Below are 56,447 nucleotides of genomic sequence, written 5' to 3'. Positions count from 1 at the left end.
ATCTATCAAAGTGATCTGTGGGGCTTCCTGGAAGTGGAAGAGTTCGTCTTTGGCGAGCGCACACAGCTGGTCGTCGACCCGGGCGAGGAAAAACTCAAGGCTCAGTTCGAGGGCGTGGTGCGCAGTTTTGTGCCGATGCATTCGATCGTGCGCATCGATGAAGTCGAGCGCCTGGGCACGCCGAAAATCAGCGAAGCCCGTGGCATGAGCAATGTCATGCCGTTTCCGATGCCGATGCCTGAGAAGTAAGAGCGCTGAACCTTCCCATGCGGGGCATGGGAGCAATCAATCAGCGTGAAGGATCCGGCAGTGGCGAAAATGGCGAGCTGCCATCTGCGCTCTGCAGTTCCTGCAGGTAGTTGCGGAAAATCTGTCCCAGTACCTGGGTTGCCACTTCCAGTTCGTCCCGCTGCATGTGTTCGGCCACTTCATCGGCCGTGTCCAGCGCATCTTCGGCGCCGTTGACCGCCGCCATTTTCAGCACGATATACGCCTGAACGTTATTGGCCGGTACGCCTTCGCCGTGGAAAAACATGGTGCCCAGCTGGAATTGCGCCTGGGCGTGGCCCTGCAACGAGGCTTTCTCGAAGTAGCTCAAGGCCTTGTTGAGGTCGCGTGCGGGGTTTTTACTGTCGTAGAAGTACTCGCCCAACTCGTATTGTGCCTGCGCATCCCCACCGTCGGCCTGTTTCTGGCACGCGCTCAGGGCTTCGGCCTGGCTTTCTGGCTGGGTATTGAGGGTGCAACGACCCATCGCTGGGATTAACAACGAGTTGCCGCCTGCCTGGGCAAACGCCAGCAGCGGCTGAAGGAGCAACAGGCAGCCCAGAACCAGGGTGCGGCCGGTGCGTTTCATGGGAATCGACTTACCTCTGACGGGGCGCGGGACCCACGGGGGGATCCAATAAGCGCGCATTATGAAATAAGCAGGCACCTGCTTACAAAGTCTTTACTCGTTTTTCTGCTGCGTGGGCAAGTTATCTGCCGGATTGCAGGTGAATTCTCGAAAAAAGACGGAAATGCCTGTAAGCAAAGTAGCAAATCTGACGCCGCCAGGGGCGACGTCGGATTTTTGCGCCGCTTATTTCAAGGCGGCGAAGGCGCGCTCGGCGGCATCGAGGGTCAGTTTCAGCTCGGCATCACCGTGGGCGATCGAGGTGAAGCCGGCTTCAAAAGCGCTCGGGGCGAGGTACACGCCACCTTCCAGCATCAGATGGAAGAAGCGCTTGAACAGGTCGGCATCGCTGCCCATCACGTCGTCGAAGGTGACGATGTCGTCAGCGCCGCTGAAGTACAGGCCGAACATGCCGCCCGCCTGGGTGGTCACGAACGGAATGCCGGCCGCATCGGCGCGCTGTTGCAGGCCGTCCAGCAGGCGAGTGGTGTAGTCGGTCAGCTCGGCGTGGAAGCCCGGGCGGCTGATCAGGCGCAGGGTGGTCAGGCCGGCGGCCATGGCCAGCGGGTTACCCGATAGGGTGCCTGCTTGGTACACCGGGCCCAGCGGCGCGATGTGCTGCATGATTTCGCGCTTGCCGCCGAAGCAGCCCACCGGCATGCCGCCACCGATGATCTTGCCGAAGGTGCTCAGATCCGGCGTGACGCCGTAGTAAGCCTGGGCGCCGCCGAGAGCAACGCGGAAGCCGGTCATCACTTCATCAAAAATCAGTACCACGCCGTGCTTGTCGCACTGTTCCCGCAGGCCTTCCAGAAAGCCCGGCGCCGGCGGTACGCAGTTCATGTTGCCGGCCACTGGCTCGACGATGATGCACGCCACTTCCTGGCCGACTTCGCTGAGCATCTGCTCGACGGCAGCGATGTCGTTGAACGGCAGGGTCAGGGTGTGTTTGGCAAACGCGGCGGGTACACCGGCGGAACTCGGTACGCCCTGGGTCAGCGCGCCGGAGCCGGCCTTGACCAGCAGGCTGTCGGAGTGGCCGTGGTAGCAGCCTTCGAACTTGATGATGCTGTCGCGACCGGTAAACCCACGGGCCAGGCGAATCGCACTCATGGTGGCTTCGGTGCCGGAGCTGACCATCCGCACCATCTCCATGGACGGCACGATGGAACAGACCAGGTCGGCCATCTCGGTTTCCATGGCGGTCGGTGCGCCATAGGACAAGCCGTGTTGCAGCTGCTGGCGCACCGCGTCCAGCACGTCCGGATGGCTGTGGCCGAGGATCATCGGGCCCCACGAACCCACGTAGTCGACGTAGCGCTTGTCATCTTCGTCGGTGACGTAGGCGCCTTCGGCGTGTTTGAAGAACAGCGGGGTGCCGCCAACGCTCTTGAACGCTCGCACGGGGGAGTTCACACCGCCGGGGATGTGTTTCTGGGCATTGGCGAACAGGGTTTCGGAACGGGACATGATCGGGCTCTCTGAAATCGATTATTGAGGCTTGAGCAATTCGTTGAAGGCACGGGCGCGGCGTGTGACTTCCTGGGTGCTGTCGGCACCAAACAGGCCGTGGACTACCGCCAGCAGGTCGGCACCGTGGGCTACCAATGGCTCGGCGTTTTCCAGGGTGATGCCGCCGATCACGCAGATCGGCAGGTGCAACCGCGCGCGGGCCTGGGCCAGCAGTTCAACGGTGGCAGCCGGCGCGCCGGGCTTGGTGTTGGAGTTGAAGAAACGGCCGAAGGCGACGTAACTGGCGCCCTCCTTGGCAGCCTGCTCGGCCAGTTCTATCTGGCTGTGGCAGGTGGAACCGATGATCGCCTTGGAGCCCAACAGCGCACGGGCCGGGGTCAGCGGGCCGTCGGTCTGGCCCAGGTGCACGCCGACGCCGAGGCGCGCGGCCAGTTCGGCGTCATCGTTGATGATCAGTTGCGTCTTGTAGCGCGAGCACAGTTCCCGCAGTTTTTCGGCTTCCCGCAGGCGGCGCGCTTCGTCGCTGCTTTTATCGCGGTATTGCAGCAGGGTCACGCCACCGTCCAACGCCGCTTCGACGTAGGCCAGGAACTTGCCGGCCAACAGTTGGCTGTCGGTAATGGCATAAAGGCCACGTAGTTTCATCGGGCAGGCCTCTTGGTGTTACGAGCAGAAATCCAACGGCAGACGACGAGGCACGAATTGCCCCTGGCCGAGTTGTTCAGCGTCACGCAGGGTGCGCCAAGTGTAGTTGAGGGCCGATTGCACCGCGCTGACCAAACCTTCGCCTTGTGCCAAACGACCGGCCAGCGCGCTGGCCAGGGTGCAGCCGGAACCGTGATAGCTGCCGGGCAGGCGCTGGCAGGTAAAGGTCTGGTGCGTGCCGTCGCGGCTGTAGAGACGGTTGTGCACTTCGTGCTCGTCGCCATGGCCGCCGGTGATCAGCAGGTGCTTGATGAAAGGCAGCAGTTTCGCGGCGCACTCGTCCGCCGAGCCTTCGGGCAGTTCGGCGAGGATGCGGGCTTCGGGCAGGTTCGGCGTGGCAATCAGCGACAGCGGCAACAGCCGCTCGCGCATGGCGTAGCCAACTTCGTCCTTGCCCAGGCTGCCGCCGCCGCCGGCGCGCAGCACCGGGTCGCAGACCACTGGCAAATGCGGGTGCGCCTTGAGCAACTCGACCACGGTGTCGACCATTTCCAGGGAACCGAGCATGCCCAGTTTGACGGCCGCCACTTCGGAATCGCCGAGCACGGCGTTGGCCTGGGCCAGCACCCACTCGCGGTCCAGCACGCGGAAATCGCTGACGTTGACGGTGTTCTGCACGGTCAACGCGGTGACGGCCGGGGCCGCATGGCAACCCTGGGCGAGCAGGGCTTCGATATCTGCCTGCAAGCCGGCGCCACCACTGGGATCATGGCCGGAGAGACAGAGGACAACGGGGCGAGAGCTGTAGATATTCATGGTGCGCGAGCTTACCACCAAACGCTTTTTGGGTGGCTGTCGGGCGATGGTTGAATTTTTAACGGATGAACAGGCTGAAATGGCTGTTTGCTATCATCGTAGAAAGCAGGTCAAATGCTCTGTAATGCCCGCTCTAGAGCCTTTCAAAAAATTATTTCAATGGTGTCTTTTGGCCTGTAATGGCTATGCTAGAGTGGATTAAAACCAATAACTGTATCGCCGGTATACGTCTACTCAAAAGGAATGGAGGCTTTTGACATAACCGGACAGGTCACGCTGGGGCTCTATGCGCTATTTGCTGATGTTACTGTTGAGCGGGCTGCCGATGCTGGCCGGCGCAGTCGAGTTCAACGAGTCCACCTCCCGCCTGCCCCTGGGCCAAGTGATGCAAGTCCTTGAAGACCCAACGGGTGCCCTGACGATTGGCGATATCAGCTCCCCGATCCTGGCCAGCCGCTTCAAACCCCATGACAAAGCCACCCTGAATGCTGGTTATTCGCGCTCGGTGTTCTGGCTCAAGATCGACCTTCATTACCGTCCCAAAAACCCGGATGCCTCGCGCAACTGGCTGCTGGAACTGGCCTATCCGCCGCTGAACCAACTGGAGCTGTACCAGCCCGACAGCGTCGGCAACTATCGACTGGTGTCGCGCACCGGCAGCATCCTGCCGTTTTCCAGCCGCGAAATTCGTCAGAGCAACTACCTGTTCAAGCTCGACTTTGCGCCGGACCAACGAGAAACCCTATACCTGCGCCTGCAAAGCCAGGGCTCGATCCAGGCGCCGCTGACCCTCTGGTCGACCACCGCGTACCTCGAAGAACAGCCATTGCGCCTCTATGTGCTGGGTGTGATCTACGGCGTGTTGCTTGGCATGCTGATCTACAACCTGTTCATCTACCTGAGCGTGCGCGACACCAGCTATCTCTATTACATCCTTTATATCGCCTCGTTCGGCCTGTATCAGCTGTCGGTCAACGGCGTGGCCGTGCAGTACTTCTGGCCCAACAACCCATGGTGGGCGAATGCGGCGGTGCCGTTCCTGATCGGTTCGGCGGCGCTGTTCGGCAGCCTGTTTGCCCGCAGCTTCCTGCACACCGCGCTTTACAGCCGCTGGATCAACCGGCTGCTGGTGGCGCTGGCCGTCTGCGGCGCGGGAGTGATGGTGCTGGCGCTGTTCACCAGCTATGCGCTGGCGTTGCGCCTGGCCACCGGGTTGGCGCTGGTGTTCACCGTGACCATCTTTGTGGCAGCCATCAAGGCCTGGTATTGCGGCCAGCGGATGGCGCGCTATTTCATCATCGCCTGGACCGCGTTCCTGTTGGGCGGTGTGGTCAATACCATGATGGTCCTGGGCTACCTGCCCAATGTGTTTCTCACGATGTACGCCAGCCAGATCGGCTCGGCACTCGAAGTGGCCTTGCTGTCCCTGGCCCTGGCCGACCGGATCAATTCGATGCGCGAGCAACAGGCGCAAATCCTGTTTGATGCCAGCCAGAAGCTCGAAGTGCTCAACACGCAACTGGCTCGCAGCAACCAGCTCAAGGACGAATTCCTCGCCACCTTGACCCACGAATTGCGCACTCCGATGAACGGCGTGATCGGCTCCCTGGAGTTGATGCAGACCGAGCCGCTGCCGGGTGACCTTGCGCAGTACCATCAAACCGCCGCTGGTGCGGCGCGCGAGATGATGCGCATGGTCAACGGCATCCTCACCCTCACCGAATTGCAGGCCGGGCGCCTTAGCCCGCAACCCCAGGTGTTCAGCCTGCGCGGGTTGCTCGACACCTTGCGCCAGCAGTTTGCGGCCAGCGCCCAGAGCAAGGGCCTGGAGTTCTCCATTGATCTGGCGGAGGACCTGCCGGACCGCATCAACACTGACGCCGGCAAGCTGGCGCAATGCCTGGATTGCCTGTTGGACAATGCCTTCAAGTTCACCCACGAGGGTTCGGTACGTGTGCGGGTAGTTGGCGTGCCCCAGGCGGACGGAGCCCTGCGCCTGACCTTTATTGTTACCGACACCGGCATCGGTTTCGCCTACCTCGATGAAGCGACCCTCTATCAGCGCTTCTTCCAGCTCGATGGCTCGACCACTCGCCGATACGGCGGCATGGGTATTGGCCTGGCGATCTGCCGGCAATTGATCGAGTTGCTCGGAGGCCGCCTTACGCATAATTCCGAGCCGCGGCGCGGCAGTCGCTTCCAGCTGGAACTTGCCGTCAGCCCGGTGCAACCTGAGCCCGTGCGACGAGTGCCGCAGGCACAACGTACGCCTCAGGAGTGCACGGTGTTGCTGGTGGACGACAACAGCGTGGCGCAATTGGTGGTGCGCGGCATGTTGCTCAAGCTCGGCTACCGCGTGAAAACCGTCGACAACGGACCGGCCGCCCTGGCGCTGTTGCAGAGTGACACCTTTGATGCGGTGCTGCTGGATGTGCCGGAAGGCGGGTTCTCGCTGTGCTGCCAGATCCGTGCATTGCCCGGCTGTGGCGAGTTGCCGGTGATCGCCTTGAGTACCTCCTTGCAAGCCCCGGAGCGTGAGAGCTGCCATGGTGTAGGTGTCACTGACCGAGTGGCCAAGCCAGTGCGCTTTGAGGCCTTGCAGCAGGTGCTGCAACTGCGGTTGTTGCACATGGTTGAGGGTGAAAGCGCCGCCACTTAGGCGCTTATGCCACTTTTTTAACCCGGTTGACGGTGCTTAACTGAAATTCAGGCCTCAATGAACGTGGCCTTTTTTCAGGAGGCCCGCCATGAACCTGCACTCGTTCGCCGAAACCCACGACGTCACCAACCAGCCACCGTCCCTGGACGGCACCAACCTGTACCGTATCGATTTGCCCCTGCGAGAATGGTCCCGGCGCTTTGGTGCCGGCTGGGCCGAGCAGCGTATCGATACCTACGGTGCTTTGGCGGGCGGGCCGCTGATGGAGGCCGGTTTTCTGGCCAACCAGAACAAGCCGGTGTTCAACAGCCACGACCGTTTTGGCCATCGTATCGACCTGGTGGAATTTCATCCGGCCTACCATGAGCTGATGCGCACCGCCGTCGAGCATGGCCTGCCTTCGCTTCCGTGGGCCCATCCGCAATCCGGCGCCCATGTGGCCCGTGCGGCGATGACCTACCTGCACAGCCAGGCCGAGGCCGGCACCGGCTGCCCGCTGACCATGACCTTCGCCTGCGTGCCGGCCCTGCGCCTGCAGCCGGACCTGGCTGAAACCTGGCTGCCGAAAATTCTCGCCACCGAATACGACCCGCGCAACGTCGGCATCGCCCACAAGGCCGGCGCCACCATTGGCATGGCCATGACCGAGAAACAGGGCGGCACCGACGTGCGCGCCAACACCACCCGTGCTTACCCGGTAGGTGCCGGCGGCCCGGGCCAGGCGTATGAGTTGGTGGGGCACAAGTGGTTCTGCTCGGCACCGATGTGCGATGGCTTCCTGACCCTGGCCCAGACCGACAAGGGCCTGACCTGTTTCCTGCTGCCCCGGCACCGCCCGGATGACACCCGCAACGAGTTCTACATCCAGCGCCTGAAAAACAAACTCGGCAACTGCTCTAACGCTTCCAGCGAAGTGGAGTTTCGTGGCGCGCTGGCCTGGATGATCGGCGAAGAAGGCCGCGGCGTACCGACCATTATCGAAATGGTGGCCATGACCCGTTTCGATTGCATGGTCGGCTCCAGCGCCTTGATGCGCCAGGCGCTGACCCAGGCCAGCCATCATTGTGCCCACCGCCTGGTGGGCGGCCGGGTGCTCAGCGAGCAACCACTGATGCAAAACGTACTGGCCGACCTGGCCCTGGAAAGCGAAGCGTCCCTGGCCTTGAGCATGCGCATGGGCCGCGCGCTGGACCATCTGGATAACGAACAGGAAGCCAAATTCGCCCGTCTGGTAACGGCGGTGGGCAAGTATTGGATCTGCAAACGCGCCCCGGCGATGATCAACGAAGCCGCCGAGTGCATGGGCGGGGCCGGGTATGTGGAGGACAGCATCCTGCCGCGCCTATACCGTGAGGCACCGGTCAACTCCACGTGGGAAGGTTCCGGCAATGTGCAGTGCCTGGATGTGCTGCGGGCCTTGTCGAAAGAACCGGGCGTGCTGGAGGCGCTGTTTGTCGAGCTGGGGGATGGTCATGGTCACAAGCACTTGGCGCGGCACATCGAGCAGTTGAAGTCGGCCTTTATGGACACCCAGGACATCCAGTACCGTGCCCGACAACTGACCGAGGACATTGCCGTGGCGTTGCAGGCCAAGTTGTTGCTGGAGGCGGGTAATGCCAGTGTGAGTGATGGTTTTATCGCCAGCCGACTGGGTGAGTCGTCTGGCCGGGTCTATGGCACCTTGCCGCGCGGTGTGAATGTGGAAGCGATTGTCGCGCGCTCGACACCTCCTTTTTCCTGAACAAACACGGTCAAAATGTGGGAGCGGGCTTGCTCGCGAAGGCGGTGGATCAGCCAATACATGTGCTGACTGACCTACCGCTTTCGCGAGCAAGTCGAATCGTCGCACCGCCGCTCCCACATTATTGATCGCATTCCAATTCCGGTGTTCCAGTGCGCCAGGGATACAGGCAAGATGAAGGCCTGCAAGTCAGAACACAGGATGCTTACCGTGACCGAAGCTTTTGTTGTCGTTCAAACCGCCGAAGAAGCCGTGGATCGGCTGGCGGCTCTCCATGAGCGTGCCACTGGCGCGCTCAATCAAGCCCTCAAGCGCTACCTTAAAGACCGCGTCGAGCCCGACGCCGAACAACGTGCGATGTTTCGTTACCCGGAACTGCGCCTGACCTACCTGGTGCAGGGCGAAGTCCCACAGACCACCCGCGCGTATGCCAAGGTCCAGTTGCCGGGGACCTACAGCGTCACCGTCACCCATCCATCAGCCTTCCGCAAATACTTGCTGGAGCAACTGGTGCCGTTGATGCATGACTTCACCGTGACGGTGGAAGTGGGCGTCAGCCAGCAAAACATTCCCTACCCGTACGTGGTGGAGCAGGGCGATGAACTTGCCGGCTCCGGCGTGACCGCCGCCACGCTGGCGCGGGTGTTCCCGAGTACCGACCTGTCTGCCGCCACCGATGGCATCGCCGACGGCCTGTACGACTGGGAAAACACCGATCCGCTGCCATTGGCGCTGTTCGATGCCGCCCGTGTCGATTTCTCCCTACGTCGCTTGGTGCATTACACCGGCAGCGACTGGCGCCATGTGCAGCCGTGGATTTTGCTGACCAACTACCACCGCTACGTTGACCAGTTCATCGTGCATGGCCTGGAACAGCTGCGCAGCGACCCGCGCTTTATCCGCATGGTGCTGCCGGGCAACGTGATCATCGACAAGAGCATGGACCACGGCGAAGCATCTGCTATCGCCGCGGGCGTGGTCTGGCACCGCTACCAGATGCCGGCCTACCACTTGCAGGCCAGCGATGGCCACGGTGTCACCCTGGTGAACATCGGCGTCGGCCCGTCCAACGCCAAGAACATCACTGACCACCTGGCCGTACTGCGCCCGCATTGCTGGCTGATGATTGGTCACTGCGGCGGCTTGCGCCAATCCCAGACCATCGGCGACTACGTGCTGGCTCACGCCTACATGCGTCGCGACGGGATTCTCGACCGGGTCGTGCCGCCGAATATCCCGATCCCGGCCCTGGCCGAAGTGCAGATGGCCTTGCAGCAAGCGGCAGCCAACGTCACCGGCGAGAAAGGCGAGGAGCTGAAAAAGCGCCTGCGCACCGGCACCGTGTTGACCTACGACGACCGCAACTGGGAGCTGCGTTGGGCCCAGGAGCGTCCGCTGATCAACCTGTCCCGCGCCGTGGCCGTGGACATGGAAAGCGGCACCATCGCTGCCCAGGGCTACCGCCTGCGGGTGCCGTACGGCACGTTGTTGTGTGTGTCGGACAAACCGCTGCACAGCGAGATCAAGCTGCCAGGTTCGGCCAACGCGTTCTATGAGCGTGCGGTCAGCCAGCACTTGAAGATCGGCATCGAGGCGGTGGATCTGTTGCGCACCGAACTCAACTCGCTGCACTCGCGCAAACTACGCAGCTTCGACGAGCCGCCGTTCCGCTAAACGGTTGGGATGGTTATTTAACGGTCAGGCCACTAGCATTGTCGGTCCTGACCGTTAGATGTTCCTTTGCCATGTCCCGTCCTGCCCGTCCCGTTTCCCGCCGCCCTGGTGTGAAAAGTCCGCAAACCTCGTCAGCCCCGCGTCGTGTCGCCAAGGCACCACCGGCCGAGCCCAAGTTGATCCTGTTCAATAAACCCTTCGATGTACTGACCCAGTTCAGCGACGAAGGCGGGCGCGCGACCCTCAAGGATTTCGTCGACATCCCCGGTATTTACCCGGCCGGACGCCTGGACCGTGACAGTGAAGGCCTGTTGCTGCTGACCAATGACGGGCAGTTGCAGGCGCGCATCGCGGACCCCAAGCACAAGCTGGCGAAAACCTATTGGGTGCAGGTGGAAGGCGAGCCGACCGAGGAACAGCTGCAACGCCTGCGCGACGGCGTGGAACTCAACGACGGCATGACCCTGCCCGCCGAAGCCCGACAACTGGACGAGCCACAGTTATGGCCGCGCAACCCGCCGGTGCGGTTTCGCAAAAGCGTGCCCACCTATTGGCTGGAGTTGGTGATTCGGGAAGGGCGTAACCGCCAGGTGCGGCGCATGACGGCCGCGGTTGGTTTGCCGACGTTGCGTCTGGTGCGGGTGCGCATTGGCGACTGGTCGATCGACGGCCTGGATCAAGGCCAATGGAAGGAAGTGCCGGCGCGCTTATAAGGCGCCGGACTCGATCAGGCCGATGACCACGCTCTTGATGATGAACGCGGCGACGCCCAGGCCCAGCACGAAGAACAGGATCATCGAGCCAAAGCGCCCGGCCTTGGATTTCTTCGCCAGGTCCCAGACGATAAAGCCCATGAAAATGATCAGGATGCTGACCAGGCCGGTCATCATCCATTCTTCAAACACGGCGGGATCAATCGAGTTCATTGGGTGGTTTCCGGCTGGGGCAGGCGCCGATTATACGCCAGGGCAATCGGCGCGACATTGACCTGCGTCGGTCTGTGGGAGCTGGCTTGCCTGCGATTGCATCACCTCGGTGTCTCGGAAAGACCGAGTCGTTTGCATCGCAGGCAAGCCAGCTCCCACATTTGTTCCGCGCTAGCCTTAAGTGCGCAAGTGGGTCAGCGGCAACTCGGTGCTGTTGAGCACCTGGTTCAGCACAAAGCTTGAGCGCACGCTGGTGACGCCTTCGATGCGGGTCAGGTGCCCCAGCAGCAGTTTCTGGTAGTGATCCATGTCTGGCACCACCACCTTCAGTTGATAGTCGGCGTCCATCCCGGTCACGAGGCTGCACTCCAGCACTTGCGGCAAGGTGCGGATGGCGGCTTCGAAGTTCTCGAAACGCTCGGGTGTGTGTCGGTCCATGCCGATCAGTACGTAGGCCGTGAGACTCAGGCCGAGCATCTTGCGGTCGAGCAAGGCGACCTGGCGGGCGATGTAGCCGTCGTCTTCCAATTGCTTGACCCGGCGTGAGCACGGCGAAGGCGACAGGCCGATCCGCTCGGCCAACTCCTGGTTGGAGATCCTCGCGTCGCGCTGCAATTCCGCCAAAATACTCAGGTCGTATCGGTCAAGTTTGCTCATGGGGCTGGCCTTTGTCGTAACTATTGCGGCGAATTATCTATCCAGGGTTAAAAATTGCGCAAGCACTGTTTATTGACGCAATCTTCGCAATCATCTGCCCGGGCCTGGCGCGTAAAGTTATCAACAGAATCACCGCCCGGACATACAGTCCACTGCAGCCCGCTCATACCGCCGGCTGCGGCCGCCAACCCCACAGGGTTGCCCCGGCCCCCGGGCTGCACACTGTCCACAAGACGGCGTGAGGTGAGCCAACGTCAAAAGCGTTGAGCCAGGACGAAGTTCTCAAGGGGCGGCCGACGGGTCGCCCCTTTTTATTGCCTGCGAAAATACTTCTCGTGACTGATAACCTGTCGCAGAACCGGGCCCCGGTTTTCCAGTCTTACGTGTAGGCCCTAATCCGCAGTGAGGAATAGCATGAAGCGCATCTGGCGTTTGGCAGGTGTTGGTTTGCTGATGGTCACCGTTGGTGCGCAAGTGATGGCCGACGAACAGCCACGCCCTGAAGGCGGTGGCCAGCATGAAAAAGGCCCGGAAGGGCATCCAGGCAATAATCAGCCTCGGCCGCAGAACAACCAGCCTCGACCGCAAAATAATCAACCGCGTCCCGAAGCCCCTCGTCCCGAGAACAATCAGCCGCGTCCGCAGAACCCGCATTTCGAAAATAATCAGCCACGGCCGCAGAATGAGCATTTTGAGCGGCCTAATGGGGGTGGCCAGTGGCAAGGTCGCCCGCAAGGCAACCAGCAGCAACCCCCGCACCCGGCACCTCAGCCGGCGAATAACCTGCCGATTCAGGGGCGCCCGGATACCGTGCGCCAGACCCAGGAACCACGTCCCGGCAACTATCAGGACATTCCGCGTCGCAACGATGGCAATCAGCATTGGCAGGCCGGCAATGGTGGCCAGGGTGGCCCCGGCCGGCCCGGCTTCAATGGCGGTGGCAATAACCATCCCAACGATCACCGCTGGCCAGGTCGCCCCGACGGGCACGGCAATGGCTGGGGGCCCGGCCCGCAATACCGTCCTGGTTATATCGTCGACCGCTTCCCCGACCGCAATTACCGCGTGCCGTATCGTGGCCAGGACTACTTTTTCTCGGGTGGCTACTGGTATCGCCCACAAGGCCCGCGCTATGTCGTAGTGGCGCCGCCTTACGGGATCCGCGTGCAATACCTGCCGGACTACGCGCGGGAAGTATGGGTAGGCAGTGCGCTGTTTTTCCTCGCCGCCGGAGCCTATTACACCTACGAAGAAAGCACTCAGCAGTACGTGGTGGTTGAGCCTCCGCCTGCCGCGCCAGCGCCGCAGCCAGTGCCCCAGGGCAATGGTTATGACGTGGTGGCTTACCCGGCCAACGGCCAGTCACCGGCGCAAGTCCAGCAAGATGGTTACGACTGCTATCGCTGGGCCGTGCAACAAAGTGGTTTTGACCCGAGAACCGTCACCTACGCGCCAGACCCGGCCGTGGTGCAAACCTACCGCCAGGCACAGGGCAACTGCCTGAGCAGTCGCGGGTATCAGGTGCAGTACTAGGGCTTCTCGCCCTTGACCACTTCCTGCGGGTCGGCGTGCACCAGCACCTCGGCTCGCGGGTAGGCTTTGTGGATGGCATCGGCGGCCTGGTCGCTGATGCCGTGCGCCACGGACAGACTCAATTCCCCCGGTAACTCCAGGTGCAACTGCACAAACCAGTGGTTGCCGGAAATCCGTGTGCGCAAGTCATGGGCACCCAGTACGCCGGGCACGTTGCACGCCAGCTCCAACATGTGCTGGCTGACATCCGGCGGCAGTTCCTCGTCCATCAACACCGAAAAACTTTCCCGGGCGATCTGGATGGCGCTCCACAAGATGTAGGCCGCGATGCCCAGGCCGAACCAGGCGTCCACCTGGTGAAAACCGAATGCCGCCATCACCAGCGCCACCAGGATACTGCCGTTAAGCATCATGTCTGAGCGGTAGTGCAGCGAGTCGGCGCGGATGGCGTTGGAGCCGGTTTCGCGGATCACCCGGTGTTGCAGGATCAGCAGCGCCGCGGTCAGCGCCAGGGACAGAATGATCACGCCGATGCTCAGCCACGGCGCGCCCACAGGTTCCGGATGCTGCAGGCGCTGGAACGCCTGGAAGGCGATCAACACCGCACTGCCGGCGATAAACAGTGCCTGCGCCATACCCGCCAGGGACTCCGCTTTGCCGTGGCCATAACGGTGATCGTCATCGGCCGGGCGCAACGCGTAGTGCACTGCCAGCAAGTTGAGCAGCGAGGTGATGCCGTCGAGCAGCGAGTCGGTCAGCCCGGCGAGCATGCTCACCGAGCCGCTGAGCCACCAGGCGATGGCCTTGGTCACAATCAGCACGCAGGCCACGCCGACAGAAGCGCGGGTGGCCAGGCGCAACAGCCGGGCGTGTTCGGGACTGGTGGTCATGGGGTCAGTCAGTCCTTAAGCGGCAGGTTGAAGGCCCAGGGTGGCGAGCTGTTGCACGCTGCCCTTGAACTGGATCATGCGCGGGTCGTCCAGCGGCAGGTTATGCCCGGTTTCTTTCTGGATGATGGTTTGCAGCTTGGCGTTGTCGACCTTGCCGTCGGCGCCGATGGCTTGCTGGAGTTTTTCCGGGGCCACCTGGGCGGTTTTGCCTGGTTCGAAATAAATCGCGCCGGTGGCGAAGTCGACACCAAAGGCGATCAGACCCGGGATCACGTAGAACAGCAGGCCGACCGCATCGAGCACGGCAATCGCCGGGTCTATCTTGCCGTCGATCTGGCCACGGCGGTCGGGGTAGAAAATCGAGCCGCACGCCGTCAACTGGCTCAGCAGAGTGACGGCCAGAACACCGCCGATGACACGGGAAGCAACACGCATGGGACTCTCCTTGAACATAATGAAAGTGACTATAAGCCAGTCTACAAGGCGACGATGATCAAATGTGGGAGCTGGCTTGCCTGCGATGGCGGTGGTTCAGTGTCAGGTGTGTTGGCTGACACACCGCTATCGCAGGCAAGCCAGCTCCCACCTTTGACCGCATTCCAGTCAGGACAGGGCCGTGTCGTTGAGACCACCACCGGCACCCGGCAGTTCGCCGTTATACTCGCCGCTCTGCTTTGGAGCCAGTATGAATTCGTTGCCAATCGATGACGTTTTACCCGCCCTGCGTGACGCCTTGGCGACGCGCCATGAAGCCGTGCTCGAAGCACCGCCCGGCGCCGGTAAAACCACACGGGTGCCGTTGGCGCTATTGAATGAACCCTGGCTGGCCGGGCAAACCATCTTGATGCTCGAACCCCGCCGCCTGGCCGCCCGTGCAGCGGCAGAAAGGCTGGCCAGCGAACTGGGGGAAAAGGTTGGCGAAACCGTCGGCTACCGCATTCGCCTGGACAGTAAAGTCGGCCCCAATACGCGGATCGAAGTGGTCACCGAAGGCATCCTCACTCGCCGCTTGCAGGATGACCCGGCGCTGGACGGTGTAGGTTTGTTGATCTTCGACGAATTCCACGAGCGCAGCCTGGACGCCGACCTGGCGCTGGCCCTGAGCCTCAATGGCCGAGACCTGTTTCGCGACGAGCAGCCACTGAAGATCCTGCTGATGTCCGCCACCCTGGAAGGCGAGCGCCTGGCCGGGTTGCTGGACGACGCACCGATCCTGCGCAGCGAAGGGCGCATGTACCCGGTGCAAATGCGCTGGGGCCGGCCATTCCAGCCCGGCGAATTTATCGAGCCACGGTTGGTGCAGACCATCCTTGAAGCCCTGCATGATGAAACCGGCAGCGTGCTGGCTTTCCTGCCGGGGCAGGCCGAGATTCGTCGGGTTTATCAGCAATTGGCTGACGCGCTGGGCGATAACACCGAGGTGCTGCTATGCCCGCTGCACGGCGAACTGGACCTGGCCGCCCAACGTGCCGCCATCGACCCGACGCCTGCCGGCCAGCGCAAAGTGGTGCTGGCCACCAACATTGCCGAGACCAGCCTGACCATCAATGGCGTGCGCGTGGTGATCGATGCCGGGCTGGCGCGGGTCCCGCGTTTTGACCCGGGCAGCGGCATGACCCGTCTCGACACCCAGCGCATCTCCCGCGCCAGCGCCACCCAGCGTGCCGGCCGGGCAGGGCGACTGGAACCGGGGGTGTGTTATCGGTTGTGGTCCGAGGATCAGCATGAAGGACTGGCGGCCTATTCCAGCGCGGAAATTCTCTCGGCGGATCTTTCCGGTCTGGCGCTGCAATTGGGCCGCTGGGGCGTGGCGCCGACTCAGTTGGTGTGGCTCGACGTGCCGCCCACCGCCGCTTATGCACAGGCTCAGGATTTGCTTGAGCGATTGGGGGCGTTGAGCGATGCCAAGCTGACTGCCCACGGCCAGAAAATGGCCGGGTTACCCGCGCACCCGCGTATCGCTCATTTGCTGTTGCGAGGTCAGGATTTGGGCCTGGCTAACATGGCCTGTGACGTGGCGGCACTGTTGGGGGAACGCGATATCTTGCGCGGCGCCGGTGCGGATTTGCACAGTCGCCTGGCGTTGTTATCCGGCGAAGAAAAGGCCCGTGGCACCCAGGGTGGCGTGCAGCGCGCCAAGCAACTGGCCCGGCAGTACCGTGGCTATTTAAGAGGCAAGGCTGAGCAACCGGTTGCCGATCCCGACCACCCGCGCTGGCTCGGCGCGTTGCTGGCGCTGGCCTACCCGGACCGTGTGGCTCAGCAACGCCGTGCGGGCGGTGCTGAATACCGCCTGGCCAACGGCCGTGCCGCGTTGTTCGCCGAAGCCGACAGCCTGATGAAACAACCCTGGCTGGTGATCGCCGATCTGGGCAGCCGCCAGGGCCAGCGCGAAGAACGGATTTACCTCGCGGCGGATTTTGATCCGGCACTGTTCGACTCGGTATTGGCCGAGCAGGTGCGTAATGTCGACCAGCTTGACTGGGATGAGCGAGAAGGCGTGCTGCGGGCCGAACGCCAGCGCAAGGTCGGCGAACTGGTGATCAGCCGCGAGCCGCTGACTGGCCTCGACGAGGCTGCCCGCAGTCAGGCGCTGGTCAACCTGGTGCGGCGCAAAGGCCTGGAACTGCTGCCCTGGACCCCGGAACTGCGCCAATGGCAGGCGCGGGTGATGCTGCTGCGTGATCTGGATACCGGCAAGGCCAGTGAATGGCCGGATGTCAGCGACAGCGCCTTGCTCGCCAGCCTGGAACACTGGTTGATGCCGTACCTGGGGAAGGTGTCGCGCCTGAGCCATTTTTCCAATCTGGATATTTCCAGCTTCCTGCATAACCTGCTGCCGTGGCCGTTGCCTGCGCGGTTGGACGAGTTGGCGCCGCACCATCTGAAGGTGCCGTCCGGCTCGTCGGTGCGGCTCGACTACAGCGAGCAGCCGCCGATTCTGGCGGTGCGTTTGCAGGAGTTGTTCGGGCTGGCGGACACCCCACGGATCGCCGGCGGGCGGCAGGTGGTCAAGCTGCACCTGTTGTCACCGGCAAGGCGCCCGGTGCAGGTAACCCAGGACCTGGCCAACTTCTGGCGCAGTACTTATGCCGAGGTGAAGAAGGACTTGAAGGGGCGGTATCCGAAGCATTATTGGCCGGATGATCCGTTGATTGCTGAACCGACGGCCCGGATCAAACCGAGAAAGTAAGCGCGATGAAGATCAACTGTGGGAGCTGGCTTGCCTGCGATGCAGGCAACTCGGTTTTTCAGTGGCCCCGCGGCGATGCTATCGCAGGCAAGCCAGCTCCCACACCATTTTGCAGTGTTAGTTACTGCGCGGCCGGCAACAGGAATCGCGCAATCACCGGCAAGTGATTGGAGATAAGCACCGTATCGCTCTGCCGCACCTTGCTCTCGACCTTTTTGATACGCGAACTGTAGAACAGGTAGTCCAGCGTACGATCCGGTCCGTCCACGGTCGGGTCATTCGGGAAATACGTCAGCCATTTATCCCGATCAATGCCGCTGGATTGGCTGTTGCTCGGGACCATCGGGTACTTTTCCCACAGCAGGTGCAGCTCACTGTCCGGTGAATATTGCCCGCGTTTGCCGGCGTCCAGGCGCAGGAATTGCCCCAGCGGCAACAGGTTGAAATCCCCACCCATCAGCCATGGCGTGCCACGGCTTTCGAATTTATCCACCAGCTTGACGGTCGCCTGCACCTGTTCCAGCACCGCGTTGTGCCCAGGGGCTGTGCCGTCCAGGCGGGTATTGAGCACGGCCAGCTGGCCGCCGTCGCTCAACGGCAGGTAGGTCAGCAATAACGCGGGTTTGGCCTGGAATTGACGGCTGATCAGGTTGGCGCGGGCCACGGGTAATTGCAGGCGCTCGGCGTGTTCGATCTGATAGCGGCTCATGGTCACCAGCTTGCGACCGACGCTGCCGAAGATGTGCAAGTCGGGCACGAAGTCGGCTTTCCAGTCGAAGGCCTGGGCGCTGCACGGGTAGAGGTCGGCCAGGCGTTCCTGGAGCAAGGCCAGTTGGTCCTGGTAGCTGGACGGCTTGGCGCCTTCGTCGACTTCCTGCAACAGCAGGATGTCGGGCTGTTCGTCGCGGATCACCCGGGCCACTTCGTCCAGGCTTGAAGCCATGTCCTCAACGGTAGGGCGGTCGTCCGGGCCACTGCCGTCCGGAGTGTCGTACCAGAACACGTAGTTCTTGCCCGCCAGGTACTGCACGTTCCAGGTCATGACTTTGAGCGCCTGGCCCGGCAGCAGCGTCGGCGCTCGGGGCGCGACGCAGCGGATGGGCAGGGTTTCCTTGTCCGCAGGGCGCCAGGTCAGGCTGTAGATCAAGCCGGTCAGCAGGGCCGCGAGGATCAGCAGGCCCAGCAAGGTAATGCGCAGTAGTCGGGTCATCGGCTCGGCTTATGGCGTTGCAGGACAAGGCCCGGAGCATATCACCGCGCGTCGGCGTCGCCACCAATCAACATGAACAGGCGGAACAACACTACGCTGGTGAACAGCTGCAGAAAGCTTTGCGCGCTGTCCATCAGCAGGCCAAGCAGCGGGTTTGGGTCCGGGTAGACTGCCACGCTGGCGCCCTTGAGCAACCACAGTGGGGTCATGACGCACAGCAGGCACACCAGGATGCGCCAGAAATGCCCACGGGTCAGGCGCAGGCTTTCCTTCATGGCCGACAGCGCCGACATACCCCGCAGTACCAGCAAGTATTCGGCGAAGGCCAGCACCACCATCAGCCACAAGCCCGGCAGGAAATACAGAGACAGACCCAGCAGGATCAGCAGCGTGCTGACTGCGGTCAGCAAGGCGAAGCGCGGCCACAGGGTCAGGGCCATGGCCAGCACATCCAGGGTGCGCGGCGATTCGCCCCGGGTGCGGGCGTCGAGGAACAGGATCAGTGCGCCGGTGTACAGCGGATACACCAGCAGCCCGACGATCACGCTGTAGCCGGGAAATGCATCAGGGCCGAGGGTGTGGTCGAGCACCTGTTGCAGCAGGGCCTCGAGGATCACCAATGGCAGGCACAACTGCACGATGGCGCCCAGGTTGCGCTTGAAAAAGAAGAAGGAGTCGCGCAGTACGTCTAACGGATTCATCAGGGTCTTCACAGGCCGAAAAGCAAGGGCGTTACTTTAACCGATCATGAGCAGATGCAAGCAAACGTAAACCTTGCGTAAAGACCATTGAAACAATCAGTAACAGCCCCATAACTAGGCTGTACCTTGCACATCATGCGCAAGGCGAAGATTTCTACCGGCAATCTAACGAGGTCGCCATGAACAGCGAAGAGCAAACCCTGATCGATGGACTGTTTTCACGGTTGCAGCAAGCCGAAACGGACTCAGCCCCCCGCGACGCCCAGGCTGAAGCGCGGATCAAGGAGCACGTCACTCGCCAACCGGCCGCTGCGTACTACATGACCCAGTCGATTCTGGTGCAAGAGCATGCAATCAAGAGCCTTGATGCGCAGAACAAGCAGCAGGCCCAACAAATCCAGCAATTGCAGGACGAACTGCAACAGGCCAGGTCCCAGGCGGCGCAGCCTGCACCGAGCAGTGGCGGTTTCCTGTCGAGCATCTTTGGTGGTGGCTCCCGCGACCCGCAGCCTGCCCAGAGTGCGCCTGCATCTTCCGGGGGTGGCTGGCGTGAACCGGCGCGTCCGTCGTTTGGTGGCCAACCCGCGCCACAGCAGAACTACGGTGCCCCACAGCAGAATTACCAGCAGCCACAACAGGCCCCCGCAGCGCCAATCGGCAGCGGCTTCCTCGGCGGCGCACTGAAAACTGCAGCCGGCGTGGCCGGTGGTGTGATGCTGGCAGAGGGCATCAGCAGCCTGTTCAACCACAACTCGCAGCAGCCGCAAGTGGTGGAAGAAATCATCCGCGAAGAACCAGCGCCGGCCAGCGACAACGGCAATTGGGGTAACGACGACCAGAAATTTGCCGGCAACGACAGCTGGGGCAGCGACAACGGCTCCGACAGCTTCGCCGACAACGACTATTCCGACGACTCCTCCTCCTTTGGCGACGACGATTCCTTCGTCTGACCCACACTCAACCGGGGCGCTTCGTCGCCCCGGGCTGATTTTTCTCGGAAACTGCCTTGTGGCTGGCATACTGGCAACCTTTCCGGGCCTTTGAGCCCGGGGTCCATGCGCGTGTCATGAGGATTTGCGGTGAAAAAGATAGCCGTGTTCGCCGATGTACAAAACCTCTACTACACCGTGCGCCAGGCGTACGGCTGTCACTTCAACTACGCCGCCCTGTGGGCTGACATCAGCCAGCGCGGGCAGATTGTCGAGGCGTATGCCTATGCCATCGACCGTGGCGACAGCAAGCAGCAGCAGTTCCAGCAAATCCTGCGCAACCTCGGTTTTACCGTGAAGCTCAAGCCTTACATCCAGCGCAGCGACGGCTCGGCCAAGGGTGACTGGGACGTGGGCATCACCATCGACATCATGGACGCCGCCGCCCATGTCGACGAAGTGGTGCTGGCTTCCGGTGACGGTGATTTCGACATGCTGCTGGACCGCATCATCAACAAGCACGGCGTCGAGGCTGTGGCCTACGGCGTGCCGGGGCTGACGGCCAACTCACTGATACGCGCCGCCAGCCGCTACGTGCCGATCGAAGGCGCGTTGCTGCTTAAATAGATTTTCGACGGAGTTGGAACAGGTTTGGAACGTATAGCGGTCATCGACTTTGAAACCACCGGCATCCAGCCGAGCAGCAGCTGCCGGGCCACGGAAATTGCCGTGGTCATCCTGGAGCAGGGCCAGATAGTGGACCGCTACCAGAGCCTGATGAACGCCGGCGTACGCGTGCCGGGGTTTATCGAGCAACTGACCGGCATCAGCAACGCCATGCTGCGCACCGCGCCGTCGGCGGAGCGGGTGATGAACGAGGTGAACGAGTTTGTCGGCACCACACCGCTGCTGGCCCACAACGCCGCGTTTGACCAGAAGTTCTGGGATTTCGAGTTGGGGTTGATCCGGCGCACCCGTTTGCAGAAGTTTGCCTGTTCATTGTTGCTGGCGCGGCGCTTGATGCCAGCGGCGCCTAACCACAAGCTGGGCACGCTGACCTCATTTGCCCAACTGCCCCACACCGGCAAGGCTCACCGGGCGATGGCGGATGCGGAGATGGCGGCGAACCTTACCGCGCATCTGGCCCAGGAACTGCGCCGCACCCACGGGTTGCGGGAGCTGTCACACGAATTGCTGTGCAGCTTGCAGAAGGTTCCGGCGGCGAAGATCAATGATCATTTGAAGAAGCATCGCGGGTTCTAAGGCGCTCAAGCCGAATGCCCTCTTCAACATGGCGAAGATCCAAATGTGGGAGCGGGCTTGCTCGCGAATGCGCCGTGTCAGTCAGCACATGTGTCTACTGACACACCGCTTTCGCGAGCAAGCCCGCTCCCACATTAGTTTTGCGGTGTTATCGAGGCTGTAAGCAGTCCAGCGACCGATCCACCACCACCTTCGCCATCTCCACCAAAGCATCACCGCCCGCTGCTGCCCGTGCCAGGCAGCTTCGAACAAAGGGAAGTGGTGAAGCTACTGACATCATCGCAGGCAAGCCAGCTCCCACAGTTGAGCGCGGGTGTTTCAGGCAACTCGGTCAACTGTGGGAGTCGGACTTGCCCGCGATGGGGATAGATCAGCCACCATTCTTCCCATTCCCCTCCAACTGCCCCAACGGCACCCGCCGCTCTATCGCGCTCGACAAGATGATCGAGGTCTTGCTGAACCCGAACTTCGCCACCCGATTGATCAAACTCTCCAACTCCGGCATCGAGCCCACCGCCGCCTGCATGATCACGCACGGATCCCCGGTCACCCGATGGCATTCAGTCAACTCGGGGATTTCCGCCAGGGCGTCGTACACCTTCTGACTCCCATGATTGGTCAACCGCAACTCAATCACGCACTGGATCGGCAGCCCCACCTTCGAAAGGTCGACTTTGGCCTGATACCCGGTAATCACACCACTGGCTTCCAGTTTCGCCACCCGCTCGGCCACGGCGGGCGCCGAGAGGTTCACGGTGCGCGCCAATTGCGCGTAGGACGCGCGGCCGTCTTCTAGCAGAGCGCTGAGAAGCATGCGGTCGTATTTGTCCATGATAAGGCTCCGGGAATCCATAGCTTTCGAAAGCACGGTTTATAGCCTTGATAACCATGTTTTGAAAAGTGTACTGGCGCTTTAAACAGGTTTTGTAACTTATGTTTACGGCCGGAGATTTCTAAAATAACGCTCCCTTGTCCTGCCGCAGAGCTGCCCAATGCCTGGCCCACGTCGCTTTCCCTTACCGTTGATCGCCGCCTTTTTTGCGCTGTATGTGATCTGGGGGTCTACCTACCTGGTGATTCGCATTGGTGTGGAGTACTGGCCGCCGTTGTTGCTGGCGGGGATTCGCTTTATGACAGCGGGTGCGCTGATGTATGCCTTCCTGCGCTGGCGCGGGGCGCCGGCGCCGACTTGGGTGCAGTGGAAGGCTGCCGCGAAGATCGGCATTTTGCTGCTGACCTTCGGTAACGGTGCGGTCAGTGTGGCCGAACATACGGGCGTGGCGTCCGGGGTTGCCGCGTTGGCGGTGGCGACGGTGCCGTTGTTCACGTTGCTCTGTGGTTATTTCTGGGGCGCGCGTAATACCCGTCTGGAATGGGCCGGGGTGGTGCTGGGGATTATCGGCATCGCCATGCTCAACATGGGCTCCAACCTGCAATCGAGCCCCACCGGTGCGGCCTTGCTGATTTTTGCCGCGGCGGCCTGGGCCTTCGGGTCGGTGTGGAGCAAGCATTTGCCGCTGCCGCAAGGCGCCATGGCCAGTGCGGCGGAGATGCTGATTGCCGGTGTAGTGCTGCTGGTGCTGAGTGCCGTCAGCGGTGAACACCTGCAAGCCATGCCACCGCTGGAAGGCTGGCTGGCCCTGGCGTACTTGACCGTGTTTGGTTCGATCATCGCCTTCAATGCCTATATGTACCTGCTCAAGCACGTACGCCCGGCGGCGGCCACCAGCTATGCCTACGTCAACCCGGCGGTGGCGGTGTTGCTCGGGATTGTGTTTGTCGGCGAGACCATCGGCACGGAAGAAGCCCTGGCGATGTTGGTGATCATCAGCGCGGTGTTGCTGATCAGCCTGCCACAGTGGCGAAAGCCGAAACCGGAAATAAGGTAAACTGCCGCGCATTGCGACCTTGCGCTGACTTTTTCCTACGGTATTTCCATGACTTTCGCCACACTTGGCCTGATCGAACCCTTGCTGCGCGCCCTTGAGACGCTTGGCTACCAGACCCCGACGCCGGTGCAGGCGCAAGCCATTCCGGCGGTGCTGGCCGGTCGCGACCTGATGGCTGCGGCCCAAACCGGCACCGGCAAGACCGCCGGTTTCGCCGTGCCGCTGCTGCAGTTGCTGACCATGGAAGGGCCGAAAGTCAGCGCCAACTCGGTGCGCGCGCTGATCCTGTGCCCGACCCGCGAACTGGCCGAGCAGGTTCACGCCAGCGTCGCCGAGTACGCTCAACACCTGCCGCTGACCACGTACGCCGTATACGGCGGCGTGAGCATCAACCCGCAGATGATGAAGCTGCGCAAAGGCGTGGACGTGCTGGTCGCCACCCCTGGCCGCCTGATCGACCTGTTCCGCCAGAACGCGCTGAAACTCAACCAGCTGCAAACTCTGGTGCTGGACGAAGCCGACCGCATGCTCGACTTGGGCTTCTCCGAAGAACTGGCGAACATCTACCGCATGCTGCCGAAAAAGCGCCAGACCTTGCTGTTCTCCGCGACCTTCTCCGACGAGATCCGCCAGTTGGCGGGGCAGATGCTGATTGATCCGCTGACCGTCGAAGTCAGCCCGCGCAACGTTGCCGCCAATACTGTTAAGCAGTGGGTGGTGCCGGTGGACAAGAAGCGCAAGGCGGAACTGTTTGTGCACCTGATGCGCAAGGGCCGCTGGAAGCAGGTGCTGGTGTTCGCCAAGACCCGCAACGGCGTGGATGCGCTGGTAGAGAAGCTCCAAGGTCTGGGCATCAATGCCGACGGGATTCACGGCGACAAACCACAAGCCACTCGCCAGCGCGCGCTGGATCGCTTCAAGAGCAGTGACGTGCAGATTCTGGTGGCTACTGACGTAGCGGCCCGTGGCCTGGATATCGAAGACTTGCCACTGGTGGTCAACTTTGACCTGCCGATCGTGGCCGAGGATTACATCCACCGCATCGGCCGTACTGGTCGTGCGGGCAACACCGGTGAGGCGATTTCCCTGGTGTGTGCGGATGAAGTAAACATGCTGTCGGCCATCGAGATGCTGACCCGTCAGACATTGACCCGGAAGATGGAGCAGGACTTCGAACCGGAGCATCGCGTGCCGGATACCGATGCCACTGGCCAGGTGGTGAAGAAGCCGAAAAAGCCGAAGAAACCCAAGGCGTCCGGTGGCGGCAAGCGCAACCTGGGCAAGTGGGTGGAGAGTGGTGAAGTGTCGGTGGCGGAGCCGTCGATCAAGCCGGTGCGCAAGGTGCCTGCGTTTAATACTGGGCCGCGTAAGAAGAAGTAAGCCTTAAGGATCGTTCCCACGCTCTGCGTGGGAATGCATCCTGTGACGCTCTGCGTCAGCTTCAGAAGCGGACGCGGAGCGTCCTGAGCGGCGTTCCCACGCGGAGCGTGGGAACGATCAGTTCTTCAGCCATTCCAGCACGCCGCGCCCAGCCACTCGCCCGCTGGCAAAACACCCCGTCAGCAAGTACCCGCCCGTCGGTGCTTCCCAATCCAGCATCTCGCCTGCGCAAAACACACCCGGCAATTGCTTGATCATCAAGCGTTCATCCAGTACCTCAAACGGCACACCGCCCGCCGTACTGATGGCTTCGTCCATCGGCCGGGTTTTCACCAGCGTCAGCGGCAACGCCTTGATATCCGCCGCCAACTGAGCTGGATCGTTGAAATGCTCGGCCGGGGTCAATTCCCGCAGCAGCGCCGCCTTCACCCCGTCCACTCCCAACTGACTGTGCAAATGCTTGCTCATCGAGCGTGAGCCACGTGGCTTGCTCAACGCCGCAATCACCTTGTCCAGCGGCTTGCCCGGCAACAGGTCGATATGCACCGTGGCTGATCCATCCCGGTTGATCGCCTCACGAATCGGCGCCGACAACGCGTAGATCAGGCTGCCTTCGATGCCCGTGGCGGTGATCACGCATTCACCCAGCCGAGGTTTATCGTCCGCTAACCCGATGGCGACGTTTTTCAACGGCGCCCCGGCGAATTTGCTGACCATCAATTCGCTCCAGGCCGACACCTCGAAGCCACAGTTACTCGGTTGCAACGCTGCGTAAGGCACGCCTTTGTCTTCCAGCAACTTCAGCCACGCCCCGTCCGAACCCAGTCGCGACCAGCTGCCGCCGCCCAACGCCAGCAGCACCGCATCCCCGCGCACACATTTGTCGCCTTCGGGGCTGTGGATAAGCAGGCTGTCGTCGGGATTCCAGCCCACCCAGCGATGACGGGTGTGGATAACTACGCCCTGGTCCCGCAGGCGCTTGAGCCAGGCGCGCAGCAGCGGGGCGGCTTTCATGTCGGTAGGAAACACCCGGCCGGAACTGCCGACAAAGGTTTCAATCCCCAGCCCATGTATCCATTCGCACAACGCTTCGGCACCGAACTGACGCAGCAATGGCGCCATGAACGGCGCGCGCTCGGCGTAGCGCGACAAAAACGCCGGGTAGGCTTCGGAATGGGTGATGTTCATGCCGCCGACGCCCGCCAGCAGAAACTTGCGGCCCACCGACGGCATACCGTCGTACACGTCGACCCGGACCCCGGCCTGGCTCAACACTTCCGCGGCCATCAGCCCGGCGGGGCCGCCGCCGATGATGATGACGTGTTGAGGTGAGGTTTGAGTCTGGGGCATGGGGATAACTGCGGTTCGGCAAAGTAGGCCGAGCATTCTACCCGAGGACGGCGAACCTGCCTGATCAAAAAATGAACAGCCTTCTGCAGGCCATACAACTTATGGCTTGCAGCGGCTTTCACTCAGGTTATCCACAGGCAGTTCCACAGCGATTGTGGGTAAGGTGCATAACTCAATGACAACCTGATGACGTCCAGACCCGCTGCGCGCTGTGGTGCAGGATTCCGTGGCGACGGGCCAGGGCAGGGCGGTCTTTGCTGTAGCCGCCGCCGATCACGCCGACCACCGGAATATCGCGGCCCAGGCAGTGGCGCATCACGCTTTCATCGCGGGCGGCGACGCCTTGGTCTGTCAGCTTGAGGTAGCCGAGGGCGTCGTCCTTGTGCACATCTACGCCGGCGTCATACAGCACCAGGTCGGGCTGATACAGCGGCAGCAGGTAATTGAGGGCATCGTCGACCACCTTGAGGTAGTCCGCGTCGCCCATGCCCATCGGCAGCGGGATGTCCCAGTCGCTTTCGGCCTTGCGGGCGGGGAAGTTCTTTTCGCAGTGCAGGGACACGGTGATCGCGTCCGGGGTGTCGTGCAAGATGCGCGCGGTACCGTCGCCCTGGTGCACGTCGCAATCGAAGATCAGCACCCGGTTGACCTGGCCGCTGGCCAGCAGGTAATGGCTGATCACCGCCAGGTCATTGAAGATGCAGAAACCCGCCGGGTAATCGTAGTGGGCGTGGTGGGTGCCGCCGGCCAGGTGGCAGGCCAGACCATGCTCAAGGGCCTGCTCGGCCGCCAGCAACGAGCCGCCCACCGCGCGCACGGTGCGCCGGGCCAGGGCTTCGCTCCAGGGCAGGCCGAGGCGCCGCTGGTCTTCGCGGGACAACTCGCCGCTCATGTAGCGTTCGATATACCCAGGTTCATGGGCCAGGGCCAGAATCTCGGCTGGGCAGAGTTCCGGTCGCAGCAATTGGCTGTCCCGGGTCAGGCCGCTCTCTACCAGATGGTCACGCAACAGGCGGAATTTATCCATGGGGAAGCGGTGGTCTGCCGGGAACTCGGGGCTGTAGTCGTCGTGGTAGATCAGTGGCAAAGGCATGGCGATTTCTGACGGGAACCAGCGACGGATCTTAACAGCGCGTTACACTCACGCACATGGCAAGGGAGGGGGATCAATGGAGCCAATACTGCAATTGGAAAGCGCACGCTTGGTGCTGCGCCAATGGAGCGATGCCGACTTGCCGGAGTTTGCGCGCATGTGCGCCGACCCGCAGGTGATGCGTTATTTCCCGGCCACCTTGAGCCGCCTGGAAAGCGCTGCGCTGATCGGGCGTATTCGCGGCCATTTTGCCGAATACGGTTTTGGCCTGTGGGCGTTGCAGCGTAAAGATAGCGGCGAATTCATCGGCCTCACCGGCTTGCTGAATGTCAGCTTCGAGGCGCCGTTCACCCCGGCGGTGGAAATCGGCTGGCGCCTGGCCAAGGAACACTGGGGCCTGGGCTACGCCAGCGAAGCCGCCTGGACCGCCCTGCGCTGTGGTTTCGACCGGCTGAAGCTGGACGAGATCGTTTCGTTTACCACTGAAGCCAATCTGCCATCACAAAAAGTCATGCAGGCCATCGGTATGCATTACGATCCCCTGGCAGATTTTGAACACCCCAAGGTCGCAGCGGATGACCCGGTGCGGCATCATGTGTTGTATCGCATCACCCGCGCCCAATGGTTGGACACGCTGCACGGATAAGCAGCCCGGAATGCCCAATAGATTGTTGTAGGAGATGCTCTATGAGCCAAGTGTTGGAAGATCTGGTGGACCTGCTGACCCTGGAGCCGATCGAGGAAAACCTCTTTCGCGGCCGCAGCCAGGACCTGGGCTTTCGCCAGCTGTTCGGCGGCCAAGTGCTCGGCCAGTCGCTGTCGGCGGCCAGCCAGACCGTTGAAGAGGCGCGGCATGTGCATTCGTTGCACGGTTACTTCCTGCGCCCGGGCGATGCGGCGTTGCCGGTGGTGTATTCGGTCGACCGGGTGCGCGATGGCGGCAGTTTCAGCACGCGCCGGGTGACGGCGATCCAGAAGGGCAACCCGATCTTCACCTGCAGCGCTTCGTTCCAGTACGACGAAGCAGGCTTCGAGCATCAGACCACCATGCCCGTGGTGGTCGGCCCGGAAAACCTGCCCTCGGAGCTGGAGCTGACCCAGCAGCGCGCGCACCTGATTCCTGAGCACATGCGCGAAAAACTGCTGTGCCCCAAGCCGATCGAAGTGCGGCCGGTGACCGAGAAAGACCCGTACAACCCGCAGCCGTCCGACCCGGTCAAATACGTGTGGTTTCGTGCGGATGGCGCGTTGGCTGACTCACCGGCGCTGCACAAATACCTGCTGGCTTACGCCTCGGATTTCGGCCTGCTGACCACTTCGCTGCTGCCCCATGGCAAGACGGTTTGGCAGAAAGACATGCAAGTCGCCAGTCTCGACCACGCGCTGTGGTTCCACGCCGACCTGCGTGCCGATGACTGGTTGCTCTACGCCATGGACAGCCCGTGGGCCGGCAATTCCCGTGGGTTCTCCCGGGGCAGTGTGTACAACCGCGCCGGGCAACTGGTGGCGTCGGTCACCCAGGAAGGCTTGATTCGTCATCGCAAGGATTGGGCATGAGCCTGAGTGATGTGAAGCATTGGGTGTTCGACATGGATGGCACCCTGACGGTGGCCGTGCATGATTTTGCGGCGATTCGCGTAGCGTTGGATATTCCGGCGACTGACGACATTCTTACGCACCTGGCGGCATTGCCCGCCGACGAAGCAGCAGCCAAGCATGCGTGGCTGCTGGAGCATGAGCGCGAGTTGGCGCTGGGCTCGGTGGCGGCGACCGGTGCGGTGGAGTTGGTGCGGGAATTGGCCGGGCGCGGTTATCGGCTGGGCATCCTGACGCGCAATGCGCGGGAGCTGGCCCATGTGACGTTGCAGGCGATCGGCTTGGCGGACTGCTTTGCGGTTGAGGATGTGTTGGGGCGCGATGATGCGCCGCCCAAGCCTGATCCGGGTGGTTTGTTGAAGCTGGCGCGAGCGTGGGAAGTGACGCCGCAAGAGATGGTGATGGTCGGTGATTACCGCTTTGATCTGGATTGTGGGCGGGCGGCGGGGACCAAGACGGTGTTGGTTAACTTGCCGGATAACCCGTGGCCGGAGCTCGCGGATTGGCATGCCGAAGATTGCGCGGTATTGCGCCGGATGCTCTAACCCCAGGCAATGAAGATCAAATGTGGGAGCTGGCTTGCCTGCGATGCAGACACCGCGGTGTATCAGTAACACCCAGGTGATGCCATCGCAGGCAAGCCAGCTCCCACATTTTTGATCCGGTTTCTTCAGTGGTTATGGAAACAACACCTTCTGCCCTTCAGGCGACGTAAACATCTTGTCCCCGTCATGCCCAACCCCCGGCACTTCCACCAGCTTGTGGCCCAACTGCGGGTGCCGCTGCTTGAGGTAGTCAAAGTAGTTGTGCCCGCGAATCAAGCGATACGCGCCCTGGGTTTCAGCCCCGCAGCTCTTATCCAGCGCCGGGTGATTCGGGTCGGTGTCCTGCTGGCCCAGCAGGTAAGTGACATTACGCGAAACGTAAGCCTGCTCGAGTTGCTCGGCACTTTGCCCCTTGGCATAGGCCGGCAGGTTTTGCATGCCGTATTTCCAGTCATTGAAATCAGGGCAACTGGAAACATCGAACTTCACCGGACGCTGCGGGCTGAAGTAGGCGTAGGACGAAGGGTTCGCCACCACGTAGCGCAAGCTGATGCCTTCGGTTTGCAGCAGCGGGTGATCATGCCCGGTCAGGGCAAAACGCTGCACCACCTGGCCGCCGCCGGAATGACCGGCCACCACGATTTCCTTCAGGTTCGGGAACAGCTTGCGGTTGCCCAGGTGCTTGATGATCTGGTCCAGCGCGCCGTAGGAGCTGATCTGGCCCGGGCCGGTGGACGGCTCGCCGGCCATCCAGTCGTTGCTGTTCCAGCGCAGGGTCTGGTTGTCGACCTGGTTGCGCTTGATGTCGGTCTGGTTGAGAAACTGCGGCGCAATCACCAGGGTGTTGGCGTTTTGTCCTGCGTCTTTGGCGGCCTTTTCGCCGCTGTCCAGGTAGGTCATGGCGTTGCGCAGGCGGCCATGCACGATGATCAGCGCGCGGGTGACTTGAGGCAGCGGCTGGCGCCAGTCCTGGCTCAAGCCGACGCTCAGGTCGCCGGCATCCAGGTGAAAACGATCGGGGCTGACCACCTTGACGCCATGCTCGGCGGCCCAGGTGGAGGAGGAACAGGTGATCAACAAACCTAACAGCAGACCCAGTCGTTTATTCATTTAAAGGCTCTTGGCGGTAAAGGTGTCGCATTGAGTGATCTGGCCCTGGGCGAAGCCGGTCTTGAACCAGCGAACCCGCTGTGCCGAGGTACCGTGGGTAAACGAGTCAGGTACCACGCGGCCCTGGCCCTGTTGCTGCAAGCGGTCATCGCCGATGGCGTTGGCCGCATTCAATGCTTCTTCAATGTCGCCAGGCTCCAGCCAGTTCAGGCGCTTTTGCGCCCGGTTGGCCCACACACCGGCGAAGCAGTCGGCTTGCAGTTCCTGGCGTACCAGCAGGCCGCCGTCGCCTTGCATCTGCCGGCCTTGCTGGCGGGCTGCCTGAATCTTCGCCGAGATGCCCAGCAGCGTCTGAACGTGGTGTCCGACTTCATGGGCAATCACGTAGGCCTGGGCGAAATCCCCGGCGGCCTTGAAGCGTTGGGACATTTCCCGGAAGAAATCCAGGTCCAGGTATACCTGTTGGTCTGCCGGGCAATAGAACGGCCCGCTGGCGGAGGTGGCGCCACCGCAGGCGGAGTTCACCCGACCGCGGAACAGGATCAATTTGGGGTTCTTGTAGGTCAGGCCGTTTTCCTGGAACACCTGGGCCCAGGTGTCTTCGGTGTCGCCGAGGACGGCGCGCACGAAGTCGACCTGTTCATCATTGGCCGGTGGCGCCTGGCGGGTTTGCGGGCTGACGGAGGGCGCTTGCTCGGTGAGCTGGCCGCTGAGTTGCCCGAGGATCTGCATCGGGTCCTGGCCGGTCAGCCAGCCGATGCCGACGATCAGCACGATGGCCGTCAGGCTCAGGCCCTTGCCGCCGCCAAAACGCATGCCACCGCCACCGCCGCCACTGTCATCGCGGGCGTCCACCACGTTGTCGCTGCGTCGGCCTTTTTTCCATAGCATGTGGCAATCCTCTTGATGGTTCTGCAGCTCAGTGTTGTTGGTGTGTAGGGTTGGCGCCAGTCCGGCTGTCTGACGATGCTAAACGCTGTGTCGGCCGGCCTATATGAAGCTTCTGTCAGTCGCGGCAATAGCCTTCGCCGGTGTCGACGATCAGGCAGTCCTTCTTGTCGGCCAGCCATTTCAGGCCAGTGGCTTCGCCGTCGCCGGCGCTCAGGATCTGCGGGCCGTCCGGGCGTTCAAAGGTGATGCCGTCTTCGGATGCCTGGCCCTTGAAGGTGCCGGAATCATCGTCATCCAGGCCGTATTTCATGGTCAGTACATAGTGGCCACGGCCGATGCTGTCGTCCTTGGCGATGGTCAGGTTCAGGCCTTCGACGCCAATCCACTTGCCGACCCATTTGTCGGTGGGCAGCACTTCCGGTACCAGCGTCGCTTGGACGGAGGGCGGTGCCGGCGCCTTGGCGGTCTCGGCTTGCTTGTCGCAGGCGCTGAGCAGCGCCAGGGTCGAAAGAATCAACAGGGTTTTTTTCATGGTACGAAGGCCTTGGTTAAAAAAACGCGCAGTGGGCGGGGCGGCGTGAAGCGTTGGACTGGAAAACCGCAATTTAGTGCGCTGTTCGAACAGTGTTTGGTTATGCTCTTGAGCGAGGCGCTTTACCCGTTCTAGATTATGCCGCGGTATGCGGCGGTCATTTCAGCCTGCCACTCAAGAGAATGCAATGACCCTCAGCACCCCACTTTCCGGCGTCAACCACCCCCTCAAAGGCATTTTGCTGATTGTGGTGGCTACTTTTCTGTTTTCCAGCCACGACGCGCTGTCCAAATACCTGGCCGGGTTCTACCCGATCGTGATGGTGGTGTGGGCCCGTTACCTGGTGCACACACTCTTGATGGCCGGGATTTTCCTGCCGCAATCAGGGCTGCGGGTACTGCGCAGTAAACGACCGTTGCTGCAGGTGGCGCGGGCCTTGTGTCTGCTGGGCACCAGCCTGTTTTTCACGGCGGCGTTGCACTTTATCCCGTTGGCCGAGGCCACGGCGGTCAACTTTCTTGCGCCGATTCTGGTCACCGCCTTGTCGGTGCCGCTGCTGGGTGAGCACGTGACCCGTGGCCAATGGCTGGCGGTGATTTGCGGGTTCATCGGGGTGTTGATCATTGTGCACCCCGGCGGTGAGCTGTTCACCCCGGCGGTGTTGTTGCCTCTGACGTCCGCGCTGTTCTTCTGCTTCTACCAACTGCTCACCCGCATCCTCAGCAAGTACGACACGCCCACCACCAGCAACTTCTTCGCCGGGCTGTGCAACACCTTGGTGATGAGTGCGCTGGTGCCGTTCTTCTGGCAAGTGCCGAGCCTGTGGCATGGGGTGTTGATGCTGGCGCTGGGCAGTTGCGGGATGACCGCGCACTTGATGCTGACCCAGGCCTTCCGCTTCGCGGCACCGGCCTTGCTGGCGCCGTTCGGCTATTGCCAGATCGTGTTTGCGGGGTTGTTGGGCTGGCTGGTGTTTAACCACACCCCGGACCTGACCACGGTGGTCGGGATCGGGGTGATTTGTCTGAGCGGGTTGGCCGCTGCCTGGCAGCAGCGGCGCAGGTAGGAAATTCAGACCTCGACGGTCGGAATCTTGCGCGGCGCCATGAAGTACATCCAGATCAGCGCGATGAAGTACATCGCCGGAATCAGGGTGAACAGCACGGTGTAGTTGTTGTTGGTCACGGTCAGGATATGGCCGACGATCTGGGTCATGAACATCCCGCCGATGGCCGCGCACATGCCGCCAAAACCAAACACCGTACTCATCATGTGCTTGGGCGTGTAGTCCATCACCAGGCTCCAGATGTTGGCCGTCCAGGCCTGGTGCGCGCCGATGGCCAGGGAGATGGCAAACACCGCGACCCACAGCTGGCTGGAACCGGCGGCCATGATCACCCCGACGATGCAGCAGGCGAACAGCAGCATCGACAACAGCCGCGCCTTGATCGGATTCATCCCACGGCCGATCAGGAACGAAGACAGAATCCCGCCGCCAATGCTGCCGAAGTCCGCCGTCAGGTAAATGATGATCAGCGGGATGCCCATCTGGGTCACGTTGATGCCCAGGTTGTATTGCTGATTCAGGAACGGCGGCAACCAATACAGGTAGAACCAGAACACCGGTGCGGTCATCGAGTAGGCGAGGGCGAAGGCCCAGGTGCCGCGCATCCGCAGGATGCGGCTGAACGGCACGCGGGGTTGTTCCGGTTCGACTTCCTGCTGCACGTAGTCCAGTTCCGATTGCTTCACGCTCGGATGGTCTTCCGGGTTGTAGTACTTGAGGCCCCAGAACAGCAGCCAGATCCCGCCCAGTGCCGACATGCACAGGAAGGCGGCCTGCCAACCCCACACGTGAAGGATCAGCGGCAGCAGCATCGGCGTCATCATCGCGCCGACGTTGGTGCCGGCATTGAAGATCCCGGTGGCCACGGCACGCTCGCCGGCAGGGAACCACAAGCGGGTGGTCTTGACGCAGGCCGGGTAGTTGGCGGCTTCGGTCAAACCGAGAATGAACCGGCAGACCATAAAGCCCACCGCCGAGGTGGCCAGGCCGTGGGCGCCGGTGGCCAGGCTCCACAGCAGCACCGCGCAGAAGAACACGCGCTTGACGCCGACCCGGTCGATCAGCCGACCTTGCAGCACAAAGCCGATGGCGTAACCCACCTGGAACCAGAAGTTGATGTTGGCGTAGTCCATCGCCGTCCAGCTCATTTCCTTGGCCAGGATCGGTTGCATCACGCCGAGGGCGGCGCGGTCGATGTAGTTCAGGGTGGTGGCGAAAAACACCAGGGCCAGCATGCCCCAGCGGGTTTTACCGACAGCCATGGCGCCACGGATTTTGTCGCCGATGCCGCTATGGGGATTGCTGTGGCGCACGGCCACGGCGGGATTTTGCGAAGGCATGAGGAAGTACCCGTTTTTTTGAAATTTTTATGGTGTGTTCAGGGTCTTGGTTAACCGAGGCCACTCAACCCGAGCGGGACTCAATGTGCTGTCGATGGTGCGCAGAGGCTAAAAAATCGTCAATTCGCCGATTGCCATTCTGTTCGATAATCGCCCATAAAACTAACCGGTTCGTACATTTCAATTGCTGTGATGAACCTGGCGGCCAATAATTTGCCGTAAATAAGACCTGCTTCATCTGCCGGGAGTCGCCCCATGCAACGCTCCATCGCCACCGTTTCCTTGAGCGGAACCTTGCCGGAAAAACTCGAAGCCATCGCCGCTGCCGGGTTTGATGGCGTGGAAATCTTCGAAAACGATCTGCTGTATTACGACGGCAGTCCGCGGGAAGTTAGGCAGATGTGCGCCGACCTCGGCATTGCCATCACCTTGTTCCAGCCGTTCCGGGATTTTGAAGGCTGCCGCCGCGACCGCCTGGCGCGCAACCTTGAACGAGCCGAGCGCAAGTTCGACTTGATGCAGGAGCTGGGCACCGACCTGGTGCTGGTGTGCAGTAACGCGTCAGCCGATTCTGTTGGCGATGAAAGCATTCTACTGGATGACCTGAGCCTGCTGGCCGAACACGCTAGCCGGCGTGGCCTGCGCATTGGCTATGAAGCGTTGGCCTGGGGCCGGCACGTCAACACGTGGCAACAGGTGTGGAACCTGGTGCGCAAGATCGATCATCCGAGCCTGGGCGTGTTGCTCGACAGCTTCCACACCCTGTCCCTCAAGGGCGACCCGAGCGCCATTGCCGAGATTCCCGGCGACAAGATTTTCTTTGTGCAGATGGCTGACGCGCCGATCCTGGCCATGGATGTACTGGAATGGAGCCGGCATTTCCGCTGCTTCCCCGGGCAAGGCGAGTTCGACCTGGCGGGCTTCCTTGCACCCATCATCAAGAGCGGCTACACCGGTCCGTTGTCGTTGGAAATCTTCAACGACGGCTTCCGCGCCGCGCCGACTCGGGCCAACGCCGCCGACGGCCTGCGCTCGCTGCTGTACCTGGAAGAGAAGACTCGCCAGCGGCTGGCGGAGGAAGCCAAACCTGTCCCAGAGATTCTGTTTGAAACCCCGGCCGCCAGCGAATACGACGGCATTGAATTCCTGGAATTTGCCGTGGATGAAAACCTCGGTGCCAAGCTCACTTCATGGCTGGAGCGCCTGGGCTTCGTCAAGGCCGGGCAGCATCGCTCCAAGAGCGTGAGCCTGCTGCGCCAGGGCGATATCAACCTGATCCTCAACTGTGAACCCTATTCCTTTGCCCACAACTTCTTCGAGGCCCACGGCCCGTCGTTGTGCGCCACGGCGATCCGCGTGAAGGACAGCGCCAAGGCCCTGGAGCGTGCGGTGGCCTACAAGGGCCAGCCGTATCGTGGCCTGGTCGGCCCCAACGAGCTGGAGCTGGCGGCCGTTCGTGCACCGGATGGCAGCCTGATCTACCTCGTCGACCAGAACGAAGGCGGCCTCTACGACACCGATTTCAACCTGCAAACCGCGAGCGCTGCCAGCGGCGGCCTGCTGCGCATCGACCACATGGCCATGGCCTTGCCTGCCGACAGCCTCGACAGTTGGGTGCTGTTCTACAAAAGCCTGCTGGATTTCGAAGCCGATGACGAAGTGGTGCTGCCCGACCCCTACGGCCTGGTGAAAAGCCGGGCACTGCGCAGCCGCTGCAGCTCGATTCGCCTGCCGCTGAATATTTCCGAGAACCGCAACACCGCGATTTCCCACGCGCTGTCGAGCTATCGTGGCTCGGGCGTGCACCACATTGCCTTCGACTGCGCGGACATTTTCAGTGAGGTCAGCCGGGCCAAGGATGCCGGTGTGCCGCTGCTGGATATTCCGCTGAACTACTACGATGACCTGGCAGCGCGGTTTGATTTCGACGACGAGTTCCTCAGCCAGTTGGCGTACTACAACGTGCTGTACGACCGCGATGCCCAGGGCGGTGAACTGTTTCACGTCTACACCGAGCCGTTCGAAGGACGGTTTTTCTTCGAGATCATCCAGCGCAGGAACGGCTACACCGGTTACGGCGCGGCCAACGTGGCGGTGCGCCTGGCCGCCATGGCCAAGTCCCGCAGCGGTGCGACGCGCCAAGCCAGGTTGTAAGGTGCCGGCGCTTCCTTCGGCGTGCGGCGCGGCCCATAATCACCGCCTGCACCTAAGGCCGTGAGCGCACCATGACCCTGACTTCCGAGCTTCCCGCCGCGGCCACTGCGCCGCGCAAGAGCCGCAAGAACAACCCGGAAAAGACCCGCGAGAACATTCTCCAGGAAGCCATCGTCGAGTTTGTTCAGCAGGGCCTGTCCGGCGCCCGAGTGGACGCGATCGCGGAGCGTATCCAGACCTCCAAGCGCATGATCTATTACTACTTCGGCAGCAAGGAACAGCTCTACGTCGAGGTGCTGGAGAAGCTCTACGGCGACATTCGCAACACCGAGACCCGGATGAACCTGACGGCCCTGGAGCCCCGGGAAGCGATCCGCCGGCTGGTGGAATTCACCTTTGATCACCACGATCAGAACGTGGATTTTGTGCGGATCGTGAGCATCGAGAACATTCACAACGCCGAGTACGTAAAGCAGTCGACGTCGATCAAGGCGATGAACAGCAACATCCTCGAAGCCCTCGGCACTACGTTGCGCCGGGGTGCGGAGATGGGGCTGTTCCGCGAAGGGCTGGAGCCGCTGGACGTGCACCTGCTGATCAACTCGTTCAGTTTTTACCGGGTGTCGAACCGCCACACCTTCAGCGAGATCTTTCAGATCGAGTTGTCGGATGAGTCGGTCAAGCAGCGGCATCGGGCGATGATCTGCGAGTCGGTGTTACGCTATTTGCAGGCCTGAGTTCAACACTGAGCAAAATGTGGGAGCGGCGGTGCGACGATTCGACTTGCTCGCGAAGGCGGAGTGTCAGTCGCCGGATGTTTGGCTGATCCACCGCCTTCGCGAGCAAGCCCGCTCCCACATTTTTGATCCCGTTTCTGCAGTTAGATGTTCATGCTTCGGAAGTGCGCGAGCATTCTCTCGGCATCCGCCACTTCGCCACTGAACAACTCAAACGCCTTCACCGCCTGAAACACCGCCATGTTGCCGCCATCCAGGGTGCGGCAACCCAGGGCGCGGGCGTTGCGCAGCAGTTCGGTTTCCAGCGGGAAATACACAATCTCCGCCACCCACAAATCAGCGCGCAACGTGTGCAGCGGCACCGGCATGCCCGGCAACTTGGCCATGCCCATCGGCGTGGTATTCACCAGGCCATCGGCCTCGGCCATGGCGCTTTCCAGGTCATTGCCTGCCTGGGCCCGACCGGCACCGAAATGCTGGTTGAGGTTATCCGCCAGGCTGCGGGCGCGCTCGGCGTCCACGTCAAAAATACTCAAGCGTTCCACGCCTTCGCCCAGCAGCGCATGGGCCACTGCCGCGCCGGCACCGCCTGCGCCCATTTGCACCACGAACGTGCGAGCCACATCACTCAAGCCCCGACGAAAACCTTCGGCAAAGCCCAGGCAGTCGGTGTTGTGGCCGATGCGTTTACCGTCGCAAAGCACCACGGTATTCACCGCGCCGATGCCCCGCGCTTCGGGCGACAGTTCGTCCAGCAGCGGCAGGATCGCCTGCTTGCACGGGTAGGTGATGTTCAAGCCGGTGAAGTTCATCTGCTCGGCGGCCATCAACAGGTCGGGCAGGGCGCGGGTATCTGTTTGCAACTGGTCGAGGTCGATCAGGCGATACAGGTAACGCAGGCCCTGTGCATCGCCTTCGCGCTCGTGCAGGGCCGGAGTACGGGAAGCCTGGATGCCTGCGCCTATCAGGCCGGCGAGAATTCGACGTTTGGACACCGGGCTCATCCCTTCAAGGTCTTGCTGAAATGTTCGAGGGCCAGGTGATAACCGTGGCTGCCAAATCCGGCCAGCACCGCCTTGGCAATCGGTGACACAAAGGAGTGATGACGGAAGGCTTCCCGGGCATGCACGTTGGACAAATGCACTTCGATCACCGGCACTTCACTGGCCACCAGCGCGTCGCGGATCGCCACCGAGGTGTGGGTCCAGGCCGCCGGGTTGATCACGATGCCGGCGCAACGGGCGCGGGCGCCGTGGATCCAGTCCAGCAATTCGCCTTCGTGGTTGGTCTGGCGGAATTCGACTTTCAGTCCCAGCTGTTCGGCGCTGCGGCCACACAGGGCGGCGACGTCGGCCAGGGTTTCATGGCCATAAGTGGCCGGCTCGCGGGTGCCGAGCAGGTTGAGATTGGGGCCGTTGAGCACCAGCACGATGGGCGGCATGAAGGGTTCTCCACTGTTGTTTTTATGTATGCCGATAAAATGTACTGGATGGTTAATTTGGTCAATCACCTGGGTGGGAAGCGTTCGATTATCGAACGCAGAATGAAAACCACCGTTATGCAGATCAGAGTTGATATCAATTGAAAATCATTCTCGACAACGCTTAAGATGCCCGCCTGTTTCCTTTACATTCCAGGGAGTCGGTTTGTCGGACGTGGATCTCAAAGGCCTGTTTCTCAAGCACGCCGATACCCTGCGCGGGTATCTCGCGCGCAAGGTACGGGACCCGCAGTTGGCCGCAGACCTGGTGCAGGAGAGTTTCCTGCGCCTGGCGCAAAAGCCGGTCGGCGAACGCATCGACAATTCCCAGGGCTATCTCTATCGCACGGCCAGCAATCTGCTGATCGACCATATTCGCCAGGAGGCACGGCGCAAGACCGACTCCGTGCCCCACGAGGCGCTGGCCGAGATTGAAGACGAAATGGCCGGGTTGGAGGCTCAGGCAATGGCGCAGCAACAGCGGCAGGCATTGAAGCAGGCACTGGCGGAATTGCCGGAGCGTACCCGGCAGATTTTCCGCCTCAACCGCATCGAGGGCATGACCCATGCCCAGGTTGCACGACACCTGGATATTTCCGACAGCTCAGTGCAAAAGCACCTGGCCAAGGCGCTGGCGTATGTCATGCAGCGTTTGCAGGAAGGCGAGGCGGGGCCATCCGACGAATGAATTACCGACAAACCTGGGGTCAAACGTCACAGCGTTACATAACGAAAAATTCGAGATTCACACGTGAATAGCCCAGGTCCGCAACAGCACAGCATTACCGAGGCGGCTGCCGATTGGGCGGTGCGCCTGCACGCCGGCGCCCTGACCGATCAGGAACAGGCCGAGTTGCGCCAATGGATCGCCAGGGACAGCCGCCATGAAGCTGCGCTGCGTTTTGCCGAGCAGACGTGGGCGGCGCTGGGCGAGGTGCATCGCGATGAGACGGTGCATCGCCAGCGCCCGGCTTCCGCCGCTGCGCCGGTGCGCGGCTCTCGGCGCCGCAAGCCGTGGCGCGTGGCGGCGAGTGTCGTGCTGTTGCTGGTGATAGCCGCCGCCGGCTGGGTGCGCGGGCCCGAAGCGTTGCTGCACCTGCAGGCCGATTACGTGACCCACAAGGGCGAAGTGCGCACCGTGCACCTGGCCGACGGCAGCAGCGTGCAACTGGATTCCGCGAGTGCAATCAAGCTGGAGTTTGACGGCGTGCAGCGGCGCATCAGCCTGATCAAGGGCTCGGCGATCTTTGATGTGGCGCCGATGGCCGGCGAGGAAAAGCGGCCGTTCGTGGTGCAGAGCGCCAGCGGGCAAACCCGCGCCCTTGGCACGCGGTTTGTGGTCGAGCGGGAAGATGACCGGCAGGCCTGGGTCGGCGTGTTGCAGCACAGTGTGGCAGTGACGCTCCAGGCGCTGCCGCAGAAAGAAACCGTGCTCAAGGAAGGCCAGGCTGCGCGCTACAGTCCCGAAAACGGCGTGGTCGCCCTTGATGACCTCGATCTGGAGCGCGCCACCAGTTGGCGCCGGGGCGTGCTGATCTTCGACCGGTTGCCACTGGCCAAGGTCATCGAGCAACTCAACCGCTACCGGCCTGGCAAGGTGGTGCTGACCGACGCCGACCTGGGCACCCGTGAAGTCAGCGGCGTGTTCCGTCTCGACATGCTCGACACCGCCCTCGGTACCCTGACCGAAGAATTGCAGGTGCAGCGCTTCGATCTGGCGGGGCTGAGCCTGATCTATTGATGGGGTCGCCGGGCCCCATTTACGCCCTTCGAAAAAACTTTCAAAAAAACCTTACTGAGTTCCGACGCCTGACACGTCCTGTTAAGTGAGAAGTATTCGCATAAACAAGAATGGTCAGCGAAGGGATAACGTCGATGTCTGCAATCACCAAGGGGCGCAATACCGGTAGCCGGTTGGCCCTTGCCATTCACTTGGGGCTGTTCGCCTCTGCCTGCCAGGTGCAGGCCGCCGAGGCACCGGCTGGTGCGTCGCAGCCCGCCACCTTGATGTTTGACATCGCCGCGCAACCCTTGGGCAGCGCCGTGCTGAGCTTCGCCGACCAGGCCGGCTTGCAGGTGCTGTTCGACAGCCAGCGCCTGCAAGGGTTGAGCAGCACCGCGCTCAAGGGCAGCTTCAGTGTGCACGAAGGCCTGGGCCGTTTGCTCGGTGCCGCCCCGGTGGAATATCGCTTTACCGGCGCCCGTCAGGTCACCCTGACCCGGGTTGAACAGCCGGCCAACGCTGCGTTGGCATTGGCGACCACCACGATCACCGGCCAGCACAGGAGTGACTGGGTGTACTCATCGCCGCGCTCGGTCAGTGTGGTGGGGCGTGAACAGTTGGATCGCAACCCGCCGCGCCATGCCGCCGAGATGCTGGAAGAGGCCCCTGGGGTCTACTCGGCGGTCAGTCAGCAGGACCCGGGCCTGTCGGTGAATATTCGCGGGATCCAGGACTATGGCCGGGTCAACATGTCGGTCGACGGCATGCGCCAGAATTATCAGCAGAGCGGTCACCAGCAACGTAACGGCACGTTGTATGTCGACCCTGAGTTGCTGTCCGAGGTGGTGATCGAAAAGGGCGCGACCTCCACCATGGGCGGTGCGGGAGTGATTGGCGGGGTTGCCAACTTTCGTACCGTGGAGGCGGCTGACCTGCTCAAGGACGGCAAGCAAATCGGCGGGCGCATTCGTGTCACCACGGGCCTCGGCGGGCTCAGCAACGGTACGCACTTTATCGGCAGTTCGGCGTTTGCCGTCGGCACCGATGTGTGGGACATGCTGGTGGCGGCCAGTGAGCGGCATCTGGGGGATTACGACCCCGGCACCCAGGGCAGCATCGGCGACCTGCGTACCGGCACGGCGTTCATACCGGCCAGCCAGGATCGCATCAAGAATACCCAGGTCGCCTATTCGGGCTCGGTGATGCGTTCGCGTTTGCTCAAGCTCGGTCTCAACCTGCCGGCTGACCAGCGTTTGCAACTGAGTTACCTGTTGACCGAAGTCGACTACGACGACGTCAACATGATGACCGCCGAAAAACCTCAATTATGGGAAAAGCTCGGCAGCAGCAACGTTAAAGCACAGAACCTCGCGCTGGACTACAGCTACACGCCGGACAATCCGCTGATCGACTTCAAGGCCAAGCTTTACGCCGTCGACACCCGCAACGACCAGTCCACGCTGGCCCGTGGCCGCACACCCGGCTACGACGTGACCTATCAAACCGACACCTATGGCGTTCAGGCACAGAACACCTCGACCTTTGCCTTGAGCGAGCTGTCCGTGCTCAAGGCCAACTACGGGCTGGAGTTTTTCTACGACAAGGTCCGGCCGGACTCCAACCAGCCGGTGGAGGCTGGCTCTGCGGTTGAGGCTTCCGCGCTGGAAAGCATCACCCCCAAAGGTGACCGGGCGATGGGCAGCCTGTTCGGTCGCCTGGATTACGACTACGACGACTGGCTGAACCTGAATGCCGGGCTGCGTTACGACCGCTATCGGTTGCGGGGCGAAACCGGCTTGAACACCCGCACCTTCATCATCGGCACCACCCGCCAGATCGGCGTACCCGTGGGCTACGACGTTGACCGGGAGGAGGGGCATTTCTCGCCGACCTTCGGCCTGTCGATCAAGCCGGGTGTCGACTGGCTGCAACTGTTTGCCACGTACGGCAAGGGCTGGCGTCCTCCGGCGGTCACCGAAACCCTCGTCAGCGGCCGGCCCCATGGCGGTGGTTCGGAATCGATCCTGCCCAACCCCTACTTGAAGCCCGAGAAGTCCACGGCGTGGGAGGTCGGGTTCAACGTGCTCAAGGAAGACCTGCTGTTCGCAGACGACCGTGTGGGCGTGAAAGTGTCCTACTTCAACACTCGCGTCGATGACTTCTCCTATATGGCCTTGGGGGTACAGCCGCCAGGTTATGGCATCGCCAACATTGGCAATGCGGCGTATGTGAACAACCTGGAGACCACCCGTTTTCGCGGCCTCGAGTACCAACTGGATTACGACGCCGGGTTTGCCTACGGCCAGGTCAACTACACCCGCATGCTCGGCAGCAACAAGTTCTGCAGCAACACCGCCTGGCTCGGCGGCGTGACCAAGATCCAGAGCCGGCCAGGTAACCGTAGCCCGGTGGACGCCATGGTGCCGGACAACGTGGCCAATGCCGCCGTGAGTTGCAACGCCATCCTTGGTTCCTCCGAACACATGCCGATGGACCGTGGCACCGCGACGCTGGGCGCGCGTTTCTTCGAGCGCAAGCTGGATGTGGGTGTCCGCGCCCGCTACAGCGCCGGTTACTACGTAAAAGGCGGCGTCGGCGTGACCACCTCGCAAACCGGCGTTTACCCCGCTGACTGGAAGCCCTACACCGTCTACGACCTTTACAGCAGCTACCGCGCTACTGATCAGTTGACGCTGCGCCTGGCCATGGAAAACGTCACCGACCGCGCGTACCTGGTGCCGCTGGGCGACGTGCTGGCCTTCACCCTCGGCCGTGGGCGCACCCTGCAGGGCACCGTTGAATATCAGTTCTGACCGATTTTGCCCAGTGACGGGCAAAGCCACAGCAGGCACTGGCTTGCTGCGGAGTTACCACCCCATGACTTGGAGTTTTGCATGAGCATTTCTATTTCATACAGCACGGCCTATGCCGCTAATACCGTTGCCGAGTACCTGAGCGACTGGTCGGCTTACTTTGGCGACCTGAACCACCGTGAAGGCTCGGTCAAAGAGGGTTCGAACACTGGTGGTTTCAATCCTGGGCCGTTCGACGGTACCCAATATGGCGTGTCCAGCACGGTCAGCAATGCGGCGGTGGTCGCTGACGGCGACCTGCACTACACCCTGTTCAACCCGCCGTCGCACACGTTGTGGGGTTCGCTCGACGCCCTCAACCTGGGCACTGTCCTGACGGGCGGCGCTGCCGGCGGTAGCTACAGCCTCGCCAACCAGGAAGTCAGCTTTACCAACCTGGGCCTTGAGAGCCTGCAGTCGGAAGGCCGTGCGGGCCAGGTGCACCAGATCGTCTACGGCCTGATGAGCGGCGACAGTTCGGCACTCGCCTCGGCGATCGATTCCCTGCTCAAGGACATCGACCCAAGCCTGTCGGTCAACTCCACCTTCGACCAACTGGCCGCAGCGGGTGTGGCTCATGCGGATTCGACGTCGTTCGCGGCGGCCGACGTGGCCCTGGTAGGCGTGCAGGACGTGCCTCAGGACTTCGCCCTGGCCGCCTGACGCCTTGGCTGCATGAAACAAGCCGATGAAGGATCACGCCTTCATCGGCTTTCGGTGTTTCCCGATTTCCCCCATGAGAATTCCCCGATGCGCCATGCCGGCAACGAAACCCTGGCCGCCCTCACCGCCTATAAAAGCGGCTTCCTTAACATCGGCCTGTTCTCGGCGGTGATCAACCTGCTGATGCTGGCCCCGGCGCTGTACATGTTGCAGGTCTATGACCGGGTGCTCGCCTCCGGCAACGAGATGACCCTGTTGATGCTGACGCTGATGATCCTCGGCTTGTTCGGCTTGATGGGCGCGCTGGAGTGGGTGCGCAGCCAGGTGGTGATCCGCCTCGGCACGCAGATGGACATGCGCCTGAACCAGCGGGTGTACGACGCCGCGTTCGAGGCGCAACTGAAAGGCGGCACCCAGGCGGCGGGGCAGGCGCTCAGCGACTTGACGGCCTTGCGCCAGTTCGCCACCGGCCAGGCGCTGTTCGCGTTTTTTGATGCGCCGTGGTTCCCGGTGTACCTGCTGGTGATCTTCCTGTTCCACCCCTGGCTCGGTCTGCTGGCCCTGGCCGGCGCGGTGATCCTGGTGGCCTTCGCCTGGGTTAACCAGCACATCTGCCAGGCGCCGTTGGCTCAGGCCACGCAACTGTCCATCAGCGCCAGTCAGCAGGCCACGTCCAACCTGCGCAACGCCGAAACCATCGAAGCCATGGGCATGCTGGCGACCTTGCGCGCACGCTGGTTTGCCCAGCACCAGGCGTTTCTGGCGGCGCAGAACCTGGCCAGTGAAAAGACTGCGGCCATCAGTGCCTGGTCCAAGGGCGTGCGCCTGGCGTTGCAGTCATTGGTCCTCGGTTTGGGCGCGTTGCTGGCGGTGCAAGGGGCGATTACGCCGGGGATGATGATCGCCGGTTCGATCCTGATGGGCCGGGTACTGAGCCCCATCGACCAGTTGATCGGCGTGTGGAAACAGTGGAGTTCGGCACGCCTGGCCTATGAGCGTTTGTCATTGATGCTGGCGGCCAACCCCGCACGTACGGAGCGCATGAGCTTGCCGACGCCCAGCGGCCAGTTGACGGTCGAGCAGGTGAGCGCGTGTGCGCCGGGCAGTCGTCGACCTGCGTTGGCCAACCTCGGCTTCAGTCTTCCCGCCGGTGAAGTGCTGGGCGTGATCGGGCCGTCCGGTTGTGGCAAGTCGACGCTGGCGCGCCTGCTGGTGGGGGCCTGGGCACCAATGGCCGGCAAGGTGCGCCTGGACGGCGCGGACCTGGCGCAATGGGACAAGCAGCAACTCGGCCCGCACATTGGTTATCTGCCACAGGACATCCAGCTGTTCGCCGGCAGCATCGCCGACAACATCGCGCGTTTCGGCGCGGTGGATTCGGACAAGGTCCTGGCTGCCGCGCAAATGGCCGGCGTGCATCAACTGATCCTGCAACTGCCCCAAGGCTACGACACCCAACTGGGTGAGGGCGGTGCCGGATTGTCCGGCGGGCAGAAGCAACGTGTCGCACTGGCGCGGGCGCTGTACGGCTTGCCCGCGCTGATCGTACTGGACGAGCCCAACGCCAATCTCGATGAAGCCGGTGAGCAGGCCTTGCTGCAAGCGATCACTTCGCTCAAGACGCAGCGCCGCACGCTGGTGTTGATCACCCACAAGACCAACGTGCTGACCCTGACCGATCAATTGTTGATTCTGCGGGACGGACAGCTGCAAGCGTTCGGGCCGACTGTTCGGGTGTTGGAGGCCACGCAGAAACCTGCGGCAGCGCCGCCCAAACCGGTGTCGACGATGAGCATGAGCTACCGCCTCGGTGAAGGAAAAAAAGCATGAACCGACCTGTGCTTGTGGCGGACAACAGCGTGCCGCCCGTGAATAACGTACTGGCGCTGGACGATAAAAAATACGCGCGCCTGGGCTGGTGGCTGGTGCTCGGCGGGTTTGCCGGGTTTCTCGGCTGGGCCGCACTGGCGCCGTTGGACAAAGGCGTGGCGGTGTCGGGCAAGGTCATGGTCTCGGGGCACCGCAAGACGGTGCAGCACCCGGCGGGCGGGATCGTCGAGCGGATCGAAGTGCGCGATGGCGAGGTGGTGAGCGCCGGTCAGGTATTGATCCGCTTGAAGGAGACACCGTTGCGCGGGCAGATGCAGTCGTTGCGCAGCCAGTTTATTGCGTCCCAGGCCAGCGAAGCGCGCTTGAGTGCGGAGAGTGAAGGCTTGTCGGCCATCGTCTTCGCTCCCGAACTGCTGAACGATCCGGAGGCTGCCGCCACCTTGAGCCTGCAACGGCAACTGTTCAGCAGTCGCGCCCAGGCACTGGCCACGGAGCAGCAAGGCCTGCGGGAAACCATCGCCGGGGCCGAGGCGCAACTGCGCGGCACGCGGGATTCCCAGGCCAGCAAAGTGCTGCAACGCACCGCGATGAATGAACAACTGCAGGGCCTGCGGGAGCTGGCGCGGGACGGCTATATCCCGCGCAATCGGCTGCTGGAAAGTGAGCGCCTTTACGCCCAGCTCGACGGCGCGATTGCCGAGGATTTCGGCCGCATCGGCCAGTTGCAACGGCAAGTCCTCGAACTGCGCTTGCGCATCCGCCAGCTTGGCGAAGACTTCCAGAAAGACCTGCGTGGCCAACTGGCGGAAACCCGTACCCGCAGTGACGACCTGCGCAATCGCCTGGCCTCGGCTGAGTTCGAACTGGCCAACAGCCTGGTGCGCGCGCCGGCGGCCGGCGTGGTGGTTGGGCTGGATGTGTACACAGAGGGCGGTGTGATCAAGCCCGGCCAGGCGTTGATGGATATCGTGCCCCAGGGCGAACCGTTGCTGGTGGAAGCGCGGGTGCCGGTACAGATGGTCGACAAAGTGCACCCGGGCTTGCCGGTGGAACTGCTGTTCTCGGCCTTCAACCAGAGCACCACGCCGCGCATCGCCGGGGAAGTGACGCTGGTGTCGGCCGACCGCCAGGTCGACGAGCGCACCGATGAACCGTATTACACCGTACGCGCCCAAGTCAGCGCCGCCGGCATGCGCCAGCTCGATGGCTTGCAGATTCGCCCGGGGATGCCGGTGGAAGCCTTCGTCAAAACCGGTGAGCGCTCGATGCTCAACTACCTGTTCAAACCTTTGCTGGATCGGACTCACATGGCGTTGGTGGAAGAATGAAGGCGCTGGTATTCAGCCTGTGCTGTGCCTGTAGCGGTTCGGTCCAGGCGCTGGGATTGCTTGATGCCTATAACCTGGCGCTGCGTAATGATCCGACGTTCCAGGCAGCGATCCAGGAACGCGAGGCCGGCGAGGAAAACCGCATCATCGGTCGCGCCGGACTGCTGCCGAACCTGTCCTGGAGCTACAACAACTCGCGCAACGCGTCCGAAGTCACCCAGTCGACAGCGGTGGGCAATGTCACCAGCGACCGTGATTACCGCAGCTATGCGTCGACCCTGACCTTGCAGCAACCGCTGCTCGATTACGAAGCCTATGCGCGCTATCGCCAGGGCGCAGCGCAGGCGCTGTTTGCCGATGAACGCTTTCGCGGCAAGAGCCAGGAGCTGGCTGTGCGGGTGTTGAGTGCCTACAGCCAGGCGTTGCTGGCCCAGGAGCGGATCGAGCTGAGCCGCGCCCAGAAACGCGCGTATGCCGAGCGCCTGCAACTCAATGAGCGGCTGCTCAAGGGCGGCGAGGGCACCCGTACCGACCTGCTGGAAACCCAGGCGCGCCTGAGCCTGGCCCAGGCCGAAGAGATCGAATCGTTGGACACCCAGGACGCTGCCTTGCGCGAACTCGAAGCGATAGTCGGTGAGCCGTTACAGATAGAAGAGCTGGCGCCTCTGCCCCGACAGTTCGCCATCCCGCCGCTGGAACCCAATCGCTTCGAAACCTGGCGGGATATGGCGATGGCCAACAACCCGGAACTCAAATCCCAGCACCACGCGCTGGACGTCGCCGAGTACGAAGTGGAGCGCAAGCGCGCCGGGCACATGCCCAAGGTCAGCCTGTATGCGAGCAGCCGCCAGACCAGCTCCGACTCGGAAAGCAGCTACAACCAGAAGTACGATACCAACAGCGTTGGCATCCAGGTGAGCTTGCCGCTGTTTGCCGGTGGCTCGGTGTCGGCGTCAACCCGCCAGGCCGCCAATCAACTGTCCCAGGCGCAATATGAACTGGACGCGCAGACCGCCAGGACGCTGATCGAACTGCGCAAGCAATTCAACCTCAACACCAGCGGCGCGGCCAAGGTGCGGGCGTATGAAATGGCAGTCAGCTCGGCCACCGCCCTGGTGACGGCAACGAAGAAAAGCGTAACGGGTGGTGAACGGGTCAACCTCGATGTACTGGATGCCGAGCAGCAACTGTTCACGGCACGCCGCGACCTGGCGGATGCGCGGCACGCGTACCTGCTGGCGCGGATACAGCTGAAGTATTTTGCGGGGTTGCTGAACGAGCAGGACCTGCGGGCGTTGGCGGGGTATTTCCAGCCGTCGGCATGATGGCGATATTTGCCAACAGACCGATCCATTGTAGGAGCTGTCGAGCCTTGGCGAGGCTGCGATGGCGGCGGGACTGATGACATTTTTCTGTCTGACCTACCGCCATCGCGGCCTCGCTAAGGCTCGACGGCTCCCACATTTTGATCTGTGCAGTGCTGGGGATTTAACGCCGGGTCAGTAACACACCCGATTCCATATGGTGCGTCCACGGGAACTGGTCAAACAACGCACACTGGGTAATCCGGTGCGTGTCATGCAATTGCGCAATGTTTGCCGCCAAGGTTTCCGGGTTGCAGGAAATGTAGAGGATGTTCTCGAAGCGCCGGGTCAGTTCGCAGGTGTCCGGGTCCATCCCGGCACGCGGCGGGTCGACGAACACGCTACCGAATTCGTAGCTCTTGAGGTCGATACCGTGCAGGCGTCGGAACGGCCGCACTTCGTTCAAGGCTTCGGTCAGTTCTTCAGCAGACAAGCGCACCAGGGTGACGTTATCCACCGCGTTTTCATCGAGGTTGCTCAGGGCCGCATTCACCGAGGTCTTGCTGATTTCGGTGGCCAGCACGTTGCGCACGCGGGTGGCCAGGGGCAGGGTGAAGTTGCCGTTGCCGCAATACAGCTCCAGCAAGTCATCACTGCGATCGCCCAAGGCTTCGTACGCCCAGTTGAGCATCTTCTGGTTCACGGTGCCGTTGGGCTGGGTGAACGCGCCTTCAGGCTGGCGATAGCTGAAGGTGCGCCCGCTGACGTCGAGTTTCTCGACCACGTAATCGCGGCCGATCACATCGCGCTTGCCCTTGGAGCGGCCGATGATGCTGACGTTCAGGTCCGCCGCCAGCTTGTTCGCCGCCGTATGCCAATGCTCATCCAGCGGGCGGTGATAGCACAGGGTGATCATCGCGTCGCCGGCCAGGGTGGTGAGGAACTCCACCTGGAACAGCTTGTGGCTCAGGGCGGCGCTGGCTTGCCAGGCGGCCTTGAGCTGCGGCATCAACTGGTTGATGCGCAGGCTGGCAATCGGGAACTCTTCGATGAGGATCGGCGTGCGCTTGTCGTCCTGGGAGAACATTGCGTAGTGGCGCTGACCCTCTTCGCGCCACAGGCGGAACTCCGCCCGCAGGCGGAAGTTCTGCAACGGCGAGTCGAAAACCTGAGGCTCCGGCGCGTCGAACGGCGCCAGCAGGTCACGCAAGCGCGTGACCTTTTCTTCCAATTGAACGGTGTAGCTTGCGGCGTCAAAAGTCATGCGTTGAACCAGCCCAGCTTGATCACAAACAGAATCGACAGGATCACCAGCGCCGGGTTCAGCTCACGGTAGCGGCCCGAAAGCAGCTTGATGGCGGTCCAGGCGATGAAACCGAAGGCGATGCCGTTGGCGATGGAATAAGTGAATGGCATCGCCAGAGCGGTGATCACCACCGGCGCGGCGACGGTGATGTCGTCCCAGTCGATTTCGGCCAGGCCCGAGGTCATCAGCACGGCGACGAACAGCAGCGCCGGTGCGGTGGCGAAGGCCGGAACGCTGGCCGCCAGTGGCGAGAAGAACAGCGCCAGCAGGAACAGGATCGCGACCACCACGGCGGTCAAACCGGTACGGCCACCGGCGCTCACGCCTGCAGCCGATTCGATGTAGCTGGTGGTGGTCGAGGTGCCCAGCAGCGAGCCGGCCATGGCCGCCGTACTGTCAGCGATCAGCGCACGGCCCATTTTCGGCATGTGGCCGTCCTTGCCCATGAGACCCGCGCGCTTGGCGACGCCGATCAGGGTGCCGGAGTTGTCGAACAGGTCGACGAACAGGAACGCGAAGATCACGCTCACCAGGCCGATGTCCAGGGCGCCTTTGATGTCCAGTTGCAGGAAGGTCGGGGCCAGCGAAGGTGGCATCGACATCACGCCGCCGAACGGCGTAAAGCCCAGCACGATGGAGGCGATGGTCACCACCAGGATGCCGATCAACACCGCGCCGCGTACTTTCAGGGCTTCCAGCGCAACGATCAGCGCGAAGCCGAGGGTGGCGAGGATCGGTGCCGGTTGTTTCAGGTCGCCCAGGCCCACCATGGTGGCCGGGTTGCTGACCACGATGCCGGCGTTGTGCAGGGCGATCAACGCCAGGAACAGGCCGATACCCGCCGCAATCGCCGAGCGCAGCGGCAGCGGGATGCTGTTGATGATCCATTCACGGATACGGAAGATCGACAGCAGGAAGAACAGCACCGCCGAGATGAACACGGCACCCAGCGCCACTTGCCAGGTATGGCCCATGTGCAGGACGACGGTGTAGGTGAAGAACGCGTTGAGGCCCATGCCCGGTGCCAGGGCAATCGGGTAGTTGGCGATCAGGCCCATCACGGTGGAACCGATGGCCGCCGCCAGGCAGGTCGCGACAAAGACCGCGCCCTTGTCCATGCCGGTCTCGCCGAGGATGCTCGGGTTGACGAACAGGATGTAGGCCATGGCCAGGAAGGTGGTGACGCCCGCGAGAATCTCGGTGCGCACATTCGTGTTGTGTGCCTTGAGTTGAAACAGCTTTTCCAGCATGCCTGCTCCCTGTGACGCTATTTTGCGTCGTTATTTGTTGACCTCTAAGTCAAAGCACAAACTGCGCCAAGCGGCTGTGGTTCCAGAGAGGATCGGAAAAAGCGGCGCATCATACCAGCAGCCGAGGGCCAGTGGCGCATAGGCTTGATCATGGCCTTGAGGCATACTGCGCCGACGTTTATTACAGGGTCATCGACAGCATGAAAAAAGCCAGCGCCTGGAGTCTAGCTCTGTTCGGTTGTATCGGCCTGTGGCTCGGTGCAGCACCGGCGTGGGGCGCGCCTGCACCGGCGTTGAGCGAGGTGCGGGTGTTCAAGGTGCAGTCGGCCAATTGCACGGAAACCATCCCTGAACGGGCGGCCAGCACCCAGATGTGCACGCACCGTGGGCAGACGCTGGTGTACGTGATGGAAGTCGGCCTGGGCAACAGCTCCCAGGCGTTTTTCGACGGCGCACCGGTGTCCGGCACCAGCACTGCCATCTGCCAGGTGGGTTCCATCAGCCAGGCATGCAGCGGCGCTGGCACGTTGATGGGCTACATCTATACGTTCCAGCTGGATGTCGAAGCCGGCGGCACGTTTCAGTACAGCAACACCTCGATCAACCCGCCGCGCAACCAGTTGGTCACCACCCTCAGCATTCGTTGATCGCCACCCATCAATTGTCTTGAACGCTCATAACCTGCGGAAGTCGGACCGCTAAGACGGCGACTTTCCTGAACGCCGCGATTGCACACCAATCCGTGAGGTGTTTATGAGCGCGACCCACACCGGCGCGGCGGCCAAGCCGTTCGTCAGCCATCCGATACGCCTGACTCTCAATCGTCGAGACATCCAACTGGATGTATTGCCCTGGACCACCCTGCTGGACCTGCTGCGCGAGCAACTGGACCTGACCGGCACCAAGAAGGGCTGCGACCACGGCCAGTGCGGCGCCTGCACCGTGTTGCTCAACGGTAAACGGGTGAACGCCTGCCTGACCCTGGCGGTGATGTGCGACGGTGCCGAATTGACCACGATCGAAGGCCTGGCCTCGGGGGAAGACCTGCACCCGATGCAGCAGGCGTTTATCAAACACGACGCCTTCCAGTGCGGCTATTGCACGCCGGGGCAGATTTGCTCGGCGGTGGGCCTGGCCCGGGAAGGCCGTGCCCACGACACCGCGCAAATCCAGGAACTGATGAGCGGCAACCTGTGCCGCTGCGGCGCCTACAACAACATCCGCGATGCCATCGAAGAAGCCTTGCCGGCGTGCCGTACCCAGGGAGGTGAGCAATGAATCCCTTCCATTACAGCAAGCCGGTGGACGTGCAGGAGGCGGTGCACCTAGTCAGCCCGGCATCGCGGTTTATTGCCGGTGGTACCAACCTGTTGGACCTGATGAAAGAAAACATCAGCCGCCCCGAGCACCTGATCGATATCACCGGCCTGCCGCTTCGCGATGTGGAAGAAACCACCGAAGGCGGCCTGATGATCGGCGCCCTGGTGAGCAACGCCGACCTCGCGTGGCACCCACTGATCGAGCAACGCTACCCGTTGCTGTCCCAAGCCATTCTCGCCGGCGCCTCGCCGCAATTGCGCAACATGGCCAGCACTGGCGGCAACCTGTTGCAACGCACCCGTTGCTATTACTTTTATGACGCCGCTGTGCCCTGTAACAAGCGCGAGCCCGGCAGCGGTTGCCCGGCGCGGGTCGGCTTGAATCGCATTCACGCGATTCTCGGCGCCAGCGATCAGTGCGTGGCCACCCATCCTTCGGACATGTGCGTGGCCCTGGCCGCGCTGGATGCCCGGGTGCATGTGCAGGGCCGGGGCGGTGCGCGGGTGATCGAGTTTGCCGACTTCCATCGGTTGCCGGGGGATGCGCCCCAGCGGGATAACCAGTTGGCCGATGATGAGTTGATCACCGCCATCGAGTTACCCGCCGACCACCTGGCAGCCCACAGCCACTACCTGAAGATCCGTGATCGGGCCTCCTATGCGTTTGCGCTGGTTTCCGTCGCGGCGGCGCTGGAGCTGGACGGCGATGTGATCGTCGACGCCCGCCTGGCCCTGGGCGGCGTCGCCCACAAACCCTGGCGTGATCGCGCGGTGGAAGCCGCGCTGATCGGCCAGTCCGTCAGCCGCGAAACCTTTAGCAGCGCCGCCGAAGCCTTGCTGCAGGACGCCGAGCCTTTGGAACACAACGGCTTCAAGATCAAACTGGCACGCCGCGCGATCGTTCGCGCCCTGAGCGATGCCGCTGTTGCGGGAGCCACATCATGAGCGCGATCGGCAAACCGTTGGACCGGGTCGACGGTCTGCTCAAGGTAAACGGGCAAGCGCGATATGCCGGGGAATTTCCCGAAGACGGCCTGCTGCACGGCAGTGTGGTGTCGAGCAACATCGCCAAGGGCCGGGTCATCCGCATTGACGCTTCCAAAGCCCTGGCGCTGCCGGGCGTGGTGATGGTGCTCGATCACCTCAACCGCCCGAAACTGGCCAGCTACGACGACAGCTACGCCGATGCCGATGCCGCCGACGGCTCGCCATTTCGCCCGCTGTACAACGACCGCGTGCTGTACAGCGGCCAGCCGTTGGCATTGGTGATTGCCGATAACCTGGAGCTGGCGCGTCATGCCGGCTCTTTGGTTGAGATCGAATACACAGCCGAACCTTCCGAGACCGACCTGCTGGCCTTGCAGGACCAGGCGCACCCTTCGCCACAAACACCGCCCAAGCCGCGCGGCAACTTCCAGGCCGAATGGACCGGCGCCGCCACGAGCCTGGATCTGCACTACAGCACGCCCATCGAACACCACAACCCGATGGAGCCCCACGCCAGCACCGTGCTGTACCAGCCGGACGGCACCCTGCATATCCACGACAAGACCCAGGGCCCGCAGAACTGCCAGGCCTACGTGCAGAAAGTCTTCGGCTTGGATAAAAGCCAGGTGCGAATCTTCGCTGCGTTTGTCGGTGGTGCTTTTGGTTCCGGTTTGCGCCCGCAGTATCAGTTGCCGCTGGCAGTGATGGCATCGCTGGCCCTGAAGCGTTCGGTGCGCGTCACTCTTACACGCCAGCAGATGTTCACGTTTGGTTATCGCCCGCGTACCTTGCAGCGTCTGCAACTGGGCGCGGCCGCCAATGGTCGCTTGCTCGCCCTGGGCCACACCGCGATCGGCCAGACCTCGCGCTTCGAGGACTTCAGCGAGCACGTGGTGGAATGGAGCGGCATGCTCTATCACTGCGATAACGTGCTGCTGACCTACAAACTGGTGCCACTGGATGTGTTCACGCCGTTGGACATGCGCGCGCCTGGAGCGGCGCTCGGGGTGATCGGCCTGGAGTGCGCGATGGACGAACTGGCCTGCGCCCTGGGCATCGACCCGGTGCAACTGCGGCTGATCAACTACGCCGAGCGCAATCAGAACGAAGACAAGCCCTGGTCCAGCAAAGCCTTGCGCGAGTGTTACAGCGAAGGTGCCGAGCGTTTCGGCTGGAGCCAGCGCAACCCGGAACCGCGAAGCATGCGTGATGGCCGCCAACTGATCGGCTGGGGCATGGCCGGCGGTGTGTGGGAGGCCTTGCAAATGAAGGCCAGCGCAAAGGCGCGGATCGATCACCTGGGCAAGCTCACGGTCAGCAGTGCCACCACCGATATCGGCACCGGCACTTACACGGTCATGGCCCAGATTGCGGCCCAGGCCAGTGGCGTTCCGGTGAGTGACGTGACGTTCCTGTTGGGGGACTCCTCACTGCCGACGGCGCCGCTGCAGGGTGGCTCGTTTACCGTGTCGTCGGTGGGCAGTGCGGTGCAGCAGGCGTGTGAGGCGTTGAATGCCAAGCTGCTGGAGATTGCGCGCAAGACTTATCCGGCTTTTAAAGATGCAGAGTCGGCGCGGTTCGAAAATGGCCAGCTGCATGCTGGTGACCAGCGCATCTCCCTGGCGCAACTGGTACAGGACAGCGGTGAGCAGGCGCTGGAGGTTCAGGTGGATTGTGAACCGGGCAAACAGCGCGAAGGCTACGCCTCAGCCACGCATTCGGCAGTGTTTGTCGAAGTGCGTGTGGATGAAGACCTGGGCACCATCAAGGTCAGTCGGGTGGTCAGTGCGATTGCGGCCGGGCGGGTGGTTAATCCGAAGATGGCCCGCAGCCAGATTCTCGGCGGTGTGGTCTGGGGTATTGGCATGGCGTTGCATGAAGAGACCCAGATTGATCATGCATTGGGTCGCTACATGAACCACAGCCTGGCCGAGTACCACATCCCGGTAAACGCGGATATTGGCGAGATTGACGTGCTGTTTGTCGAAGAACACGACGAGATCGTCAACGCGCTGGGTTCCAAGGGCGTCGGCGAGATCGGGATCGTCGGGGTCGCGGCGGCGGTGGCCAACGCGGTGTATCACGCCACCGGCAAGCGGGTGCGGGACTTTCCCGTCACCCTCGATAAGGTCTTCTAAACCTTGGCGGGTTCTTCCACCGGCACATGCATGCGGTCGCGGTTGGCCAGGGTCGGGAACAGTTTGATCCAGACCCCGGTCACCACCAGCGTGCCGATGCCGCCCATGACCACGGCGGGGACGGTGCCGAACCAGTGGGCGGTGATTCCGGACTCAAACTCGCCCAACTGATTCGACGCGCCGATAAACAGCCCGTTGACCGCGCTGACCCGGCCGCGCATTTCATCCGGGGTTTCCAGCTGTACGAACGAGGCGCGGATCACCATGCTGATCATGTCCGCGGCGCCCAGTACCACCAGCACGGCCAAGGAGAACCAGAACGAGGTCGACAGGCCGAACGCGATGGTGGCCACGCCAAACACCCCAACCGCCGTAAACATGATCCGCCCGACGTGCCGGTCTACGGCAAACCGCGCCAGCCACAACGACATCAGCAACGCCCCGACTGCCGGCGCCGACCGCAGCAGCCCGAGCCCCCACGGCCCGGTCAGCAGGATGTCCTTGGCAAATACCGGCAGCAACGCCGTGGCGCCGCCCAGCAGTACGGCAAACAGGTCCAGGGAAATCGCCCCGAGGATGTCCGGCCGGCTGCGGATAAAACGAATCCCGGCCAGCAGCGAATCCATGGTCGCCTTGGCCTTGTTCAAGGGCGTCTGGCGTGCGGGCAGGTTCAGGGTCAGCACGCAGGCAATCAGGTACAGCACCACCGTAGGGCCATACACCCAGACACTGCCGAAGGCGTACAACAAACCGCCCAACGCCGGCGCCACGATAGTGGCCAATTGCTGTGCCGATTGCGACGACGCCACGGCGCGGGGAAACAGCGCAGTGGGCACGATGCTCGGCAGCAGGGCCTGGGTGGTGGGCATTTCAAACGAGCGCGCCGCGCCTAGCAGGAACGCCAAGATAAAAATCATTTCGCGGGTGACGTTGCCGGTCAGCCCGCCAATCGCCAGGGACAGCGCGATCAAGGCTTGAACGGTCTGGCAGATGGCCGCAACCTTGCGCCGTTCATAGCGGTCGGCCACATGGCCGGTGTGCAGCATGAACAGCACCCGTGGCACGAATTCCACCAGGCCGACCAAGCCCAGGTCCAGCACGTTGCCGGTCAGTTGGTAGAGGTTCCAGCCGATGGCCACGGTGAGCATCTGGAAGCCGCTGGCGGTGAAGATCCGCGCCAGCCAGAACGCGATGAAAGGGCGGTGGTGACGTAGTAGCAGCGCGGGTTCACTGGGCATCGGGGAGACGGGTCTGGGTGGGGGAAGGGTGAGGTTATCACCAACTTGTAACCAATAGTTGCGTAGGTGGGTTGGGGGGGATGAGATATGGGCGCCCCTGACTGAGTACATATCCGTTTCTTCGGTAACGGCGGCTTATGG

52 protein-coding genes (1 of these 52 cut by a window edge) are annotated in these 56,447 nt (G+C 62.2%); 29 read left to right on the top strand and 23 right to left on the bottom strand.

Features of this window, described 5'->3' with window-relative positions:
• A protein-coding gene (locus K0H47_RS00985; RefSeq protein ID WP_003215457.1) for a DUF1820 family protein crosses the window boundary here: on the top strand, positions 1-249 show its 3' portion. It extends 78 nt beyond the left edge of the window; only the last 249 of its 327 coding nucleotides appear in the window; its start codon lies beyond the left edge, outside the window; it ends in the stop codon at positions 247-249.
• A gap of 40 nt (positions 250-289) precedes the next feature.
• Here the strand turns inward: K0H47_RS00985 and K0H47_RS00980 are convergent, their stop codons facing one another.
• The 4 genes from K0H47_RS00980 to K0H47_RS00965 all read right to left on the bottom strand — a co-directional run bounded on the left by K0H47_RS00980 (position 290) and on the right by K0H47_RS00965 (position 3,829).
• Positions 290-856 carry a tetratricopeptide repeat protein gene (locus tag K0H47_RS00980; protein WP_063026921.1) on the bottom strand — a complete coding sequence of 189 codons (567 nt, stop codon included), beginning with the start codon at positions 854-856 and terminating at the stop codon, positions 290-292.
• A gap of 225 nt (positions 857-1,081) precedes the next feature.
• The gene (hemL, locus tag K0H47_RS00975; protein WP_063026923.1) at positions 1,082-2,365 is read right to left on the bottom strand and encodes a glutamate-1-semialdehyde 2,1-aminomutase; all 1,284 of its coding nucleotides are present in this window, start codon (positions 2,363-2,365) and stop codon (positions 1,082-1,084) included.
• A gap of 21 nt (positions 2,366-2,386) precedes the next feature.
• Positions 2,387-3,013: a thiamine phosphate synthase gene (thiE, locus tag K0H47_RS00970; protein ID WP_017476236.1), complete on the bottom strand. Its 627-nt coding sequence runs from the start codon at positions 3,011-3,013 to the stop codon at positions 2,387-2,389.
• 18 nt (positions 3,014-3,031) lie between these two features.
• Positions 3,032-3,829, bottom strand: coding sequence for a hydroxymethylpyrimidine/phosphomethylpyrimidine kinase (locus tag K0H47_RS00965; protein ID WP_026077821.1), 798 nt, complete (start codon positions 3,827-3,829; stop codon positions 3,032-3,034).
• Positions 3,830-4,115: 286 nt separating this feature from the next.
• Between K0H47_RS00965 and K0H47_RS00960 the strand changes: the two genes are divergently transcribed.
• The 4 genes from K0H47_RS00960 (at position 4,116) to K0H47_RS00945 (ending at position 10,616) form a co-directional block, all read left to right on the top strand.
• On the top strand, positions 4,116-6,488 hold the full coding sequence (locus tag K0H47_RS00960; RefSeq protein WP_219271765.1) for a 7TM diverse intracellular signaling domain-containing protein: 2,373 nt from the start codon (positions 4,116-4,118) through the stop codon (positions 6,486-6,488).
• Between the two features lie 88 nt (positions 6,489-6,576).
• Positions 6,577-8,229 (top strand): acyl-CoA dehydrogenase family protein, encoded by a 1,653-nt coding sequence (locus K0H47_RS00955; RefSeq protein WP_219271764.1) that lies wholly within the window; start codon positions 6,577-6,579, stop codon positions 8,227-8,229.
• 174 nt (positions 8,230-8,403) lie between these two features.
• The gene (gene amn / locus K0H47_RS00950; protein ID WP_172834544.1) at positions 8,404-9,903 is read left to right on the top strand and encodes an AMP nucleosidase; all 1,500 of its coding nucleotides are present in this window, start codon (positions 8,404-8,406) and stop codon (positions 9,901-9,903) included.
• Positions 9,904-9,974: 71 nt separating this feature from the next.
• Positions 9,975-10,616 (top strand): pseudouridine synthase, encoded by a 642-nt coding sequence (locus tag K0H47_RS00945; protein ID WP_257626602.1) that lies wholly within the window; start codon positions 9,975-9,977, stop codon positions 10,614-10,616.
• Here K0H47_RS00945 and K0H47_RS00940 read toward each other — a convergent pair.
• Both K0H47_RS00940 and K0H47_RS00935 read right to left on the bottom strand, forming a co-directional pair.
• Positions 10,611-10,820: a DUF2788 domain-containing protein gene (locus K0H47_RS00940; RefSeq protein WP_026077819.1), complete on the bottom strand. Its 210-nt coding sequence runs from the start codon at positions 10,818-10,820 to the stop codon at positions 10,611-10,613. The two genes, K0H47_RS00945 and K0H47_RS00940, sit on opposite strands and share 6 nt — an antisense overlap.
• Before the next feature lie 186 nt (positions 10,821-11,006).
• Complete coding sequence (locus K0H47_RS00935) at positions 11,007-11,486, bottom strand: Lrp/AsnC family transcriptional regulator (protein ID WP_003194418.1); 480 nt, start codon at positions 11,484-11,486, stop codon at positions 11,007-11,009.
• Positions 11,487-11,900: 414 nt separating this feature from the next.
• Between K0H47_RS00935 and K0H47_RS00930 the strand changes: the two genes are divergently transcribed.
• The gene (locus K0H47_RS00930) at positions 11,901-13,019 is read left to right on the top strand and encodes a DUF6515 family protein (protein ID WP_093204786.1); all 1,119 of its coding nucleotides are present in this window, start codon (positions 11,901-11,903) and stop codon (positions 13,017-13,019) included.
• Here the strand turns inward: K0H47_RS00930 and K0H47_RS00925 are convergent.
• Both K0H47_RS00925 and K0H47_RS00920 read right to left on the bottom strand, forming a co-directional pair.
• Positions 13,016-13,909, bottom strand: a complete 894-nt coding sequence (locus K0H47_RS00925; RefSeq protein ID WP_017476230.1) for a cation diffusion facilitator family transporter — start codon at positions 13,907-13,909, stop codon at positions 13,016-13,018. The genes K0H47_RS00930 and K0H47_RS00925 overlap by 4 nt on opposite strands.
• 15 nt (positions 13,910-13,924) lie before the next feature.
• On the bottom strand, positions 13,925-14,344 hold the full coding sequence (locus K0H47_RS00920) for a hypothetical protein (protein WP_017476229.1): 420 nt from the start codon (positions 14,342-14,344) through the stop codon (positions 13,925-13,927).
• 250 nt (positions 14,345-14,594) lie between these two features.
• Here K0H47_RS00920 and hrpB point away from each other — a divergent pair, with 250 nt between their 5' ends.
• Complete coding sequence (gene hrpB, locus K0H47_RS00915) at positions 14,595-17,102, top strand: ATP-dependent helicase HrpB (RefSeq protein WP_219271762.1); 2,508 nt, start codon at positions 14,595-14,597, stop codon at positions 17,100-17,102.
• A 121-nt stretch (positions 17,103-17,223) separates the two neighbouring features.
• Here the strand turns inward: hrpB and K0H47_RS00910 are convergent, their stop codons facing one another.
• Together K0H47_RS00910 and K0H47_RS00905 are read right to left on the bottom strand one after the other, a co-directional pair.
• Positions 17,224-18,312, bottom strand: a complete 1,089-nt coding sequence (locus tag K0H47_RS00910) for an endonuclease/exonuclease/phosphatase family protein (RefSeq protein WP_219271759.1) — start codon at positions 18,310-18,312, stop codon at positions 17,224-17,226.
• A 41-nt stretch (positions 18,313-18,353) separates the two neighbouring features.
• Positions 18,354-19,013 carry a YciC family protein gene (locus K0H47_RS00905; RefSeq protein ID WP_177026239.1) on the bottom strand — a complete coding sequence of 220 codons (660 nt, stop codon included), beginning with the start codon at positions 19,011-19,013 and terminating at the stop codon, positions 18,354-18,356.
• Between the two features lie 179 nt (positions 19,014-19,192).
• Here K0H47_RS00905 and K0H47_RS00900 point away from each other — a divergent pair, with 179 nt between their 5' ends.
• The 3 genes from K0H47_RS00900 (at position 19,193) to K0H47_RS00890 (ending at position 21,205) form a co-directional block, all read left to right on the top strand.
• Positions 19,193-19,963 (top strand): DUF2076 domain-containing protein, encoded by a 771-nt coding sequence (locus K0H47_RS00900; protein ID WP_177026240.1) that lies wholly within the window; start codon positions 19,193-19,195, stop codon positions 19,961-19,963.
• Positions 19,964-20,092: 129 nt separating this feature from the next.
• Positions 20,093-20,569, top strand: a complete 477-nt coding sequence (locus K0H47_RS00895; RefSeq protein ID WP_017476223.1) for an NYN domain-containing protein — start codon at positions 20,093-20,095, stop codon at positions 20,567-20,569.
• A 24-nt stretch (positions 20,570-20,593) separates the two neighbouring features.
• A complete protein-coding gene (locus K0H47_RS00890) occupies positions 20,594-21,205 on the top strand; it encodes a PolC-type DNA polymerase III (protein WP_017476222.1) in 612 nt (203 codons plus the stop codon).
• A 370-nt stretch (positions 21,206-21,575) separates the two neighbouring features.
• Here the strand turns inward: K0H47_RS00890 and K0H47_RS00885 are convergent, their stop codons facing one another.
• A complete protein-coding gene (locus tag K0H47_RS00885) occupies positions 21,576-22,037 on the bottom strand; it encodes an Lrp/AsnC family transcriptional regulator (protein WP_010174823.1) in 462 nt (153 codons plus the stop codon).
• A 160-nt stretch (positions 22,038-22,197) separates the two neighbouring features.
• Between K0H47_RS00885 and yedA the strand changes: the two genes are divergently transcribed.
• Together yedA and K0H47_RS00875 are read left to right on the top strand one after the other, a co-directional pair.
• Entirely contained in the window at positions 22,198-23,094 is an 897-nt protein-coding gene (gene yedA, locus K0H47_RS00880) for a drug/metabolite exporter YedA (RefSeq protein WP_177026241.1), read from the top strand.
• A 48-nt stretch (positions 23,095-23,142) separates the two neighbouring features.
• Complete coding sequence (locus tag K0H47_RS00875; protein ID WP_017477873.1) at positions 23,143-24,474, top strand: DEAD/DEAH box helicase; 1,332 nt, start codon at positions 23,143-23,145, stop codon at positions 24,472-24,474.
• 117 nt (positions 24,475-24,591) lie between these two features.
• Here K0H47_RS00875 and K0H47_RS00870 read toward each other — a convergent pair whose 3' ends face one another.
• Positions 24,592-25,824 (bottom strand): TIGR03862 family flavoprotein, encoded by a 1,233-nt coding sequence (locus K0H47_RS00870; protein ID WP_219271757.1) that lies wholly within the window; start codon positions 25,822-25,824, stop codon positions 24,592-24,594.
• A 172-nt stretch (positions 25,825-25,996) separates the two neighbouring features.
• Positions 25,997-26,917, bottom strand: a complete 921-nt coding sequence (locus tag K0H47_RS00865; RefSeq protein ID WP_219271755.1) for a histone deacetylase — start codon at positions 26,915-26,917, stop codon at positions 25,997-25,999.
• A 76-nt stretch (positions 26,918-26,993) separates the two neighbouring features.
• Here K0H47_RS00865 and K0H47_RS00860 point away from each other — a divergent pair, with 76 nt between their 5' ends.
• From K0H47_RS00860 to K0H47_RS00850, 3 genes are read left to right on the top strand one after another with little or no spacing between them, the layout of a single operon-like run.
• Positions 26,994-27,563 (top strand): GNAT family N-acetyltransferase, encoded by a 570-nt coding sequence (locus K0H47_RS00860; RefSeq protein WP_017477870.1) that lies wholly within the window; start codon positions 26,994-26,996, stop codon positions 27,561-27,563.
• Positions 27,564-27,604: 41 nt separating this feature from the next.
• Positions 27,605-28,474 carry an acyl-CoA thioesterase II gene (gene tesB / locus K0H47_RS00855; protein ID WP_017477869.1) on the top strand — a complete coding sequence of 290 codons (870 nt, stop codon included), beginning with the start codon at positions 27,605-27,607 and terminating at the stop codon, positions 28,472-28,474.
• The gene (locus K0H47_RS00850; protein WP_177026244.1) at positions 28,471-29,058 is read left to right on the top strand and encodes an HAD family hydrolase; all 588 of its coding nucleotides are present in this window, start codon (positions 28,471-28,473) and stop codon (positions 29,056-29,058) included. Before tesB ends, K0H47_RS00850 begins: the two co-directional genes overlap by 4 nt.
• A gap of 132 nt (positions 29,059-29,190) precedes the next feature.
• Here the strand turns inward: K0H47_RS00850 and K0H47_RS00845 are convergent, their stop codons facing one another.
• From K0H47_RS00845 to K0H47_RS00835, 3 genes are all read right to left on the bottom strand, one after another.
• Positions 29,191-30,168: a hypothetical protein gene (locus tag K0H47_RS00845; RefSeq protein WP_063026955.1), complete on the bottom strand. Its 978-nt coding sequence runs from the start codon at positions 30,166-30,168 to the stop codon at positions 29,191-29,193.
• Complete coding sequence (locus tag K0H47_RS00840; RefSeq protein WP_219271753.1) at positions 30,169-31,059, bottom strand: neutral zinc metallopeptidase; 891 nt, start codon at positions 31,057-31,059, stop codon at positions 30,169-30,171. It abuts the gene before it with no gap.
• Positions 31,060-31,174: 115 nt separating this feature from the next.
• Positions 31,175-31,591, bottom strand: a complete 417-nt coding sequence (locus K0H47_RS00835; RefSeq protein WP_017477865.1) for a hypothetical protein — start codon at positions 31,589-31,591, stop codon at positions 31,175-31,177.
• 187 nt (positions 31,592-31,778) lie between these two features.
• Between K0H47_RS00835 and K0H47_RS00830 the strand changes: the two genes are divergently transcribed.
• The gene (locus K0H47_RS00830) at positions 31,779-32,657 is read left to right on the top strand and encodes a DMT family transporter (protein WP_017477864.1); all 879 of its coding nucleotides are present in this window, start codon (positions 31,779-31,781) and stop codon (positions 32,655-32,657) included.
• A 5-nt stretch (positions 32,658-32,662) separates the two neighbouring features.
• Here the strand turns inward: K0H47_RS00830 and K0H47_RS00825 are convergent, their stop codons facing one another.
• Both K0H47_RS00825 and K0H47_RS00820 read right to left on the bottom strand, forming a co-directional pair.
• The gene (locus K0H47_RS00825) at positions 32,663-33,997 is read right to left on the bottom strand and encodes an MFS transporter (protein ID WP_063026959.1); all 1,335 of its coding nucleotides are present in this window, start codon (positions 33,995-33,997) and stop codon (positions 32,663-32,665) included.
• A gap of 119 nt (positions 33,998-34,116) precedes the next feature.
• Positions 34,117-34,254, bottom strand: a complete 138-nt coding sequence (locus tag K0H47_RS00820) for a hypothetical protein (protein WP_157721300.1) — start codon at positions 34,252-34,254, stop codon at positions 34,117-34,119.
• On the opposite strand from K0H47_RS00820, the gene quiC reads away from it, so the two are divergent.
• The gene (quiC, locus tag K0H47_RS00815; RefSeq protein ID WP_201140862.1) at positions 34,253-36,151 is read left to right on the top strand and encodes a 3-dehydroshikimate dehydratase QuiC; all 1,899 of its coding nucleotides are present in this window, start codon (positions 34,253-34,255) and stop codon (positions 36,149-36,151) included. The two genes, K0H47_RS00820 and quiC, sit on opposite strands and share 2 nt — an antisense overlap.
• Before the next feature lie 71 nt (positions 36,152-36,222).
• Positions 36,223-36,888, top strand: a complete 666-nt coding sequence (locus K0H47_RS00810; protein ID WP_063026963.1) for a TetR/AcrR family transcriptional regulator — start codon at positions 36,223-36,225, stop codon at positions 36,886-36,888.
• Positions 36,889-37,031: 143 nt separating this feature from the next.
• Here the strand turns inward: K0H47_RS00810 and K0H47_RS00805 are convergent, their stop codons facing one another.
• Both K0H47_RS00805 and aroQ read right to left on the bottom strand, forming a co-directional pair.
• On the bottom strand, positions 37,032-37,892 hold the full coding sequence (locus K0H47_RS00805; RefSeq protein ID WP_219271751.1) for a shikimate dehydrogenase: 861 nt from the start codon (positions 37,890-37,892) through the stop codon (positions 37,032-37,034).
• Complete coding sequence (aroQ, locus tag K0H47_RS00800; RefSeq protein ID WP_017477859.1) at positions 37,889-38,329, bottom strand: type II 3-dehydroquinate dehydratase; 441 nt, start codon at positions 38,327-38,329, stop codon at positions 37,889-37,891. Before aroQ ends, K0H47_RS00805 begins: the two co-directional genes overlap by 4 nt.
• Before the next feature lie 205 nt (positions 38,330-38,534).
• On the opposite strand from aroQ, the gene K0H47_RS00795 reads away from it, so the two are divergent.
• The 7 genes from K0H47_RS00795 to K0H47_RS00765 all read left to right on the top strand — a co-directional run bounded on the left by K0H47_RS00795 (position 38,535) and on the right by K0H47_RS00765 (position 48,089).
• Positions 38,535-39,056: an RNA polymerase sigma factor gene (locus tag K0H47_RS00795; RefSeq protein ID WP_093204841.1), complete on the top strand. Its 522-nt coding sequence runs from the start codon at positions 38,535-38,537 to the stop codon at positions 39,054-39,056.
• A 63-nt stretch (positions 39,057-39,119) separates the two neighbouring features.
• Entirely contained in the window at positions 39,120-40,109 is a 990-nt protein-coding gene (locus K0H47_RS00790) for a FecR family protein (RefSeq protein WP_219271749.1), read from the top strand.
• A gap of 134 nt (positions 40,110-40,243) precedes the next feature.
• Entirely contained in the window at positions 40,244-42,904 is a 2,661-nt protein-coding gene (locus K0H47_RS00785; protein WP_219271747.1) for a TonB-dependent receptor, read from the top strand.
• Between the two features lie 81 nt (positions 42,905-42,985).
• Positions 42,986-43,606, top strand: coding sequence for a heme acquisition protein HasA (locus tag K0H47_RS00780; protein ID WP_063026971.1), 621 nt, complete (start codon positions 42,986-42,988; stop codon positions 43,604-43,606).
• An 87-nt stretch (positions 43,607-43,693) separates the two neighbouring features.
• A complete protein-coding gene (locus K0H47_RS00775; protein WP_219271745.1) occupies positions 43,694-45,436 on the top strand; it encodes a type I secretion system permease/ATPase in 1,743 nt (580 codons plus the stop codon).
• On the top strand, positions 45,433-46,764 hold the full coding sequence (locus K0H47_RS00770) for an HlyD family type I secretion periplasmic adaptor subunit (protein WP_219271743.1): 1,332 nt from the start codon (positions 45,433-45,435) through the stop codon (positions 46,762-46,764). Before K0H47_RS00775 ends, K0H47_RS00770 begins: the two co-directional genes overlap by 4 nt.
• Entirely contained in the window at positions 46,761-48,089 is a 1,329-nt protein-coding gene (locus K0H47_RS00765) for a TolC family outer membrane protein (protein WP_219271741.1), read from the top strand. Before K0H47_RS00770 ends, K0H47_RS00765 begins: the two co-directional genes overlap by 4 nt.
• Before the next feature lie 163 nt (positions 48,090-48,252).
• Here the strand turns inward: K0H47_RS00765 and trmA are convergent, their stop codons facing one another.
• Together trmA and K0H47_RS00755 are read right to left on the bottom strand one after the other, a co-directional pair.
• Positions 48,253-49,332 (bottom strand): tRNA (uridine(54)-C5)-methyltransferase TrmA, encoded by a 1,080-nt coding sequence (trmA, locus tag K0H47_RS00760; RefSeq protein WP_219271739.1) that lies wholly within the window; start codon positions 49,330-49,332, stop codon positions 48,253-48,255.
• Positions 49,329-50,624: an NCS2 family permease gene (locus K0H47_RS00755; RefSeq protein ID WP_003215557.1), complete on the bottom strand. Its 1,296-nt coding sequence runs from the start codon at positions 50,622-50,624 to the stop codon at positions 49,329-49,331. The genes trmA and K0H47_RS00755 overlap by 4 nt, the downstream gene beginning before the upstream one ends.
• A gap of 200 nt (positions 50,625-50,824) precedes the next feature.
• Between K0H47_RS00755 and K0H47_RS00750 the strand changes: the two genes are divergently transcribed.
• From K0H47_RS00750 to K0H47_RS00735, 4 genes are all read left to right on the top strand, one after another.
• Positions 50,825-51,271, top strand: a complete 447-nt coding sequence (locus K0H47_RS00750; protein WP_017477850.1) for a DUF4879 domain-containing protein — start codon at positions 50,825-50,827, stop codon at positions 51,269-51,271.
• A gap of 106 nt (positions 51,272-51,377) precedes the next feature.
• Positions 51,378-51,902, top strand: a complete 525-nt coding sequence (locus tag K0H47_RS00745) for a (2Fe-2S)-binding protein (protein ID WP_201140854.1) — start codon at positions 51,378-51,380, stop codon at positions 51,900-51,902.
• Complete coding sequence (locus tag K0H47_RS00740) at positions 51,899-52,888, top strand: xanthine dehydrogenase family protein subunit M (protein ID WP_063026983.1); 990 nt, start codon at positions 51,899-51,901, stop codon at positions 52,886-52,888. The genes K0H47_RS00745 and K0H47_RS00740 overlap by 4 nt, the downstream gene beginning before the upstream one ends.
• Positions 52,885-55,068: a xanthine dehydrogenase family protein molybdopterin-binding subunit gene (locus K0H47_RS00735; RefSeq protein WP_219271738.1), complete on the top strand. Its 2,184-nt coding sequence runs from the start codon at positions 52,885-52,887 to the stop codon at positions 55,066-55,068. The genes K0H47_RS00740 and K0H47_RS00735 overlap by 4 nt, the downstream gene beginning before the upstream one ends.
• Here the strand turns inward: K0H47_RS00735 and K0H47_RS00730 are convergent.
• Complete coding sequence (locus tag K0H47_RS00730; protein WP_063026986.1) at positions 55,065-56,306, bottom strand: MFS transporter; 1,242 nt, start codon at positions 56,304-56,306, stop codon at positions 55,065-55,067. The two genes, K0H47_RS00735 and K0H47_RS00730, sit on opposite strands and share 4 nt — an antisense overlap.
• Positions 56,307-56,447 lie beyond the last annotated feature (141 nt).

The organism is Pseudomonas sp. Xaverov 83, from assembly GCF_019352905.1.
In the GTDB taxonomy this organism is placed as follows: domain Bacteria; phylum Pseudomonadota; class Gammaproteobacteria; order Pseudomonadales; family Pseudomonadaceae; genus Aquipseudomonas; species Aquipseudomonas yamanorum.
The sequence above is the reverse complement of the archived record's forward strand: the minus strand, read 5'-3'. Positions and strand labels throughout refer to the sequence as shown.

Coding starts and splice junctions, on each gene's coding strand:
- K0H47_RS00980 (WP_063026921.1), bottom strand. CDS start 856: ATGAAACGCACCGGCCGCACCCTGGTTCTGGGCTGCCTGTTGCTCCTT.
- hemL (WP_063026923.1), bottom strand. CDS start 2,365: ATGTCCCGTTCCGAAACCCTGTTCGCCAATGCCCAGAAACACATCCCC.
- thiE (WP_017476236.1), bottom strand. CDS start 3,013: ATGAAACTACGTGGCCTTTATGCCATTACCGACAGCCAACTGTTGGCC.
- K0H47_RS00965 (WP_026077821.1), bottom strand. CDS start 3,829: ATGAATATCTACAGCTCTCGCCCCGTTGTCCTCTGTCTCTCCGGCCAT.
- K0H47_RS00960 (WP_219271765.1), top strand. CDS start 4,116: ATGCGCTATTTGCTGATGTTACTGTTGAGCGGGCTGCCGATGCTGGCC.
- K0H47_RS00955 (WP_219271764.1), top strand. CDS start 6,577: ATGAACCTGCACTCGTTCGCCGAAACCCACGACGTCACCAACCAGCCA.
- amn (WP_172834544.1), top strand. CDS start 8,404: ATGAAGGCCTGCAAGTCAGAACACAGGATGCTTACCGTGACCGAAGCT.
- K0H47_RS00945 (WP_257626602.1), top strand. CDS start 9,975: ATGTCCCGTCCTGCCCGTCCCGTTTCCCGCCGCCCTGGTGTGAAAAGT.
- K0H47_RS00935 (WP_003194418.1), bottom strand. CDS start 11,486: ATGAGCAAACTTGACCGATACGACCTGAGTATTTTGGCGGAATTGCAG.
- K0H47_RS00930 (WP_093204786.1), top strand. CDS start 11,901: ATGAAGCGCATCTGGCGTTTGGCAGGTGTTGGTTTGCTGATGGTCACC.
- K0H47_RS00925 (WP_017476230.1), bottom strand. CDS start 13,909: ATGACCACCAGTCCCGAACACGCCCGGCTGTTGCGCCTGGCCACCCGC.
- K0H47_RS00920 (WP_017476229.1), bottom strand. CDS start 14,344: ATGCGTGTTGCTTCCCGTGTCATCGGCGGTGTTCTGGCCGTCACTCTG.
- hrpB (WP_219271762.1), top strand. CDS start 14,595: ATGAATTCGTTGCCAATCGATGACGTTTTACCCGCCCTGCGTGACGCC.
- K0H47_RS00910 (WP_219271759.1), bottom strand. CDS start 18,312: ATGACCCGACTACTGCGCATTACCTTGCTGGGCCTGCTGATCCTCGCG.
- K0H47_RS00905 (WP_177026239.1), bottom strand. CDS start 19,013: ATGAATCCGTTAGACGTACTGCGCGACTCCTTCTTCTTTTTCAAGCGC.
- K0H47_RS00900 (WP_177026240.1), top strand. CDS start 19,193: ATGAACAGCGAAGAGCAAACCCTGATCGATGGACTGTTTTCACGGTTG.
- K0H47_RS00885 (WP_010174823.1), bottom strand. CDS start 22,037: ATGGACAAATACGACCGCATGCTTCTCAGCGCTCTGCTAGAAGACGGC.
- yedA (WP_177026241.1), top strand. CDS start 22,198: ATGCCTGGCCCACGTCGCTTTCCCTTACCGTTGATCGCCGCCTTTTTT.
- K0H47_RS00875 (WP_017477873.1), top strand. CDS start 23,143: ATGACTTTCGCCACACTTGGCCTGATCGAACCCTTGCTGCGCGCCCTT.
- K0H47_RS00870 (WP_219271757.1), bottom strand. CDS start 25,824: ATGCCCCAGACTCAAACCTCACCTCAACACGTCATCATCATCGGCGGC.
- K0H47_RS00865 (WP_219271755.1), bottom strand. CDS start 26,917: ATGCCTTTGCCACTGATCTACCACGACGACTACAGCCCCGAGTTCCCG.
- K0H47_RS00860 (WP_017477870.1), top strand. CDS start 26,994: ATGGAGCCAATACTGCAATTGGAAAGCGCACGCTTGGTGCTGCGCCAA.
- tesB (WP_017477869.1), top strand. CDS start 27,605: ATGAGCCAAGTGTTGGAAGATCTGGTGGACCTGCTGACCCTGGAGCCG.
- K0H47_RS00850 (WP_177026244.1), top strand. CDS start 28,471: ATGAGCCTGAGTGATGTGAAGCATTGGGTGTTCGACATGGATGGCACC.
- K0H47_RS00845 (WP_063026955.1), bottom strand. CDS start 30,168: ATGAATAAACGACTGGGTCTGCTGTTAGGTTTGTTGATCACCTGTTCC.
- K0H47_RS00840 (WP_219271753.1), bottom strand. CDS start 31,059: ATGCTATGGAAAAAAGGCCGACGCAGCGACAACGTGGTGGACGCCCGC.
- K0H47_RS00835 (WP_017477865.1), bottom strand. CDS start 31,591: ATGAAAAAAACCCTGTTGATTCTTTCGACCCTGGCGCTGCTCAGCGCC.
- K0H47_RS00830 (WP_017477864.1), top strand. CDS start 31,779: ATGACCCTCAGCACCCCACTTTCCGGCGTCAACCACCCCCTCAAAGGC.
- K0H47_RS00825 (WP_063026959.1), bottom strand. CDS start 33,997: ATGCCTTCGCAAAATCCCGCCGTGGCCGTGCGCCACAGCAATCCCCAT.
- quiC (WP_201140862.1), top strand. CDS start 34,253: ATGCAACGCTCCATCGCCACCGTTTCCTTGAGCGGAACCTTGCCGGAA.
- K0H47_RS00820 (WP_157721300.1), bottom strand. CDS start 34,254: ATGGGGCGACTCCCGGCAGATGAAGCAGGTCTTATTTACGGCAAATTA.
- K0H47_RS00810 (WP_063026963.1), top strand. CDS start 36,223: ATGACCCTGACTTCCGAGCTTCCCGCCGCGGCCACTGCGCCGCGCAAG.
- K0H47_RS00805 (WP_219271751.1), bottom strand. CDS start 37,892: ATGAGCCCGGTGTCCAAACGTCGAATTCTCGCCGGCCTGATAGGCGCA.
- aroQ (WP_017477859.1), bottom strand. CDS start 38,329: ATGCCGCCCATCGTGCTGGTGCTCAACGGCCCCAATCTCAACCTGCTC.
- K0H47_RS00785 (WP_219271747.1), top strand. CDS start 40,244: ATGTCTGCAATCACCAAGGGGCGCAATACCGGTAGCCGGTTGGCCCTT.
- K0H47_RS00780 (WP_063026971.1), top strand. CDS start 42,986: ATGAGCATTTCTATTTCATACAGCACGGCCTATGCCGCTAATACCGTT.
- K0H47_RS00775 (WP_219271745.1), top strand. CDS start 43,694: ATGCGCCATGCCGGCAACGAAACCCTGGCCGCCCTCACCGCCTATAAA.
- K0H47_RS00770 (WP_219271743.1), top strand. CDS start 45,433: ATGAACCGACCTGTGCTTGTGGCGGACAACAGCGTGCCGCCCGTGAAT.
- K0H47_RS00765 (WP_219271741.1), top strand. CDS start 46,761: ATGAAGGCGCTGGTATTCAGCCTGTGCTGTGCCTGTAGCGGTTCGGTC.
- trmA (WP_219271739.1), bottom strand. CDS start 49,332: ATGACTTTTGACGCCGCAAGCTACACCGTTCAATTGGAAGAAAAGGTC.
- K0H47_RS00755 (WP_003215557.1), bottom strand. CDS start 50,624: ATGCTGGAAAAGCTGTTTCAACTCAAGGCACACAACACGAATGTGCGC.
- K0H47_RS00750 (WP_017477850.1), top strand. CDS start 50,825: ATGAAAAAAGCCAGCGCCTGGAGTCTAGCTCTGTTCGGTTGTATCGGC.
- K0H47_RS00745 (WP_201140854.1), top strand. CDS start 51,378: ATGAGCGCGACCCACACCGGCGCGGCGGCCAAGCCGTTCGTCAGCCAT.
- K0H47_RS00740 (WP_063026983.1), top strand. CDS start 51,899: ATGAATCCCTTCCATTACAGCAAGCCGGTGGACGTGCAGGAGGCGGTG.
- K0H47_RS00735 (WP_219271738.1), top strand. CDS start 52,885: ATGAGCGCGATCGGCAAACCGTTGGACCGGGTCGACGGTCTGCTCAAG.
- K0H47_RS00730 (WP_063026986.1), bottom strand. CDS start 56,306: ATGCCCAGTGAACCCGCGCTGCTACTACGTCACCACCGCCCTTTCATC.